This is a genomic window from Streptomyces sp. NPDC058880, assembly GCF_042742535.1.
Taxonomy (GTDB): Bacteria; Actinomycetota; Actinomycetes; order Streptomycetales; family Streptomycetaceae; genus Streptomyces.
Genome location: NZ_JBHYMC010000018.1, coordinates 1 through 56896, shown reverse-complemented (window position 1 = coordinate 56896; position 56896 = coordinate 1). Strand labels below are relative to the sequence as shown.

The following is a 56896-nucleotide window of genomic DNA, read 5'->3' as shown; positions in this document are numbered from 1 at the left end:
CCCTACTGCTGGTCGGTCCTCGGCCCGGTGGCCGGTCGTGGCTCCGCAAGCCGCTGCACGACTCCGGCCCCCCGCCGAAGCTCCGAACCGGGGCGAACTCAAGGGCAGTGAGAGACAGCCTTGGCACTTGCTGCCCTGCATCCTACGGGCCCGCCCCGGGCGGGCGGGGGTGGGTGGCCGATCACCGGCCCGCTACGCCGGGTCCGGCAGCAGGTGCCGGGCACCCCAGGCGCCGAGCGGTTCCAGGGCCGCATTCAGGTCCTGGCCGAGCGCGGTCAGGGAGTACCCCACGGCGGGGAGGACGCGGCGGGGGCCCTGCTTCTACTGAAGGAGCGGTAGGAACCGGCGACGCGGTGGTTACGGGAACGCCGGCGGCGGCGGTCCGAAGCCGGCCGGTGCGGCCTCGGCGGCGGGGGTCTTGTCGGTGCGCGTCAGGTCGCGGGCCATCAGCGTGGCCCCCGCCACCGCGCCCGGCATCAGGAGCACCGCGACGAGCGGCACCAGGAACGCCAGCACCAGCGGCACTCCGAAGCCCAGCGCCAGCAGCCGCCGCGAACGCAGCAGCACCAGCCGCTCGGGCAGCTCCATCGTGCGGCGCTGGAGGGCCACGGAGGTGAGCTCCTGGGTCAGGAAGTAACCGGAGACGCAGAACCCGAGTACCGGGACGACCGTCTGGCCGATCACCGGGACGAAGCCGAGGGCGAAGAGCAGAATGCCGTACAACGCCACCCGCCCGAGGACCTTCACACTGTCCCGAGCCGAGATCCACAGCTCCCGCCAGAGCGGGAGGCCGGACTGCGGGACGTCGCCGCCCTCGCTGCGGTCGACCTGCTCCGAGAGCGACTCGTAGAAGGGCTGGCCGATCAGCAGGGTGACGGCGGTGAAGGTGATCACCGCGAGGAAGAGCCCGAGGCAGAACAGCAGGGCGGTGAGGAAGCCGCGGAAGAGGCCGAGCCACGGGGCGGACCAGTCGTCGGCGAAGGGGGTCGCCCAGGCGGTCAGGTCGTCGGCGCCGTAGCCGAGCCCGACGAGGGCGCCGAGGTAGAGGGCGAAGGAGACGAGCCCGGGCAGCAGACCGAAGCCCAGCCACCGGCCGTGCCGCAACACCCATCGCTGTCCGGACAGCAGATACCGGAAGCCCCCCGCAAGATCGTGCATGGCGTCAGTCTACGGCGAAGGCCGCACCCCGATCGGGGTGCGGCCTTCAGGGTGCGGCTGCCGGATCAGACGGCGAGCTCGACGGTGATGTTGCCGCGGGTGGCCTTGGAGTAGGGGCAGACCTGGTGGGCCTTCTCGATGAGCTCCTTGGCGGTGGCGGCGTCCACGTTCGGGATCACGGCGGAGATCTTGACGATCAGGCCGAAGCCCTCGTCGTTCTTGCCGATGCCGACCTCGGCGGTGACCGTGGAGCCCGAGATGTCGGCGTTCACGTTCTTGGCGACGACGCCGAGGGCGCCCTGGAAGCAGGCGCTGTAGCCGGCGGCGAAGAGCTGCTCCGGGTTGGTGCCGGCACCGGAGCCACCGAGCTCCTTGGGCGGGTTCACGACGACGTCGAGCTGGCCGTCGTTGGTGGCGACGCGACCGTCACGGCCGTTCTCGGCGGTGGCCACGGCGGTGTACGCGACGTCGGACTGCTGGATGGACATGAAGAATGTTCCTCCTGGTAATCGCCGCGACTCGCGCCCACGGTCACGACGGTCGTGGGGTGAGCCTAGCCGGTGAAGGAAACGATCATCTTTCCGGTGTTCTCTCCGCGGAGCATGCCGAGGAAGGCCGCGGCGGCGTTCTCGACGCCCTCGACGACGGTCTCGTCGTAGCGCAGCTCACCGGAGCGCAGCCAGCCGGCCACGTCCTGGACGAACTGCTGCTGGAGTCCGGCGTGGTCGTTGACGAGGATGCCCTGGAGCCGCAGCCGCTTGCCGATGACCTGCATCAGGTTGCGCGGGCCGGGGGCGGCCTCGGTGTCGTTGTAGTGGGCGATCGCGCCGCACAGAGTGGCGCGGCCGTTCACGTTCATGGAGGAGATGGCGGCCTCCAGGTGGTCGCCGCCGACGTTGTCGAAGTAGACGTCGACGCCTTCGGGGGCGGCGGCGCGCAGCTGCTCGGCGACGGGGCCGTTCTTGTAGTTGAAGGCGGCGTCGAAGCCGTACTTCTCCGTGAGGAGCGTCACCTTCTCGTCCGAGCCGGCGGAGCCGATCACCCGGGACGCGCCCCTGATCTTCGCGAACTGGCCGACGAGGCCGCCGACCGCGCCCGCGGCACCGGAGACGAAGACGGAGTCGCCCTCGGCGAAGGAAGCGACCTCGAAGAGCCCTGCGTAGGCGGTCAGGCCCGGCATGCCGAGGACGCCGAGGTAGGCGGAGAGCGGGGCGAGGGAGGCGTCGATCTTGGTGGCGTGCTCCGCGTCGAGCTCCGCGTACTCGCGCCACCCCAGGCCGTGCAGGACGTGGTCGCCGACGGCGAAGCCCTCGGCGCCGGAGGCGACGACCTCGCCGACCGCGCCGCCGTCCATCGGGCGGTCGAGCTGGAAGGGCGGAATGTAGGACTTCACGTCGTTCATCCGGCCGCGCATGTAGGGGTCTACGGACATGTGCAGGTTGCGGACGAGGATCCGGCCGGCGGCGGGCTCGGCGTCGACAGGCACCTCACGCAGGGCGAAGTCCTCGGCGACGGGCCAGCCCTGGGGGCGACGGACGAGGTGCCACTCGCGGCTCACGGCGGGAATCTCAGACATTGCGGCGCTCCTGGTCAGAACGAATTGCTTCACTAGGTGAAACAACCATGCGCCTGGATATTTCATGTTGTCAAGTAAACGGGTACGCTGGATCCATGCCCAGTCGTCGTGTAGACCCAGTGACCGTCGAGGTCGTCGAACTCATCGGTGACGTCGTGAGCCGGTACCACATGGAATACGAGCACGCGGCCGCCAGCCATCAGCTGACCGGCGCCCAGGCCAAGGTGCTCAACCTGCTCTCCCTGGAACCGACGCCCATGCGCCGCATCGCGCAGAAGCTCCGGTGCGAGCCCTCGAACGTGACGGGCATCATCGACCGGCTGGAGGGCCGCGGCCTGGTGGAGCGCCGCCCCGACCCCGCCGACCGGCGGGTCAAGCTGGCCGCCCCCACCGAAGAGGGGCTGCGGACGGCGGAGCGGCTGCGCGAATCGCTGGACTTCGCGCGCGAGCCGCTGGCCGGCCTGTCCCCGGCCGAGCGAGCCGTACTGCGGGACCTGCTCAAGCGGATGCTGGCCTGATCGGGCCGGTCCCGGACGCGGGATCACATACCGCGGATCACGAACAGAAGATCCAGAACACACAGCTCCTGGTCGGCTCGGGCGCGGGCGGCGGGACCGGGAGCGGCGCCTCGGTGGCTCCGGTGGCGCTGGTGGCGCCCTGCCAGGGCGTGCCCGTTCCGGACGCCAGGACGGAGGGCCCCCGCCCGACGGTGGTCGGCGGCGGGCCCGACAGGGTCGGAGCGGGGGGTGAGCACGGTGCGGCGGCGGCACGCGCCCCGGCGGCGGGCGTTCCGCAGCCGGCGCACGCCAGCGCGCCGTTGAGGTGCCTCCGGCAGGCGCGGCAAGGGTTCATGACGCCCGCAGGCTACGCGCCGCACGGCGGCAGCCGGTTCCCGCGACGGTAAGGATCCTGTGTGGAATCGTTCCCCCCATGACACCCTTCGGGTCGAACGCGTTCCAGTTGGTGCTGTTGCGGCGGATGGCCGACTTCCAGCCCGACCTCGCCGACGAGGCCCGCCGCCGGCTGGGCGCCTCGCTCGCGGACCAGCGGGAGGCGAACAGGCACTGGCAGGCGATGGTGCGCTCGCCGCGCTCCCGCGGAGCGCTGGCCCGGTACCGCTCGGTGCTCGGGCCGCCGGAGTCCGCCGGGCGCCGCACGATCGGCGACCTGGAGTGCGAGGCCCTGCTGTGGCTGCTGCCGCTCTGGCCGGACTTGCGCTTCGAGGTGCTGGCCGCGCCGGACGGGGCGGTGTGGAACGAGTGGCTGGTGCGGGCCCCGGGGGCGCGGGGGCCCGTACTCCGGTCACCGGACGACCTGCTGCCCTGGTCGGCGACCGTGGACGAGGTGGCGCGGGCCTTCGCGCCCGTGCGGCCGATGGAGGGAACCGCGCCGACCCGCTGGCGCCTCGCCTTCACCGCGCAGGGACGGGCGTGCGTGGCGGAGTTCACCTACGGCCTGCTCCAGCGCGTCGGCCCCCGGACGTCCCGGTAGGCCCTGTCCGGCGGATCGGGAGCGGGCCCGGCCGCGGTCCGGCGGGCGGCCGGCGCCGCTCGCCGCGCCTCGGCTCGACACCTACGAGGCGAGGAAGGCCCGCACTCCGGCCGAGGTGCTGTCGTCGCCGAGCAGGTCGTTGTGCTTCAGGCAGCCGACCGGCGTGTTGGCGGCCCCCTCCAGCGGCACGCTGTCGTCAGGGTTGATCACCTCGTCGCAGTGCGACCAGAAGGTCGCGTACTTCACGGTGCCCGGGGTGGGGTCCCCGTCGCCCAGGCGCCTCACCACGTACGACCCGGGGGTCATGTCGCGGCAGGCCTGGTCCCACAGGGCGCAGGCCCACGCGGTGGAGGTACCGCGGTTGGGGCCGGCCAGCGAGACCCAGTGGTCCACGGTGGCCGTGCCCCCGCCGAACCTGACGTACCAGCGGCTGACCAGCGAACCGAAGGAGTGCGCCACGATGTCGACCCTGGCGGCGCCGGTCTCCCGGCGGACCTGCTCGACATAGGCGCCGAGCCGCCCGGCGAGCACCTCGTTGACGGACTGGTGGGTGTCGTAGCCGAAAGAGAAGAGCTCCGCATCGGTGTAGCCGTCGGCACGCAGATCGGCACGGAGGGACCCCCAGACACCCGGGTCGGCGTTGTACCCGTGCACGAGGACCACCGGGCTGCGCGGTGATGCCCGGTCAGCGGCGGGAGCCGGGGCCCGGTCGGAGGCACGGGCGGCGGCGGGCGCCGCGAGCGACGCCAGGCAGAGCGTCAGGAGCGCGGCCAAGGCCTGTCGGGCCGTCAGCATCGGTTCCCCCTTACCTTGTTACGCGCGAGTAGCGCGTGCGGTGCCGGCATGGTGCTGCCTGTCGGTACAGAAATCCACCCCCTTGCAGGCGCGACACACCCACGGCCGGAGCATTCCAACGGGCGGATAGCCCTAAATGCCCGAGATGATAGGACAAGCGACCGGCACCTCCGCCGGTCCTCTTGCGTCAGCGCTCTCGGGAGGTTCTGCCGTGACCGTCAGTCTTGAGCAGTTGCGCCGCTGCCACGTCGCCGTCGACCTGGGGGCGGCCAGGACCCGCGTGTACGTCAAGGGCGCCGGCCTCGTGGTCGACGAGCCCAGCGTCGCCGCGGTCAACACGCGCACCGGCGCACTCATCGCCGTCGGAACCTTCGCCGAGCGGATGACCGGACGCACGCCGGACTACATCAGGGTCGTGCGCCCCGTCTCCGGCGGCACCGTCGTCGACATCGAGATGGCCCAGCGGATGCTGCGCCATCTCCTCGGCGAGAAGCTGCGACGCGCCCTGCGGCGCAAGCCGCGGCTGCGGGCCGCCGCCTGCACCCCGCACGACGCGGACCCCCTCGCCCAGCGGGCGGCCGTGGAGACACTGGTCGGACTCGGGGCGCGGCGCGTCGAACTCGTCGACACCCTGATCGCGGCGGCCGTCGGCTGCGGACTGCCCGTGGAGCAGCCGACCGCGACGATGATCATGGTGTGCGGGGCCGCGGCCACCCAGGTCGCCGTCCTCTCCCTCGGTTCGATCGTCACCGCCCAGCGGATCCCCGTCGGCGGCGAGGCCATCGACCACGCCGTCGTCCAGCACCTGCGCCACGCGCACGAGCTGATGCTGCCCAGCCAGGCCGTCCGGCCGCTCCAGTTGGCCCTGCACGGCAACGGCCTCACCTCCGGAGGCCCCGCCTCCACCCTCATCCACGGCCGTGACGTGGCCACCGGCCTGGCGCGTTCCGTCCACGTGGACACCGCGGCCGTACGGGACGCCATCCACACGCCGCTGACCGCGGTCCTCGACGGGATGGGCAAGGTGCTGCGGGACTGCCCGCCCGACCTGGTGGCCGACCTGACGGACCGGGGAATCATGATGGTGGGTGGCAGCGCCCTGCTGCCGGGCCTGGACCAGATGCTGCGGGACGCCACCGGAATGCCCGTCGCCATCGCGGAACGGCCGGACGTGTGCGCCGTGATGGGTCTCGGCGCGATGCTCGAAGGGAAGATCGCCCCCATGGTCCTCAACCCGATGGCCGGATGACGGATCCCGGCCGGGACCCGGCCGGGAGGCCCGCACACGGTCCCCGGACGGAACCCGCCGAAAGACACCGAGAAGCACGGGGAGAAGCGCACGGGAGGCCCGCCGACCCGTCCGGCGAGGACGCGGTGAGCCTCCCCGTGCTGCTGGAGGCCGTACTGAGCGTCGGCTCCGAGCTCGAACTGCGCGCCACCCTCCAGCACATCGTGGAATCGGCGGCCGAGCTGTGCTCGGCCCGGTACGGCGCGCTCGGGATCCTCGACCCCGAGCGCGCCCTGGTGACCGAGCTGTTCACGGCAGGGCTGACCGAGGAGCAGCGGGCAGCCATCCCCCACCTGCCCGACGGCCGCTCCGGCCTGCTCGGAGCCTTCGTCGAGGACCCGCGGCCACTGCTGCTGGACGACCTCGCCCAGGACCCCCGGAACGTCGGCCTCCCGCCCGGCCACCCGCCCGTGCACAGCCCGCTCGGCGTCCCGATCCGGGTGCACAACGAGGTGTTCGGCACCCTCTACCTCACCGAGAAGCACGGCGGCGGCCCCTTCACCGAGGAGGACCTCGCCCTGGTCCGCGTCCTGGCCGCGCAGGCGGGCATAGCGATCGGCAACGCCAAGCTGTACGAGACCGCGCGCCGCCGGGAGCGCTGGATCGACGGGGCCGCCGCCGTGACCACGACCCTGCTGGCGGGGCGTCCGGCGGCGGACGCACTGAAGTGCGTGGCCGAGCGGGCCCGGCTGCTCGCCGACGCCGCGGCCGGGGTGGTGCTCCAGCCGACCCCCGAGGGCGGCATGGAGATCGTGGCCGCCTCCACCCCGGGGGACCCCGGGGACCTGATCGGGACCGCGATCGCCCCCGGATCGCCGGTGCTGGAACAACTCCTCGGCGGCGAACCCGTCTTCGTCGACGATTCGGCCACCGACCCCCGGATGACCACCCACGTCCGCGAGCGGTTCGGGCCGAGCATGATGCTCCCGCTGCAGAGCGGCGGCCAGCTGATCGGCACCCTGGCCCTGCCCCGCGCACGGGGCGGGCCGGCGTACGACGCGGTCGACCGGCTGCTCGCCTCGCAGTTCGCCTCCCAGGCCGCGCTGGCCCTGGTGCTGGCGGACGCCCAGCACGACCGGGAGCAGCTCGCGGTGTACGAGGACCGCGACCGGATCGCCCGGGACCTGCACGACCTGGTCGTCCAGCGGCTCTTCGCCACCGGGATGATGCTGGAGAGCACGCGCAGGCGGGCCGCCAACGCCCCCTCGGGGGACGTGGTCGGCGACGAGCTCACCCGCGCCGTGGACGAGCTGGACTCCACCATCCAGGAGGTCCGCACCGCCATCTTCGCCCTCCAGCAGCCTCCGACCGAAGCCCCGGCCACCTTCCGGGGGCGGGTCCTGCGCGAGACGGGCGGTGCGGCGGTCCTGCTCGGCTTCCAGCCGTCGGTGCAGTTCGCGGGCGCCGTGGACGCCCTGGTCCCGGAGGCTGTCGTGGCCGGCCTGCTCACCGCCCTGCGCGGCGCCCTGGCCGCGGCGCACCGGCGCGAGCAGGTCACGGCGATCGAGGTGGTGGTGGACGCCTCGCCCGAACGGGTCCGGCTGACCGTCACCGACGACGGCCGAGCGGAACGGGGTGCCCGGGGCACGACGGTGACCTGGGAGTCGGCGCTGTGACCTCGGCGGCGCGCTGCGCCCCGGCCCGGTGGCCCGAGGGCCTTCAGCGCCATCAGGGCCTTTGGCGTCGTCAGGGCCTTCGGTGTCGTCAGGGCCGTCCGGCGCGGTCGGCGGTGCGCAGGGCGATGCGGGTGTTGGACTGGGCCACCCCCGCGTCCCGCTTCAGGCGGCGCAGCAGGGCGTCGAGGGCGGCGGGATCGGCGGCTCGCGCCCGCAGGAGGTAGTCGTGCGCGCCGGTCACGTGGACCGCCTCGGTGATCCCGGAGAGCGTGGCGACCCGCCGCTCGAACTCCTCGTTGGTGGTGTCCTGGCGCAGGGTGACGTCGATGAAGACGACGAGACCGCCGGCGGTGTCGGCGGACGGGTCCACCACGACGGTGAACCCGCGGATCACGCCGTCCCGGCGCATCCGCCGCACCCGGTCGGCGGTGGCGTTGGCGCTGAGACCGACGCGGACCCCGAGGTCCCGGTACGAGATCCGCGCGTCCTGCTGCAGGATCCCGAGGATTTCCCTGTCGAGGCGGTCCATACCGCGATTGTCGCAGTCGAGCCCGGTATTCGTGCTCACACCGCGGAGGTGAGGGTCGACCCTCGACCGCATGAGCGAACTGATGACCCCGGCGCTGGCGGGCGCCGCCGCCGGCCTGGGCGTGGCGATGCCGATGGGTGCGATGAGCGTGCTGCTGCTCCAGGAGGCGATGCGACACCGCCGGACGGCGGTGGCCGCGGCCGCGGGCGTCGCCGTGGTCGACCTCGGCTACGCGGCCCTCGCCACCGCCGTCGGCCCCCGGGTGGCCTCCCACATCTCCCCCGTCGAGGCATGGGTCCGGCTGGCCTCGGCGGCGATCCTGCTGGCCATCGCGGCCCACGGCCTCTCCCGGGCCCGTACCGGCGCCGCGGCTCCGCCCGGGCCGGGCCCGACACCGGACACCGGCGCCGCGGGTGCCGCGCAGACCGCCACCGCCCTGCGGCCGGCCGGGGCCTTCGCCCGCTACGTCGCCCTCACTGCGATCAACCCCACCACCGCCCTGTACTTCGCCGCCCTGACCACCGCCCAGGGGGCGCGCCTGAGCAGCGGCCCGGCCGGGGCCGCCTTCCTCCTCGGCGTCGGGGCGGCCTCCCTCCTCTGGCAGCAGGCCCTCGTGGCCCTCGGCTCCCTCGCGGGCGCCCGCATCTCCGCCACCGCCCGCGTGTGGACCTTCCGCCTGGGCTACGGCCTGGTCGCCGCCTACGCGGTGGGGATCGCCCTGCCGCTGCCCTGACGGCCGTCGGTCCCGGCTGCCGGACCGCACGATCGGGACGGCCGGGCACGTCCCGGACCGAAACGCCCCCGAGCCGTGCGGTGCGGGCCGTGGACCCGGCGGACACGACCCGGCGCCGCCTCGGCGACAGGACCTAGGGTGACCGTGTGACGACCCGTCTCTCGGCCCGCGCGGCCATCGCCTCCGTGTCCGACGCCGGCAGCTTCACCGAACTGCCCGCCCCCCGAGGGGAGTCCCCCGCCGACGGCCCGCTGGCCTGGGCCGGCTACGGCTCAGCCCGCGCCCGCGCCGCCGAGCGCACGGGTGAGCAGGAGTCCGTCGTCACCGGCACCGCCCGCCTCGGCGGCCGCGAAGCCGTCCTGATCTCCTTCGAGTTCGGGTTCCTCGGCGGCTCCCTCGGGCAGCGCACGGGAGACCGGCTCGAAGCCGCGTACGCACACGCCCGCACGCACCGCCTCCCTCTGGTCTCACTCATCGCCACGGGCGGCTCCCGGATGCAGGAGGGCATGCTCGCCCTGACCCAGCTGCAGCGCGTGGCTCGCCAGAGCGTCCTGACCCGCGCCGCCGGGCTCCCCCAGCTCGCCGTCCTGCGCGATCCGACCACCGGCGGCGGCTGGGCCACCCTCGGGGCCGGTGCCGACGTGGTCCTCGCACTGCCCGGTGCCCAGGTCGGCTTCGCCGGGTCCCGGGTCCGCCCGGCGGACGCGGACCCGGCGGCGTACTGCGCCGAAGGGCAGTACGCCGCCGGTCACGTGGATGCCGTGGTCCCCGCCGCCCACCTGGCGGGCACCCTCGCCGACTGGCTCCGCGTGCTGGCCGCGCCCCGCCCGGACGGGCCCGTCAAGCCCCCGGCAGCGCTGGCCGGCGTACGCCCGCCGGACACCGGCTGGGACGCGGTGCGGCTGGCCCGCGACCCCGACCGGCCGCGCGCCGAGGCGTATCTGGACGCGTACTTCGAGCTCCGCCTGCACCTCTCCGGCGACCGGGCCGGTGGTACGGACCCGGGGATGCTGTGCGGGTTCGGACTGCGGGAGGGCCGGGCCGTCGCCTACGCCGCCCAGTGCGGCACGGCCACCCGCCCGGCGGGATACCGCACGGCAGCCCGCGTGGTCCGCCTCGCGGACCGGCTCGGCATCCCCGTGCTCACCCTGGTGGACACCCCGGGCGCAGCCAACGACGCCGCCGCCGAGCAGGCGGGCGCCGGAGCGGCCATCGCCGACACCTTCGCGGCGCTGGCGGCGGCCACCGTCCCGGTCACCACCCTCCTGATCGGCGAGGGCGGCTCGGGCGGCGCCCTCGCCCTGGCCGCGCCGGGAAATACCTGGGTCACCCCGGACAGCTACTTCTCCGTCATCGCCCCGGAGCTGGCCGCGGCCATCCTCAAGCGCCCGGCCTCGGCCGCCGCGGCCACGGCGGACCAGCTCCGCATCCGCCCCCAGGACCTGGTGGCCCTGGGCGTGGCCCGCGGCATCGTCGGCCCGGCGCGACCGGCGGACGGCCGGGGCCTGTCCGGCGGATCAGGGCCGGCCAGGTCACCGCATTAGGCCCGGGGCGCGCGGGCGTCGTAGCGGGCGAAGTTCCGCCAGCGCAGCGCGAGCAGGCCCACCACCAGGACACAGGCGAGCCCGCCGCCCGTGAAGGCGACGGCGGGCGAGGTCAGGTCGGCGGCGGTCCCGGCGAGGAAGTCCCCGAGCCGGGGGCCGCCCGCAACGACCACGATGAAGACGCCCTGGAGCCGCCCGCGCATGTCGTCCGGCGTGGCGGCCTGGAGCATGGTGGTACGGAACACCATCGAGACGGTGTCCGCGTACCCGGCCACGGCCAGGAAGAACAGCCCCAGCCAGAGGTTCCGCGTGAGCCCGAACACCGCGATGGCCAGCCCCCAGGCCGCGACCGCCAGCAAGATCGCCAGCCCGTGCCGCCGGACGCGGGCCTGCCAGCCGGAGAACAGCCCGCCCAGCAGCGCCCCGGCGGCGATCGCGGCCACCATCAGGCCGACCGTCTTCGCGTCGTCGCCGTACCAGAGCACGGCGACGGCGGGGAACAGTGCCTTCGGCTGAGCCAGCACCATGGCGGCCAGGTCGGTGAAGAAGGTCATCCGGATGTTGGGCCGGGTGCCGAGGAAACGCAGCCCGTCGACGACCGAAGCCCTCCCCCGCGCGTCTGCGGCCCGGTCCGGCTTCATCGACGGCAGCCGCCACATCGCGTAGAGCGCGGCGGTGAAGGTCACGGCGTCGATCAGGTACGCCCACTCGTACCCCCCGGCCGCGACGACGAATCCGCCCAGCGCGGGACCGACCATCGTCCCGAAGGTCATGGTCACGGAGTTGAGGGCGTTGGCGGCGGGCAGCTGCTCGGTCGGCAGCAGCCTGGGGATCATGGCGGACCGCGCAGGTCCGGTGAGCGCCCCGCAGACTGACTGGAGCGCGACGACGGCGTACAGGAACCAGACCCGGTGGAAGCCGAGCAGCGCGGCCGCGGCGAGCGTGACGGACAGGAGGGCCGCGCCGAGGGAGCTGTACAGGCCGAGCTTGCGCCGGTCGACGGTGTCGGCGATGGCGCCGCCGTACAGGCCGAAGACGACGAGCGGGACGAGCGAGAAGAGGCCGACCAGCCCGACCGAGAAGCTGGAGCCGGTGATGTCGTAGACCTGGAGGGAGATCGCCAGGGTGGTCATGGCCTGGCCGACCCAGGAGATGGTCCCGCCGATCCACAACCTCTGGTAGTCGGCCGAGGTGCGCAGCGGGGTGAGGTCGGCGAATATGCGCCGCCTCGGAGCGGTCCGAGCGGTCGTACGAGTCACATCGGATGATAACCAGCGGCCCCCTTGCGGTCCGCGGGGTTTTCCGGCCCTTCCACCCATCGGCACCAGCCGTCCCACCCTGCCCCGTGCTTCCGGAGCAGGCGGACGGTTGCCGCTAACTCGCCACTATCACCGCACATTTGACTGAATCGGCGTGCGCTCCTCACCTCTCGTTCAGCTCATGATGAAACGACTCGTATGTCCAGGGAGGCGTAGTGATCGAACCTGGCAACAGCACCACGAGCACCGGCACGACGCAGAACACGGTGCGCCCCACCGTGCCCCTCACCGTAGGCGTCGAGGAGGAGTTCCTGCTCGTCGACGCCCGCACCCTCCGGGTGGTCCCCGCCGCCCCGCTGGTCCTGGCGACGGCCGCCGGGCTGCCGGGCGAGATGCACCCCGAAGGCACCCGCTACCAGGTGGAGATATCCACCCCGGTCGCCGACTCGGCCGCCTCGCTGCGCGCCGAACTCGTCGCGCTGCGGCGCACCCTCGGGCAGGCGGCCCGCGCCCACGGCTGCCGGCTCCTGGCCGCGCCCTCACCGGTGGTCGCGGTGGAGGGGCCGTTGCACCTGACGGACGACGAGCCGCGCCAGCGCGAGCAGCACCGCCGCTTCGGCGCGCTCACCGACACCCTGGTCAGCTGCGGCCGCCACATCCACATCGGCACGCTCGATGTGGACACGGCGGTGGCCGTGTCCAACCGGATCAGACCGTGGCTGCCCACGATGATCGCGCTGGCCGCCAACTCGCCTTTCTGGGGCGGACGTGACACCGGTCACTCCAGCTGGCGGGCGATGGCCTGGTCCGGCTGGCCCTCGGCGGGCCCGCCTCCGCACTTCACGTCCACGGCCCACTTCCGGCGCTCCGTCCAGACCCTGCTCGGCTCGGGGGCGGCCCTGGACACCAAGATGGTCTACTGGGACCTCCGGCCGTCCGGACACTGGCCGACGCTGGAGTTCCGCGCGCCGGACATGTCCCCGTCCGTCGACACGGCCGTCCTCCAGGCCGAACTGGCCCGCGCCCTGGTCTCCACGGCGCTGCGCGAGACGGCCGAGCGGCGGCCCGAGCCGGCGGCACGGGACGACGTACTGCGCCTCGCGCGATGGCGCGCGGCCCACGACGGCCTGGAGGGCTTCGGCCTCGACCCGTACACGGGAACGGAACTCCCGGCGGCCGACCTGGCGGAGGCCCTGCTGGACCTGGTCGCCCCGGAACTGGCGTCCGCCGGCGACCTCGACCACGCCGCCAAGACCCTGGCCGGCCTCCTGCGCGACGGCTCGGGCGCCCACCGCCAGCGCGCCGCCTACGCCCGCCGCCAGGACCTGACGGACGTACTGCGCCACCTCGTGGACGAAACGGAGGACTTCTAGCCGGTCCCCGGCCCGCGGTCCGCGGTCCCGCCCCGACGGAACAGGTCGGTCCGTTCAGATCGGGCCACGAGCAGCGATCGGCCCTGACCGGCGGGATGCCGGTCAGGGCCGATCGGAGGCGTGGGTCCGGGAACCGGCCCACCGGGTCCGCGCCCGGTCGACCGCAGCAACCGCTGCTGCTCCGGCTACCGGCCGAAGACCAGGGCACACACTGCGCAGACAGCCGCCGTCAGCAGCATGGCGTCCGCGACGACGTCGGCAACCACCTTGCGGTGCACCGGGCCGTCCGCCCCGGGGGCGCGTCGTCCCCGGCTGCGGTACTTCTTGAGCTCGGCGGCCGCCTTGTCGGAGGTCTTGAAGAAGCGGTCGAGCAGAGAGCCCGCGAACCCGACCACGAGGTACCCCTCGCCCTCGGTGTCCACGACCCGCTCCTTCGGGAGCACGGTCAGGCTCCCGGACCCGCTGACCTCGATCCTGTGGATCGAGCCGTAGGGCACCTCATAGCTGAAGAGCGGGTTGACCACGGTGAGAGAGCTCTCACCGGCATGGACCCGGGAGCGGGTGATGCGGTAGGCGAACGATCCGGCGGCCAGCAGCAGCGCCGCCGCGAACCAGCCGTCCCGTTCGTCCCTCCACAGCCCGTCGTAGAGCCCCAGCACGGACCCACCGCAGAACAGCGCAAGGACGAGCAGGGCGAGCACCCGGAAGGAGCGGCGGCGGAGTACCCGTCCGCCCGTCACACGGCCGTATTCCATTCGGCTTCCCGTCCTTCGTGTGCGGTGGAGCCCGCCGAGGGGGCCGGGGAGCGGCCCCCTCGGCGGGATGTCATGGTGTCCTTCAGTTCAGCAGGAGCCCACCAGCAATCCGGGACTCGCAGGGCCGGCGCCACAGAATCCCAGGGCGAAGTTGGCGTTGCTCACCGAGTTTCCGCGGGTGACAGCCCAGTTGATCGGTCCTGGTTGTCTGATCGCCCCGCTGGTCGTGGTCGCCGGTTTGACGACGACGGAGGTCCGTGAGATCGCGCTGCCCCAGGTGGCCTGCTTGAGGGTGGCGCCGCCCCACTGAGCGTACTTGATGGCGGCACCCGTTCCGACGGCGGTCCAGGCCAGGCTCTTCCCGGCGGTCTTGAAGTCCCACTCGCCGGTCGTGACCCGGTCACCGACCAGGACCACGCCCGCGCTCACGACACCGGCGACACCGCAGACGCCCGCCGAGGCGATCACACACGTCGCGAAGCCCGCCGCCGGAAGCACCCGGTTCTTCCAGCCGTCCCAGGTGCCGAAGGTCTCCTTCGTGCCGTCCCAGAACTTCTGCCAGCCGGACCGGTTGTCCTTGGTGTTCTTCTTGACGTCGTTCTCCCGGGCGCGCTGCTCGTCCGCCTTGCGCTGGGCCTCGCGGGCCGCCGCGTCCGCCCGCGCCTGCGCCTGGGCGCGTGCGTTGTCGGAGACGAACGGGCCATACACCCTCGGGGTGGTCGCCGGCCGGTACGGGCCGAGGACGGGACTGCGGCCGCCGAAGTACGAGGACCGGCTGAACACGGTCCGCCGCCAAGCCATGACGACCCGGACGACCAGACGCACGAGGTTGATGATCGTGCGGATGAAGCTCCCGAAGAACTTGCCGTCGGGGTCCGCGTACACCAGCGGATTGTTGTTGCCGTAGGTGTAGCCGTGCATCTGTTGCGGATCCCCGGTGTCCATGACGGGGTCCACGGAGATGAAGCGGCCGAGCGTCGGATCGTACTCGCGCGCGCCCAGGTGCGTCAGGCCGGTGGCATCCGCCGTACCCCCCACGAAGCCCTTGCTGCCCGGCCAGTGGGACGGCTGCGCGACGCGCTGGCCGCCGAAGACGTGCTGCTTGCGGCGGGTGACCGCCTGGCCCATGCCCATGAGGACGGCGACGGTGGCCGTGCCGTGGTGGTCGGCCAGCATGACGCTGGTCTGACCGCTCACCTTGGTGGCGACGGTCTTGCCGTCCTGGACGTAGTGGCGGGTGCCCGTCTTCTTGCCTGCCGTGTCGAGCTTCAGCTCGTTGCCGGCCGGCAGGTAGAGGGTGGTCCCGGTCGCGTCCTTGGCCAGGACGCGGTTGCCGTCGGGGTCGTAGCCGTACTCGGTGGTGCGACCTCCCTCGACGACCTTGGCCAGACGCCCCTCGGCGTCCCAGATCAGGTCCTGGGCGCTCGCTCCGACCTTGCGGGAGGTGGTGTTGCCCGTCTTGTCGTAGCCGTAGGTGTCCTTCTTCGCGTCGGCCTCTCCCTCGGCCTGGCTGGTCACGGAGGTCAGGGCGCGCTTGCCGGCGCCGTTCTCGCCGTAGCCGTAGGTACGGGTGATGTCCTTGGTCGCCACCACGTCACCGGCGACCTTGTGCTGGACCTCAGTCTTTCGGTTGCCGATCGGGTCGTAGGTGAAGGAGTGCCAGTAGGCGTCGGGACCGCCGACCTTCGGCGCGGTGCCGCCGGCGGTGCCGTCGGCGTTGGGCTTGGCGGCGCAGCCGTCCGTCGCCGTCCAGGCGTTGGTGATCCGGCGCAGCGCGTCGGTGGTGAAGCACTGGGTGTCCACCGACTTCTGCTGGTCCTGGCCCGAGGCCGTGGCCAGGCGGGTGATGTTGCCCGCCAGGTCATAGGCGTACGTGGTGTCGTCGATGCGCGCCGGGCCGGTCTCACGGTCGGTGACCGTACGGGTCAGGTTGCCGGTGTGCTCGTCGTACTCCTTGGTCTCCCACACACGCAGACCGGCCTGGCCGAACTCGGTGCGCAGCGGACGCTTGAAGGCGTCGTACGTCACGTTGTTGACCAGCGGGCCCGCCAGGCTGCTCGTGCCGACGACCTGGTCGTACGGCAGCGAGGTGGAGTAGCGGTGGCTGACCCGCTCGGCGGCCTGGCCGCCAAGGGCCGGGTGGCGGGTCCACTCCAGTTGCCCGGTGCGCTCTCCGTAGCCGTACGTCCACTCGTAGGTTCCGGCCAGCGCACCCTCACGGCCGGGAATGGTGATCCTGGTTCCGGTGGGCTGGTAGCGCTGGTTGAGCCCGGTGGTCTCGAAGACGTACTCCTGTCCGTCCAGGTAGCGGACGGACTTGGCGACCTGCCCCTTGGCCACGGAGTCGTAGATCCAGCGGGAGAGCGTGGTGCCGCCCTGCTTGATCTCGGTCTTGCGGCCCAGCGCGTCATAGGCCGTGGTGATGGTGACGCCGTTGGCGTCCTTGGCCGACACCGGCCGGTCAGCCTGGTCGTAGGCCGTCTCGATCGGGCCCTTGTCCGGGTCCTCGGTCCGTGTGACGCGCCCCCGGTGGTCGTAGTGGTAGCGCCAGACGGAGCCGACCGGATCGGTCGCGGTCTCCTTCAGGCCGGCCGGGGTGTAGGTGTACTTCGTGGACTGCCAGGTGGTACGGGCGTCGTCGGTGTACTGGATCAGCTCGACCGTGCGGTCGTCGACGTCCTTGACCGTGGTGGTCGCGGTCTCCCCCTTGGGCGGGATGATCGTCGTCCGGTCACCGTCGTAGCGCGTCGAGGTGCGCCGCTGCTCGACGGTGTTCTTCTCCGCGATCTGCACGGTGGGGCGGCCGGCCCCGTCGTACTCCGTGCGGACCAGGTCCGCCACCTTGGTGTCGTCGCCGGTCACCAGGGTCGGGGACGGGTCACCCGTGGCGTAGTAGCCGTTGTAGGTCTTCCACTCCAGGCCGCGGGAGTCGTACTTCTTCTCGGAGATGATCCGGCCGATGCCGGTGCCGGAGGGCACCTGCGTCTCGCGCTCACGCAGCAGACCGTCGTAGAAGGTGTACTCGCTCCGGTAGTCACCGGTGTGACGCAGGGTCTTCGTGGTCACCACGGTGGGCGCCGTACGGGAGACCGCGTACGTGTACTCCCTGCTCGGTTCCTTTGGGTGCTCGGACTTGGTCCAGCCGGGCTCCCACGCCTTGACGACCCGGCCCAGGCCGTCCCGTTCGGCGTCGGTGCGCCGTCCGTTGACATCGGTCTTGGCGGTCTCCTCGCCGCGGCCCGGGTCCGACTCGACGCTGGAGGAGTGGCCCAGCGCATTCGCGGTGACCGTCTTGGTGGGCACGTACTGGGTGGCGGGGGTGAAGGTCGTGGTGGTCTTCTCGCCCGCCCCGTTCACCGTCTCGACGGTCCGGCCGTGCTGGTCGGTCTTGTTGGTCTCGACGGTGACGAAGCCGGTGCCGGCCGCGTCCTGCTCGTCCACGCGGGTCACGTCGCCCTTGGTGGGGGCGGCGCCCAGGGTGGTGGAGCCGTCGAAGTAGGTGCGCCTCTCGGAGATCAGGTCACGCGGCAGCGTGAGGGCGGAGCCGCAGAGCGCGGCCGTCTTCTTCACCGACGCGGTGGTCGCCAGCAGGTTCGCCCCGGTGTTGCGGGCGTACGTGGTGGCCGTGCAGCTCTCGTCACCGCTCTTGCCGGTGTCGCCGTGGTCGGACTCGGTCGCGAGCATGCCGTGCGCGTCGTAGGCGCGCTCCACCTTGGTGCGGCGCCAGCCTCCGCCGACCTGGGTGCGGGTGGTCTCCGTCTGCTCGGCGGCGGACCTCCGCGCGGTCAGGGCGGGCAGCCCCGGCCGGGCCCGGCTGGCCGTCACGGCGGACTGCCAGGGGGTGAAGGTGCCGGCCTCGATCAGCTTGCCGTCGAGGAAGGTGCCCTCCTCGCGGGTCATACCGGAGAACACCGCCTGGTCGGTGACCTTGTTGCCCTCGGAGTCGGCGACGTCGGCGCCCGCGATGCCGCGGAAGTAGCGGTTCTCGGTGTGCAGCCTGGGACCGTCGGTACCGCTGCCGACCGTGGTGCGCACGTGACCGTAGCCGCGGAAGTCCGCGTACGTGAGGTGCTCCGGCTTGGCGAACTCGGTCTCGGCCTTCGCCCAGGCCGCGCCGCCGAGGTAGGTGTAGTTGGTCTGCTTGGGCGGCGCGCCGCCCCACCGGTCCTCTTCCCGCACCTGGGTGACGACGTAGGTGTGGAACCAGTCCTTCACCGGCTTGTACTCAGCGGCCGGCGAGTCGGGCGAGGACCAGAACACCGGATAGCAGCGCTTGGTGTTGGAGGATTCCGAGGGCAGCGATCCGGGGGTGCACTCGGGCGCCGAGTAGGTGACCGCGATGGTGCCGCCGGACTCGGTGTTGACGGCGTTCACCCGGTAGCGGATCAGCGGCGGAATGCCGTCGCCGGTGGCGTCCACCCGGTTCTGGAGCTGGGTTCCCATGAAGGTCACCGGAGGGAGCGAGACGGGCGTGCCCCCGGTGTGGCCGGTGCGGGTGACCGAGGCCAGCCACAGGGCGGGGCTGGAGCCGTCACCGGTCGACGGGAACTGGTGCGTCAGCTTCCAGGAGTCGACCTTCTGGTAGCCGGTGCCCACCCGGACCTCGGTGGTGATGTCCGTGATCCGCTTGCGGGACCAGAAGGACGGGCTGTAGCGGCTCTTGCACTCGGTGCCCGGTGCGCAGTACTGGTCGAACGGCACGTCGGGCCAGTGCTTGGCGTTGTCCTTGGTGAACTTGGACTCGGCGCAGTCGAACGAGGAGCCGGGCAGGCAGCGCTCGGCCTCCTTGAAGGTGATCTTCGCTGCCGGGGTGCCGGTGTAGAGGTTGCCGGCGCGCAGGCCGTACTCGATGCGCTTGAGGTGGCCGCCGCGGATGTAGGGGGTGGCGGTGGAGGCTCCGGTGGACGTGTTGACGTTGCGCCCGTAGTGGTTGGTCTCCTTGCCCCAGTAGTACGCCATCGCGTCCCCGTGCGGGCTGACGACGTAGTCCAGGTTCCAGCGCCAGCCCTGCTGGCACCAGGAGTCGGCGAAGGCGCTCTTGTGGCAGGGCTCCGCGGACTGGTTGCCGTAGACGGGGACGGTCCAGGTGGAGTCCGTCACCGCCTTGCCGGAGGACCAGCCGGGCAGCCGGTGGTAGCCGAAGTAGTACTGCACGCCGCTGGTGTCGGTGACGCGCCAGTACTCGCCGTTGTCGTCGCCGTTGCCGCGTCCGGTGTCGGTGAGTCGTTCGACCTTCGTGCCGTCGTCGCCGGCCAGCTTCCAGACGCCGGTCTTGTCGTCCTTGACGAGTTCGCTGGTCTTGCCGCCCAGGGAGAGTACGGCGTTGTCGCTGCCCCAGCAGAGGTCACCGGTCTTGGCCTTGTTGTTGCCGCCGGTCATGTCGTTGTTGCACGGCCGGTAGCGGCGCTCGACGAAGCCGGGCTCCAGGCCCCAGCCGTCACCGATGTTGTTGGCCTGGTTGTTGGTGGCGGCCGTACGGCCGTCCAGCGAGGAGGAGTTGTAGCTCAGCGCGAGCTTCGGGCCGAGACCGCCGGGAACCGTGGGGGTCTGGAGGTCGTACGACCAGGTGAAGGCGCCGGAAGGGCCACCGGACTCCCAGCTCGCGGAGGGTGCGAGCGGGGTGGCCGTGAAGTCGCCCTCGGATCCGGCGGGGGTGGAGCCGACCGCCAGCAGGGTCGATGAGCCGGCGGACGCGGCCGCGGGGGCGGCGGCGTAGGAGGCGAAGGAAGCCGTGCCCGTCGCCGGACCGGCGCCCGTGGCGGCCCGCCCGCCGTCTCCGGCCGTGTGCCCGGCCGGGTCCGTCCCCGGGGTCGCCGTGGCCGTGCCGAAGGTGGCCTCCGCGGTGACCGTGCCGTCCTCGGGCCGGTTGCGCACGTTGCCGAGGGGCTTGGGCTTGCACTCGGCGCGGTCCGGTGTGGTGAGCGCGCAACCGGGCAGTTCGGCGAGGGTGAGCCGGGAGGCCCAGCCGCCGCCGTAGGCGTTCTGGAAGGCGGAGTAGTCCACCTTGACGTCGGCGGCCCCGCGCGCGCCCTCGACCGCGAGGACCACTCCGTCCACGCCGGCCTTCTCGGTCTGCGCCCGGTCGAGCACGCGTACCCGAACGTCGCCTGACGCCGGCGTGGCCCCGGCGGCGGCCTTGGGCGCCAACTCCACCGGCAGTCCGCCCGGCTTGGCCCGTGCGGCGGCTCCGTGGCCGGCGAGCTTGAGCCGTTCGGACCCCGCGGACGGCCAGTCGGTGTCCTGGGGGTTAAAGGTGGATGAAGCCACCGTGTCCTTGCCGGACTTCACTTCTGTGACGGGTACCGGCTTGGTCTGCTGCAGCGCGGGCAGGGACAGCGGGGTCAGCGCCAGCGCCTCTGCCGAGACGAGGCCCGCGAGCAGCGCCGTGGAGGTGATGACGGTCACCGATCTGGCGAGCCCACGGCGCCTGCCTGACCTGGTTTTTGATATGTGCTCCGCCGACGGGTCACCGTCGGCGGGAATGCTTGGCGCATGTCTGAAGCGCACACTTCCCCCTTGAGTCGAACGATCCACTATCGGCCACGCATTATGCAAGTCCATTACCTGCGCCGAACCTTCCGCCATCGCGGCACCCTCATCCGGGGACCACGCCCGGGAACCGAATGCGCTGTTCCGAGGCACTTCGCCCTCCTCGCAGACGACAGCGCGAAGACCCCGTCCCCTGGCCGGATTTATCCGTGCTATACCTTCGCTTTGCCGATCTGACGTCCCATGAAGAATGCGGGGGAGCACGCCATGCCACATCCGAAACCACCGACGAGATCCCGAGGAAAGTTCCGAATAGCCACCGCCTCGGCGGTAATCACCGCTCTGAGCATGCCTTTTCTGGCCGCCGCCCCGGCTTCCGCTTCCACCCCTTCCGGCAGCACCTCACCGGCCTCCGGGAGCACCACCGGCACGCCTGAGGAGACCACTGCGGCCAAGCGGGCGGCCGACTCGGGCAAGCCCGTCGAAGTGGTGTCCCAACGGACCGAATACGACACCGTGTTCGCGAACCCGAACGGCACTTTCACGATGGAATCCGCCGTCGCCCCGGTCCGGGTGCGCCAGGGCGGCAAGCTCGTACCGGCCGATGCGACGCTCCAGCCCACCGGCAACGGCACGGTCAGGCCCAGGGCTGCCGCGGTAGGGCTGGAGTTCTCCGCTGGTGGCGACGCCCCGCTGGCGACCATCACCCGTGACGGCCGGTCGATGACCGTTGACTGGCCGGGCAAGCTGCCCGCACCGGTCGTGGAGGGCGACACCGCCACCTATCCCGAGGTCCTGCCCGGAGTCGACCTCAAGATGCGGGCTTCCGTCGGGGGCTTCCAGCAGCTGCTCGTCGTCAAGAACGCCGAGGCCGCGAAGAACCCCGCCCTGAAGACCGTCACGTTCGGCGTGGCCGCCTCGGGCGTCGCCCTCTCCACCGACGAGGCGGGCAACCTCAAGGCGCTCAACCCGGCCGGCCAGGAGGTGTTCACCGCCCCCACCCCGACCATGTGGGACTCGGCGGGCATCCCCACCGGTGAGGCGGCACCGGCCGTGCCGGCCGCGTCGCCACGCTTCCTGAAGGGCGCCCCTCGCTCTCTCGTGGCTGCACCGGACGCCCCGACGGCCGCGCCCGACGCCGCCACCGCCGCCCGCGAACTCGGCGGCCTGCCGGCCACCCCGGCCGAGGACGTGTTCGAACCCCGGCACGGCGCCGTCGAGAAGCGCATGCCGATCGCGGTCAAGGGCGGCGAAATGGCGCTGAAGCCGGACGCGTCCGTCCTCACGTCCAAGGACACCGTGTACCCGGTCTACATCGACCCGACGGTGAGCGGCGCCCGGCTCAACTGGACCTCGGTCGCCAAGAAGTACAGCACCACCTCGTACTGGAACCACTCCTCCGGCGTGGCCCGGGTGGGCTACGAGTCCGACACCGGCGGCACCTGGCGGTCCATGTTCACCATGGACACCAAGAAGCTGCACGGCAAGCAGATCATCGACTCGGTCTTCCGCATCAAGAACACCCACTCCTGGTCCTGCACCAAGAAGCCCGTGGAGCTGTGGCGGATCAACCCGATCTCCTCCGCCACCACCTGGGCCAAGCAGCCGTCGTGGGTGGCCAGGGTCCAGACCCTGACCGAGGCCAAGGGCTGGGGCTCCGGCTGCCCGGCCGGCAACCTGGAGTTCAAGACCAAATCGGTCGCCGATCTCGCCGCCGCGAACAAGTGGCCGACCGCCACCCTCGGCCTGCGCGCCTCGGAGTCGGACACCTACGGCTGGAAGAAGTTCGACGCGAAGTCGGCCGTGTTCTCCACCACCTACAACACCACCCCGTCCACTCCGTCCGGCCTGGCCACCAGCCCCGCCACCGCCTGCACCGCCTCGCCCGGCACCACCGTCGGCAACACCGACGTCCAGCTCTCGGCGAAGGTCACGGACGGCGACGGCGGGACGGTGACCGCCCGCTTCAAGGTCTGGGAGACCGGCACCAGCAAGGTGCTCTACGAGAAGACCCAGGCCGTGACCTCCGGCAACATCGCCCGGGTCACGGTGCCCAAGGGCTCCTTCGTCGACGGCAAGCAGCACTCCTGGCAGGTCCGGGCCGAGGACGGCAGGGCCAGCTCCGCGTGGAGCGGCACGTGCCGCTTCCACGTCGACCAGAACGTACCCAACCACCCGCCCGGCATCAGCTCCCAGCAGTTCCCCGACGGTGACGACGGCTGGCCGACCCAGACCGGCACCGCGCGCTCCGAGGGTGTCTTCACCCTCTCCCGCGGCCTGGCCACCGGTGTCGCCTCGTACGAGTACTGGACCGAGTGGTCCCCCACCGTCCGGACCGCCACGCCGGCCGCCGTGGACGCCCCCGTCGACGTGAAGCTGACGCCCCCCGTCGCCGGTCCGCTGCGGGTCTACGCCCGCTCGCTGAGCAAGGGCGGCAACCGCACGGCCATCCAGACCTACCTCTTCTACGCCAACAGCCCCGCGCTGAAGGACAAGCCGGGCGACCTCAACGGCGACGGCACATCGGACATGTACGCCCTGCGCACCACGGGTGAGCTGTGGATGTACGCGGGCAACGGCAACGGCACCGTCGGCCGGTACCAGGAGGCGGGCGTCACCAACCTCGCCGGCGCGTCCATCACGCACCGCGGCGACTGGACCGGTGACGGCTACGAGGACCTGGTCGCCGCCACCGGGCCGAAGGGCTCCCGCCAGATCCAGGTCTTCCCGAACAACGGCTACGGGCACGCCTGCACCGCCTTCGGTGAGACCGCCGAGGGCGGGGACTGCGCGGACGAGCGCCGGGACCTCCAGGTGTACGAGGAGCCCAACAACCACTTCAAGAACGCCGACCAGATCCTGGCGATCGGCGACGTCGACGGTCCCACCGACCTCGACGGCGACGGCACCATCGGCGAATGGGACCTGCCGTCCTACCCCGACCTGCTGGTCAAGGAGGGCGACCACCTGTGGCTCTACTTCGGCCATGCCTCCGGCTACCTCGACGAGTACGCCGAGCCGGTCCTGGTGGGCAACGGCTCCTGGTCGAACTACGACATCGCCGCCCCCGGCGACCGCACCGGCGACGGCCGGGTCGACATGCTCGCCCGCAGCCGCATCAACGGTGACCTGCGCCTCTACACGGGCACCGACGCCGCCGGCGGCGGCCTCGGCAGCGGTCCGGCCGCGATCGTCATCGGCACCGGCTGGACGGTCTCGCACCGCCCGCTGATCACTGCGCTGCCGGACGGCAACGGCGACGGCAAGACCGACATCTGGTCCTCCGGCGGCGATGCCAAGCTGTACTTCTACAGCGACATCAAGGGCAGCGGGACCGAGGTCGGCACCGGCGGCTGGCAGAACTTCTCCGCGCTGAGCTGACCGACACCGGCCGCACACGCGACACGACGCCGCCGAGGGGGGCGGGGGCCCGGTCCCCCGCCCCCCCTCAGGGCGGATCGGAGGGCGGCCGGGCGCCTCCCCGTCAGCGAAGTTCTTGCCCCGGGGCAAGTAGTCGGTCCGCGGTCCCAGAGGAGTCGGTGTCTCCGTTCGGCTCCACGGTCACCGGCGTCGCGCCGCCCTGCGAGCTGATGAGCCACGCCAACACCGGCTGAGTGAGCGGAGCACCACCTTCGTCCTCCCAGTGCGCCCGCCACCCACCACCGGGAACCACTCCCGCTATCCGGTGGACGCGCTCCAGATGAGAGAAGTCCTCGAAGTCCGTTACGGGCCTGAGCCCACCTCGTTCTGGGTCCACGATGAGAGCAGCGCCGGTGGTCGGGTGCCACGCCTCGACACCACGCTGCCGGCCCACCGCGGTCTCAGTGCCGGAAAAGAAGGCCATCCAGCCTGTCTCAGTGAAGTAGTCCACGCCAGGCATTCTCATGGATGTGCTCGCGCGCATCTCGCTCGCTCCCCACTGGGCCGCACGCATCGGTACGGTTCTGGGAGATGAGCCCGAACGAATGAGCCGTGACGCCCGGCTCCTGCCTCGCGTCTGCGGCCCACCACCACCTTGGGGGTGCATTGATGTTGGAGGAAGCCGAGGAGATCGGCCGTCGCGTACGGCGGGCACGGCTGCGACTTGGGATGCCACAGGCCGACCTCGATGCCGCTCTGGGGAAGACGCAGGGCTGGGTGTCCAAGATGGAACGCGGCCTGATCGAGCTCGACCGGGTCGGGCTGCTGAATCTCGTCGCCGCCGAGTTGCACGTGCATCCCAACGACCTGATCGGCCGGCCGTACGCGAGCAGCCCCGCCGAGAATCAGTGGCAGGTCTCGGCAGCAGCCATCCTGCACGAGCTGCGCCGCTACGACCTCGCGCCGATCTTCGACGGCGCCCCCCGCGCGTCCGGCGAGCTGTGGCGGGACATGACCCGCCTGCACCGCCTGCGGGACGCCGCGGCCAACACGGCGATCCTCGCCACCCTGCCCGACCTCCTGCGCGAGGCCCGCGCCCTGGCCGAGGCCGCGACCGGTCACGAGCGCGAGGAGGCATTCGCGATCTATGCCGTCGCGTGCAAGTTCGCCCACACCGCCGCGCACGCCTTGGGGCACCCCGAACTCGTCGCGATGGCCGCGGAGCGCGCTGCATGGGCGGCGCGCCTCTCGGCCGACCCCGTCAGGCCCGCGCTCGCCGACTGGATGCGTGTCTGGGACATGTGGGCGACGGCCGATTGGGACGACTCGCTCACCCTGTCCGACAAGGCCATCGCCAGCGTGCAGCGCGAGTATGAGCTCGGCGAGCCGCTCGCCCTACGGATGTGGGGCACGCTCCACCTGCGCGCCGCCGTCGCCGCGGCCCGTGCCGGCCGACCGGCCGAGGCCGACGAGCGGATCAACCACGCCCGCGACGCTGCCCGCCGAATGGCAGGCCACCACAACCCGCCGATCTACGACCGCCACTCGGTCACCTTCTCCCCCGGCAACGTGCAGATCCATGCGATCAGCGTCGCCCTGGAGACCGGCGAACAGACCAAGGCTCTCGCCATAAACCGCCGCACGGCCCCCGAGCTTGTCGCGGCCCTTCCCAACTCCCGCCAGGGACACCACCACATGGACCTCGCCCGCGCGTGGCTGTGGGATGGCAACCGCGACCGCGCGCTCGCCGAGCTGGAGACCGCGGAGCGGATCGCCCCACAGCTCGTAAGGAACCATCCGATCGCCCGGTCAACCCTCCGAAGCATCGTCTACGCCGAGCGGATCGCCACCCGCGAGAAGCTGCGCCGCATGTCAGACCGCTTCCACCTGGACGGATGAGGCGGTATTCCTCCGATTCATATTGGGCCTCTGACGCGCCCCTAACTTCTGGGGCATGACAGGACGACCAACACCCCATCTCCCTTCACAGGCAGGCAAGTTAGGGACGGCCGGGCCGTTCTGCCCACGACTCGGCGACCTCGCCCGCGACACCGCCAAGGATGGGCGAATCGGCGTCATCGTGACGCTGCCCAGAGTGGGCGCCAGCACGTACCACCTGCGTCCGCCGGGCGGTGGCGACGAGTGGTCGGCGCCCGCTGACGGAACCACCCTGCGCCCCGTCCCGGCGCAGACCACGTACGTGACCCCGATGCGGCGCGACGCCGTGTACGACCACCGGGCCCAGCAGAGCGCGCTGCCGGTCCTGGTCCACTACGACGACGGCGGTACGGCCGAGTCCCTGCTCGTCCTCACCCCGGACCAGGTCGAGTTGTACGCAATCCAGTTCGCGCGGCTCATCTCCCAGCGCGAACAGGCGCAGGGGAACGCCGCATGACCGCGCGCCAGGCTGCGCCGAGGGGGATCGCAGGCGGCGATCCGGTGGGCCGCTTCCTGAGCTGGATATGGGCGCTCGGCACTGCCGCCGGATTGGCCACGCTCGCCACCACGACCACCGCTGAGCTCGGCCACCGCGACGCGCTGTCGGCCATGACCGTCCCCGACTCCGGATTCCCGGCGCGCTGATCTCCCTGTTCTCCCGGATGACCCGACAGATCCCGGGCGAGCGGGGCACGCCTCGGCTGGCACCGTCCCCAGTCGCGCCGGCCGAGGCGCTTCACAGCACGTCCCATGCACCACTGACCAAGGAGGCAAGGACCGTGACCGCAATCCAGGAACGTCCCGCGACCGACGCGCGGAATCTCATCGGCGCCAAGCTGCGCGCGGCGCTCGTGTCCAACATGCAGGCCAAGTTCCCCGAGCTGACCGACGACAAGGCCGACCGCGGCGTCGGACAGATGCTCGCCTTCCTCGCGGCCGGCGCGCACAGCGACACCCCACTCAGCCCGTCCCCGCTCGTCGACGACTTCTGGCACGCCTTCCTGCTGCACACGCAGGCGTACCAGGACTTCTGCTCGGGCACGATCGGCACGTTCGTCCACCACCAGCCCGGATTCCTCGACAAGGAGGAGCACGGCGGCGGCAAGGCCCTGCGCGCCCGGACTGTCGACGCGATCGTCGAGGCCGGGTTCGTGATCGACATGGAGTTCTGGCCCGAGCTGGACCTCGCCGACTGCTCGCAGTGCCACGCCAACTGTCACAACAGCCCCAAGTACGCCTGACGTACCGCCTGCGGCCGGTCCTCGGCTTGTGCCACTCTGTGGCCGAGCCAGGGACCGGCTTCCGTTCTGCACGAGGAGTACGCGGGTGGACCGCACCGCATGGCTTGAACTCCCGCCCGAGGCCCGTAGCGCCGTCGAGACTTACACCGGCCCCGTCGAGCACGCCGAGACCGCAGAGACCGGCGTCATGGCCCGCCTCGCCTGCACCCTCCACACCGCCACCGGGCCCGTCTTCGTCAAGGGCACCCGGAGCGACGAGCCCACAGCGTGGATGTACGACTACGAAGCACGCGTGACCCGCGTCGCACCGCTCGCCCCCCGCGTGCTCTGGCAGGTCGACGCCGGCGGCTGGCTGCTCACCGGGTACGAGTACCTCGTCGGTCCCCACCCAGACCTCAGCCCCGGCTCACCCGACCTCGGCCCCTTCCTCGACGCGCTCACCACCATGTCCGAGACACCGTGGCCCGAGCAGGTCCGCAAGAAGCCCCTGCACCTCCGCTGGGCCGGGTTCTTCCCTGCCGACCACTCCCCCGATCTCGAAGGCCGGGCCCTCGTCCATTCCGACGTGTCGCCGCTGAACATGCTTGGCACGGAAGACGGCATTCGCGTACTGGACTGGGCTCTTGCCTGCCCCGGCCCGGCGTGGGCTGACGCAGCGTTCGCCATCCCGCGGTTCATTCACGCCGGCCACACCGCGGAGCAGGCCGAAGCCCTCGCCCAAGCAGTGCCCGCCTACAGCACCGCCGAGCCCTCGGCCGTCACCACCTTCGCAGCCACGCTGTGCGGTGTCTGGGAGAGCCGCGCTGCCAGCGACCCGGCGCCGCACCGTGCCCCCCTGATCGCTGCCGCCCGAGCCTGGACCATGCATCGCAGCCGTCAGGACGTGCACAGCGCTTAGTACCGAATCCCAGTGCGATCGCCCTACGCGGTTCCTCTCTTGGCCGTATGGATGCCACCGGCCCTGAGCCCCACCTGTTCGCGAACCGATGGCAGCGCTGCGGCCGGTTCCGCTCCGGTCCAGCCGGGGCCGGCCCATGTCCCGCTTCTTGAGCGCGGACACCTGCACGATCTGCTGCCACACGACGATCACCCACCGGGCGACGTGGCGTGCCCGCACGGCGAAGAGGGACACGTCGCTCTGATGTTCTACCGGCCCAAGACGGCGAGCGGTGAGGATCGGATCGTCGATCTCGACGAGCTGACCGTCGGTGCGCTCCTGGGTCACAAGCTGCGGCAGGAGGAGAAGCGCCGCAAGTGGAAGTCGGCGTACCGGGACCACGGGCTCGTGTTCGCCCATGAGGACGGCGACGCTCTGCGCCCGGATCGTCTCCAAGCTCTTCGGTGGACTGATCGACGCCGTCCCGCTCGAGGACGACGCGCACCTGCCCGACGGGAAGCCCGGACGGCTGCGGCTGCGGCACGGGTGGGCGTTGCTGGTGCTCGCCGCCAGGGGTGGCATGCGGGCCGCGCCAGGGCTCCTCGGGCACGCCACCGTGACGGTCACCACAGCCCCGTGGGGACGCCTGCCCGGTGAGGCCGGGTGCGAGGCGGTTCCCGGCCAAAGGCCAGAGATCGGCTCGCCTGATGGCACGGCAGACCCGGAAACGCCGAAGCCGCAGGTGCGATCGTTTCTGCACCTGCGGCTTGCGGTGGGGCGGGTGGGACTCGAACCCACGGCCGACGGATTATGAGTCCGCTGCTCTAACCGGCTGAGCTACCGCCCCTTCACGGCGTGGCGCGTACATCTGTGCGCGCCGTCTGCCGCAGCATAGCCGCTCATACGATCTCCTGCTTCGGATGCCTCGCATGATCGGCTTCGCCTGCCCAGTGAGACCGCGCCGAGGGCTGCCCGGTTCCCTGGACGGGCGATAAAGAAAGAAGAGGGCCCCGTAGGGCCCTCTCCTCTTCCTGCTCCCCCGGCTGGACTCGAACCAGCAACCCTCCGGTTAACAGCCGAATGCTCTGCCAATTGAGCTACAGGGGACTGCGCTCCCCCGACTGGACTCGAACCAGTAACCTGCCGGTTAACAGCCGGCTGCTCTGCCAATTGAGCTACAGGGGATTGCTGCGGTGCATCGAACAGCCCACCTCCGGCCTTGCCGGGGGGCGGGCGCCCGCTGCGAGACATAGATTAGCGCAAGCAGGGGGGTGCTCCGCCAATCGGTATCGACAGCAGGCCGGGCACCACACGACGAAGGGTGACAGGCATGCGGTACAAGGTCACGTTCGTGGTCGGACTGGCCCTCGGGTACGTGCTCGGGACGCGGGCCGGGCGCGAGCGCTACGAGCAGCTGAAGAAGTCCGCCCGGCAGATCGCGCAGAACCCGGCGGTGCGCAACGCCGCCGAGACCGCCGGCCACACCGGGCGCGAGTATGCCGGGAAGGCCTTCGCGGTCGTCAGTGAGAAGGTCGGGGACGCCGTGCCGGACTCGCTCGCCGGACGGGTGCGCGGACTGCGCGGCCGGGCCGGCGGCCAGGCCGCCGACGACGACTGGGGCACGAGCAACACCTGAGGCGCCACCGGCCGTACCCGGAGCCTCTGGAACCCGTGTGGTTCCAGGGGCTCCGGGGCGGTCAGGACCGGCCCCGGGTGCGGCAGAATTCTCCGCATGGGGATAGTCGCCGGGCTGGACAGCTCTTCCGCCTTCACACGCATCGTCGTCTGTGACACCGAGACCGGCGCCGTGCTGCGCCAGGGGTACGCGCCCCATCCGCAGCCGGCGGGCGAACCGGACGGCGCCAACCCCCACGAGACCGATCCACAGGCCTGGCTGCTCTCGCTCGGCGAGGCCGCCGGCGGCGGGATCCTGGAGGGCGTCCAGGCCATCGGCGTCTCCGCGCAGCAGCACGGCCTGCTGCCGCTGGACCCGCAGGGCGCCCTGGTGCGCCCGGCCCTCGTCGGGAACGACAAGCGCGGTCAGGTCGCGGCCGCCGAGCTCACGGAGGCCCTCGGCGGACGGCACGCCTGGGCCGAGGCGGTGGGCTCGGTCCCGCACTCCGCGCAGCCCGTCGCCAAGCTCGCCTGGCTGGCCCGCACCGAGCCCGAGGCGGCCCGCCGGGTGGCCGTGCTGATGTCCGCGCACGACTGGCTGGTCTGGCAGCTGCTGGGCCGTCCGGCTCGCCGCACCACCGACCGCGGCGGGGCCTCCGGCACCGGCTACTGGTCGGCGGCCGCCGGGGCCTGGCGGCCCGACCTGGTCGAGCTGGCGCTCGGGCACCGGGCCCTGCTGCCCGAGGTGCTCGGCCCGGCCGACGCGGCCGGGACCACGCCCGAGGGGCTGCTGATATCGGCCGGTACCGGCGAGACCATGGCCGCGGCCCTCGGCCTGGGACTGGGCCCCGGCGACGCGGTGGTCTCGCTGGGCGCGTCCGGTTCGGTGATGGCGGTGCACCGCGAGGCGCTGTCGGAGCCGGGCGGGCTGATCACCTCCCTGGCCGACGCCACCGGCATGCACCTGCCCGTGGTGAACACCTCCAACGCCGTACGGACCCTGCGCGGCACCGCCGAACTGCTCGGCACCGACCTGGAGGGGCTGTCCGGGCTCGCGCTGAAGTCGACGCCGGGCGCGCACGGCCTCGTACTCCTGCCGTATCTGGAAGGCGAGCGGACGCCGAATCTGCCGCACTCCGCCGGGACCCTCACCGGGCTGCGCCGGGACTCGATGAAGCCCGAGCACCTGGCCCGGGCGGCCTTCGAGGGCATGCTGTGCGGCCTGGTGGACGCCCTCGACGTGCTGCGCTCGCGCGGGGTCGAGATCCGCCGGGTGTTCCTGCTCGGCGCGGCCGCCGAGCTGCCCGCCGTGCAGGCCGCGGCGCCCGGACTGTTCGGGACACAGGTCGTCGTGCCGGCGCCGGCGGACTACGCGGCGCTGGGCGCCGCCCGCCAGGCGGCCTGGGCCCTCGGTGTGGCGCAGGGCACCCTGGCCCCGCACACTCCGCCGGTCTGGCCCGCCCCCGCGGCGCAGGTCTTCGAGCCGGGCGAGGACTTCCCGGCGTGGCAGGGCGTGCGCCAGCAGTACATCGCGACGCGGGAGCAGATCCACCCCGGGGCGTTCTGACCGGACCCCTGCGGGGGGCCTGGGTCTCTCGCGGGAGTCCTGGGTCCCCCTGCCGGGCGGCTGGTCCTTTTGACCGGCCTTTGCGAAATCCGGTGGGGTTCGATGGTCCGTTTGGCCGAAGATGGGTTGAACCCCCTCGACTGTGCCGACCGGAGCCTGCGCGTGCTCATACGACTTCTGCGGACCCACCTGGGTCCGTACCGGAAACCCATCGCGGCGCTGGTCCTGCTGCAACTGCTGCAGACCAGTGCCAGCCTCTACCTGCCCACCCTGAACGCCGACATCATCGACAACGGTGTCGTCAACGGCGACACCGGCTACATCCTGCGCTTCGGCGCGCTGATGCTCGGCGTCTCGCTCGTCCAGCTCGTCTGCAACGTCGGAGCCGTCTACTACGGTGCCCGCACGGCGGCGGCCGTCGGCCGCGACGTCCGGGCCTCGGTCTTCGACCGGGTGCAGAGCTTCTCCGCACGGGAGCTCGGCCAGTTCGGCGCCCCGTCCCTGATCACCCGTACGACCAATGACGTGCAGCAGGTCCAGATGCTGGTCCTGATGACCTTCACCCTGATGGTCTCGGCGCCGATCATGTGCGTCGGCGGCATCGCCATGGCGCTCTCGCTGGACGTGAAGCTGTCGGGCGTCCTGCTGGCCGTGGTGCCCGTGCTCGGGATCTCGGTCGGTGCCATCGTCTTCCGGACGCGGCCGCTGTTCCGCCGGATGCAGGAGCGTCTGGACACCGTGAACCGGGTGCTGCGCGAGCAGATCACCGGCAACCGGGTGATCCGGGCCTTCGTCCGCGACGACTACGAGAAGGACCGCTTCCGCGAGGCCAACGCCGACCTCACCGGCGTCTCCCTGGCCGCGGGCAAGCTGCTGGCCCTGATGTTCCCGACCGTGATCGTGGTCGTGAACATCTCCAGCGTCGCCGTGATCTGGTTCGGTGCGATGCGCGTCGACAGCGGCGGCATGGAGATCGGCCAGCTGACGGCCTTCCTCGCCTATCTGATGCAGATCGTCATGTCCGTGATGATGGCCACCTTCATGTTCATGATGGTGCCGCGCGCCGAGGTCTGCGCCGAGCGCATCCAGGAGGTGCTGGACACCGAGTCCAGCGTCGTCCCACCCGCCGACCCGGTGCGCGCACTCGGCCGCAGCGGGCTCCTGGAGCTGCGCGGGGCCGACTTCCGCTACCCGGGCGCCGAGGCTCCGGTCCTGCGCGGCGTGGACCTGGTGGCCCGCCCCGGCGAGACCACGGCGGTGATCGGCTCCACCGGAAGCGGCAAGTCCACCCTGCTCGGCCTGGTTCCGCGGCTGTTCGACGCGACCGGCGGAGAGGTGCTGGTCGACGGCGAGGACGTGCGCCGCCTCGACCCCGAACTCCTGGCGAAGACGGTCGGCATGGTCCCTCAGAAGCCCTACCTGTTCTCCGGCACCATCGCCTCCAACCTGCGCTACGGGCGCCCGGACGCGAGCGACGAGGAGCTGTGGCAGGCCCTGGAAGTGGCCCAGGCCAAGGAGTTCGTCGCGGCGCTGGAGGGCGGTCTGGAGGCCCCGGTCGCCCAGGGCGGCACCAACGTCTCCGGCGGCCAGCGCCAGCGCCTGGCCATCGCCCGCACACTCGTACAGCGTCCGGAGATCTACCTCTTCGACGACTCCTTCTCGGCCCTGGACTACGCGACGGACGCGGCGCTGCGCGCGGCGCTCGCCCGCGAGACCGAGGACGCGACCGTGGTCATCGTCGCCCAGCGGGTCGCGACGATCCGCGACGCCGACCGGATCATCGTCCTGGACGAGGGGCAGGTCGTGGGCGAGGGACGCCACCACGAGCTGATGGCCGGCAACGAGACCTACCGGGAGATCGTGCTCTCCCAGCTGACGGAGGCGGAGGCCGCATGAGCGGGCCCGGAGGACGGATGATGATGGGGCCGGCCCAGCGGTCCCTGGATTTCAAGGGATCGGGCAAACGGCTGCTGGGCCAGCTCGCACAGGACCGGGCGAAGCTGTGGGGCATGGTCCTGGCCGTTGTCGGCAGCGTCGCCTGCGCGGTCGTCGGACCGAAGATCCTCGGCGAGGCGACCGACCTGGTCTTCGCGGGGATCGTCGGCCGGGAGATGCCGGCCGGCCTGACCAAGCAGCAGGCGCTGGACGGGATGCGCGCCCAGGGCGACGGCGGCATGGCGGACATGCTGTCCGGCACCGACTTCACCCCGGGCCGGGGCATCGACTTCGGTGCCGTCGGGGTCGTGGCGATCTGGGCTCTGGTGGTCTTCACCCTGGCCGGGCTGCTGATGCTGGTGGCGACCCGGCTGTCGAACCACGTCATGAACGGCACCCTGTACCGGCTGCGCGAGGAGCTTCAGGCGAAGCTGTCGCGGCTGCCGCTGTCGTACTTCGACCAGCAGAAGCGCGGCGAGGTGCTGAGCCGGGCCACCAACGACATCGACAACATCGGCCAGACGCTGCAGCAGACGATGGGTCAGCTGCTGAACTCGCTGCTGACCATCGTCGGTGTGCTCGCGATGATGTTCTGGATCTCGCCGCTGCTGGCGCTGGTCGCCGTGGGAACCGTACCGGTCTCGGTGTACGTCGCCGCGAAGATCGGCAAGAAGTCGCAGCCGCAGTTCGTGGAACAGTGGAAGACGACCGGTGCGCTCAACGCCCACATCGAGGAGATGTACTCGGGGCACAACCTGGTCAAGGTCTTCGGTCGGCAGAAGGAGTCCGCGGCGGTCTTCGCCGAGCAGAACGACGCACTGTTCCGGGCCTCGTTCAAGGCTCAGCTGGTCAGCGGCATCATGCAGCCGGTGATGTTCTTCATCTCGAACATCAACTACGTGCTGATCGCGGTGGTCGGCGGGCTGCGGGTCGCCTCCGGCACCCTGTCGATCGGTGACGTGCAGGCCTTCATCCAGTACTCGCGGCAGTTCTCGATGCCGCTCACGCAGGTCGCGTCGATGGCGAACCTCGTGCAGTCCGGTGTCGCCTCGGCGGAGCGGGTCTACGAGCTGCTGGACGCCCCGGAGCAGGAGCGCGACGCCGACGTGCCGGAACGCCCGCAGGAGCTGCGCGGACAGGTCACCTTCGACAAGGTGGCCTTCCGCTACGAGCCGGACCGGCCGCTGATCGAGAACCTCTCGCTGGCGGTGGAGCCGGGTCACACGGTCGCGATCGTCGGCCCGACGGGGGCCGGGAAGACCACCCTGGTGAATCTGCTGATGCGGTTCTACGAGGTCACCGGCGGCGAGATCGCGCTGGACGGGGTGGACATCGCCAAGATGACCCGCGAGGAACTGCGCGCGGGCATCGGCATGGTGCTCCAGGACACCTGGCTGTTCGGCGGCACCATCGCGGAGAACATCGCGTACGGCGCTTCGCGCCAGGTCGCGCGCGCCGAGATCGAGGAGGCGGCGCGGGCGGCGCACGCGGACCGGTTCATCCGGACCCTGCCGGACGGCTACGACACGGTGCTGGACGACGAGGGTGCGGGGGTCAGCGCGGGCGAGAAGCAGCTGATCACCATCGCCCGGGCGTTCCTGTCGGACCCGGTGATCCTGGTCCTCGACGAGGCGACGAGCTCGGTGGACACCCGTACCGAAGTACTGATCCAGAAGGCGATGGCGCGGCTCGCGCACGGCCGTACGTCCTTCGTGATCGCGCACCGGCTCTCCACCATCCGCGACGCCGACCTGATCCTGGTGATGGAGAGCGGATCGATCGTCGAGCAGGGCACGCACGAGGAGCTGCTGGCGTCCGGCGGTGCCTACGCCCGCCTGTACGCGGCGCAGTTCGCCCAAGCGGTCGCCGAGGTCGACTGACCGCGGCGCGGACGGGCCGGGGGCGTCCTCCGGGGCGCCCCCCGCCGTGGCCGCGGGCGCCGTGCGCGTCCGCTCCGGTCGGGGGCCGCTCAGTCGAGGTAGCCGCGCAGCTGGTCGGCGAAGGCGTGGTCGCGCAGCTTGTTGAGGGTCTTGGACTCGATCTGGCGGATCCGCTCGCGCGTCACGCCGAAGATCCGGCCGATCTCCTCCAGGGTGCGCGGCCGTCCGTCGGCAAGCCCGTACCGCAACTGCACGACCTTGCGCTCGCGTTCGCCGAGGGTCGACAGGACCGCCTCCAGGTGCTCGCGCAGCAGGAAGAAGGCGGCCGACTCCACGGGGGAGGCGGCGTCCCCGTCCTCGATGAGATCGCCGAGCGCGACGTCCTCCTCCTCGCCGACGGGTGCGTGCAGGGAGACGGGCTCCTGGGCGAGGCGCAGTACTTCCAGGACCCGCTCCGGGGTCAGTTCCAGGTGGACGGCGACCTCTTCGGCGGTGGGCTCGTAGCCGCGTTCCTGGAGCATGCGGCGCTGGACGCGGACGACGCGGTTGATCAGCTCGACGACGTGGACGGGGACCCGGATGGTCCGGGCCTGGTCGGCGAGGGCCCGGGACATCGCCTGCCGGATCCACCAGGTCGCATAGGTCGAGAACTTGTACCCGCGGGCGTAGTCGAACTTCTCGACGGCCCGGATCAGCCCGAGGTTCCCCTCCTGGACCAGGTCGAGCATGGTGAGCCCGCGGCCCACGTACCGTTTGGCTACGGAGACGACCAGCCTCAGGTTCGACTCGATGAGGCGGCGTTTGGCCATGCGCCCCATGACGACGAGCCGGTCGAGGTCGACGGCGAGTTGGGAGTCGAGGTCGGGGGTGCTGCCGAGTTTCTCCTCGGCGAACAGTCCGGCTTCCACGCGCCGCGCCAGGTCCACCTCCTCGGCGGCGGTGAGCAGCGGGATCCTGCCTATCTCGCGCAGGTACTGCCGGAAGAGGTCTGCGGAAGGTCCCGCCCCGCCCCCGTCGCCGTCCCGGCTGCGCTGTACCGGCACCGGCGCCGGCTCGATCAGCTCCAGTACCTCGGGCTCTTCGTCCACGGCTTCGGCCTCCGAGGACTCGCTCGCGTTCACGGTCAGGGTCCGGGTCTGCACGGGGGCGACCTCCAGGGCTCCGAGGACGGGGGCACCGCATTCAGTGTGGGGTAAGACACATAGCTGCCACGAGGGGCGTGCGAGCACTTTCTGAGTCCGGTGCGTGACCGATGGTTACCCCCGGCCGGGAACCCCGATGCGGATCGGACACATGTCCGAGACGATCGGCTCCATGCGCGCGTACGAAACCCACGTGACGGTGCGCTGCGCGGACGCGGCGGAGCTGGCGCGGCTCGACACCTGGGCCGCCGCGCGGAAGTGGGAGGTGACGCACGTCCAACCGGCCCGGGGGCGGGCGGTGTCGCGGCCGGTGCCGACCCTGCCGGACCGCACGGGCCACGAACGGCCGGTGCGGGTGCGGACGTCGACGCGCTGATCCGGGAGCTCGACTCGGCCGGGTACGAAGTGTCAACGGGGCAGCGGAAGTTCGTGCTCTACGACAGCGACCGTCGGTGGACGAAGCCCGGCTCGGGCCGTGAGGCGGTGGACCCTTCCGGTCACAGCGCTAGGCCGGTTCGACGCGGACCGCGCAGACCTTGAACTCGGGCATGCGGGAAGTGGGGTCGAGGGCCGGGTTGGTCAGGGTGTTGGCGCGGCCCTCGCCCGGCCAGTGGAAGGGCATGAAGACCGTGTCCGCGCGGATGGCGTCCGTGATGCGGGCCGGGGCCACCGCGCGGCCGCGGCGGGAGGTGACGGCGAGGAGGCTGCCGTCGACCGCGCCGAGCCGGGCCGCGAGGCGGGGGTGGAGCTCCACGAAGGGGCCGGGGGCGGCCTCGTTGAGCTCGTCCACCCGGCGGGTCTGGGCGCCGGACTGGTACTGGGCGACCACGCGGCCGGTCGTGAGCAGCAGCGGGTAGTCCGCGTCGGGAACCTCGGCGGCGGCGCGGTGGGCGACCGGGACGAACCGGGCCCGGCCGTCCTCGGTGGCGAAGCCGTCCAGGAAGAGGCGCTCGGTACCGGTCGAGCCGTCGGGGCAGGGCCAGAAGACGCCCTGCTCGGCCTGGATGCGGTCGTAGGTGATGCCCGAGTAGTCCGCCGGGCCGCCGGCCGAGGCGCGGCGCAGTTCGTCGAAGACTTCCTCGGGGGCGATGGGGAAGCCCTTCTCGATGCCGAGGCGGGCGGCGAGCCCGTGCAGGACCTCCAGGTCGCTGCGGACGCCCGGCGGCGGGGTGAGGGCGCGGCGGCGCAGCAGGACGCGGCCTTCCAGGTTGGTGGTGGTGCCGGTCTCCTCCGCCCACTGGGTGACGGGGAGGACGACGTCCGCGAGGGCGGCGGTCTCGGAGAGGACGACGTCGGCCACGGCGAGGAAGTCCAGCGAGCGGATCCGGTCCTCCACGTGGGCGGCGCGCGGAGCCGAGACCACCGGGTTGGAGCCCATCAGCAGGAGGGACTTCACCTCGGAGCCGAGGGCGTCGAGGAGTTCGTAGGCGCTGCGGCCGGGTCCGGGGAGGCTGTCGGGGTCGACGCCCCAGACCCCGGCGACGTGGGCCCGTGCGGCCGGGTCGGTGAGTTTGCGGTAGCCGGGGAGCTGGTCGGCCTTCTGGCCGTGCTCGCGGCCGCCCTGGCCGTTGCCCTGGCCGGTGAGGCAGCCGTAGCCGGAGAGGGGACGTCCGGCGCGGCCGGTGGCCAGACACAGGTTGATCCAGGCGCCGACGGTGTCGGTGCCCTTGGACTGCTGCTCGGGGCCGCGGGCGGTCAGCACCATCGCGGACTCCGGGGCGCAGAAGAGGGCGACCGCCTCGCGCAGCGCCGGGACCGGGACGCCGGTGATGCGTTCCACCAGCTCGGGCCAGTGGGCCATGGCTGCGGCCCGGGCCTCCTCCCAGCCGGTGGTGCGGGCGGCGATGAACTCCTCGTCGGTGCGGCCGTCGGCGACGACGAGGTGCAGGAGGCCGAGGGCGAGGGCGAGGTCGGTTCCGGGGCGGGGGGCCAGGTGCAGGTCGGCTTGCGCGGCGGTGCGGGTGCGGCGGGGGTCGATGACGACGAGGGTGCCGCCGTTGGCCTTGAGCTCGGTGAGGTAGCGCAGGGCGGGCGGCATGGTCTCGGCCAGGTTCGAGCCGACGAGGATCACGCAGCCGGTGCGGGGCACGTCCTCCAGTGGGAAGGGCAGGCCCCGGTCGAGCCCGAAGGCCTTCTGGTGCGCGGCAGCGGCCGAGGACATGCAGAAGCGGCCGTTGTAGTCGATCTGCGAGGTGCGCAGGGCGACGCGGGCGAACTTGCCGAGCGCGTACGCCTTCTCGTTGGTGAGCCCGCCGCCGCCGAAGACACCGACGGCGTCCGGGCCGTGCGTGCGGGCCGTGCGGGTGAGGCCCGCGGCGACGACGTCGAGGGCCTCCTCCCAGGTAGCGGGTTCGAGCCGCCCTGCGTGGGTGCGGACGAGCGGCTCGGTCAGGCGCACCCGGGAGGAGAGCACGGCGGGGGCGGTGCGGCCCTTGCCGCACAGCGCGCCCCGGTTCACCGGGAAGTCGGCCCGCTCCTCCACTGCCACGCCCCCGCCGCCCGGCTCGGGGCGCAGGTTCATCCCGCACTGCAGGGCGCAGTAGGGGCAGTGCGTGGCGGTGGCGGCGGCGGTTCCCGGGGTGTGCATACGGTCCAGCGTGCGTCAGCGGTGTTACACGGGCAGCCGCCTCCGGTTACACCTCCCGTACGGGTGGCTCAGCGCCGCCCGCCCGCCCCGGTGAGGAACCGCCCGCCCCGGACGAACCGCGGGCCGGCGGCCTCGGCTCCCTCCGCCTCCAGCACGTCGGTGATCAGCACCCGGCCGCCGCCGTCCACGACGGACCGCGCCGCCGCGGCGCCCGGCCCGCGCGCTCCGCCGGTGATGACGACCGCCTTGCCGCTCAGATCCACTGACGCCGCATCCCGCCCCCTGACGCAGCATCGGCCGATCCGGCATATGGCCGTTCGGCATGTCCGGCGGCGCGTCAGTCCGCCGGAGCCGCCAGAGCGCGCGACACCCCCTCCTCCTTCGGGCCCAGGAAGCGCGGGGAGGGCTTGAGGACCGCGTCGAGCGCCGCCTTGCCCGACGCGAAGAGCTCCCGCGTCTGACCGTAGTACCAGGTGGCGTCGTGCACGTCGGCCACCCCGACGCCGTACGCATCCAGACCCGCCGCCTGGCACAGCGCGACGGCCCGGCGTATGTGGAAGCCCTGGGTGACCAGCACGGCCCGCTCGACCCCGAAGATCTCCTTGGCCCGCACGCAGGAGTCCCAGGTGTCGAAGCCGGCGTAGTCGCTGACGATCCGGGTGTCCGGGACCCCGTGCTCGGTCAGGTACCTGCGCATGGCGTCGGGCTCGTCGTACTCCTCGCGGCTGTTGTCCCCGGTGACCAGCACCACCCTGGCCTTGCCCGTGCGGTACAGCTCGGCGGCCGCGTCGAGCCGGTCGGCGAGATAGGGGGTGGGCCGCCCCCGCCACAGGCCGGCTCCGAACACCACCGCCACGTCGGCGGCGGGCGCGTCGGCCGTCGTCCGCAGCCGGTCGGCCGCCGATGCGTGCGTCCATGCCGACGGGAGCAGCGCCAGCACGCAGCCCGCCATGACGGCCTGCACCGCCAGCCGCCGGCCCGGGAGTCCGCGCAGCCACCGCGGCCGCCCTCCCGGCCGCCCGTCCGCCACCGCGCGCACCACGGCGCCCGCCCTCGCCCTCGCCCGGCTCCTGATGTCCATGACCGCCCCTCCCGCACACCGCCCGCACGCACCGTTCGCACGCACCGTTCGCACACACTGACGATCGTCGCCCGGCCCGGAGTTCCGCGACCGCCCCGTTTCACCCGTACGAACGACCGAAGTGAGCACCCTGCAAAGACCCGTCACCCCGGCGCAACGCACCGGCAACGTGCAGCCCGCAGGATCGGTTCATGACGGAGCCGGTGCACCCTTCCGACAGCCCCTTCCTCCCCTCCCTCCCGTTCGGCAGCGCGGCCGAGCTGCTGACCCGGATCACCACCCAGCTCGGCACGCAGCTCAGCGGACTGCGACCGCCCCGCACCCGCCCCCTCGGAGACCGCCCATGCAGCAGCCCTCCCTCGTCGCCGTGGCCCACGGCAGCCGCGACCCACGCGCCCTGCACACCGCCCTCGCCCTCCTCGACCGGGTCCGCGAGCTCCGCCCGCGGCTCGACGTCAGGCTCGGCCACATCGAGCTGAACGCCCCGCTGCTCGACGACACCCTGCGCGGGACGTCCGGCGCTGCCGTGCTCGTCCCGCTGCTGCTCGGCCGTGGGCACCACGTCAAGCACGACCTCCCCGCGGCCGCCGCCCGGGCCACCCACCTGCACATCCGCGTCGCCGCCCCGCTGGGCCCGCACCCGCTGCTCGTCGAGGCCCTGTACGAACGGCTCGTGGAGGCCGGCTGGACCCCCGGCACCGCCGTGGTGCTCGCCGCCGCCGGTTCCCGCGATCCCGACTCGGCGGCCGACACCCGCCGCACCGCCACCCTGCTCGCCGGCCGCCTCGGCGTCCCGGTGGTGCCCGCCTACGCCTCGGCCGCCGCGCCCACCACCTCCGAGGCCGTGCGGGCACTCGCCGCCCGCGGCCACCACCGCACGGCCGTGGCCTCGTACTTCGCCGCTCCCGGCCGGTTCGCCGCCCAGACCGCCGCGGCCTCGCCCGGTCCCGCAGCGGCCCCGCTGGGCGACCATCCGGCCCTGGCCCGGCTGTTGCTGCGCCGCTACGACGAGGCCCTGGCCCGTCCCGCCGCGCTCCCCCGGCCGGATCTCGTCTCCGCGTGATCGGCGGTTCGTCAGTCGTTGCGGTTACCGTCTTGTCATGGAAGGCACCGCGCACGCCCCCGCAGACGACCTCTACTCCCCCTACGACCCGGCCGACACCGAGCGCTGGGCCGCCGAGCCCGACAAACGCCCCGGCCGCACCGCCTTCCAGCGCGACCGCGCGCGCGTGCTGCACTCCGCCGCGCTGCGCCGCCTCGCCGGGAAGACCCAGGTGGTCACGCCCGGCAGCCGCTCCTACGACTGGGACGCCAGCCCGCGGACCCGGCTCACGCACTCCCTGGAGTGCGCCCAGGTCGGACGGGAGCTCGGCGCCGCGCTCGGCTGCGACCCCGACCTCGTCGAGGCCGCCTGCCTCTCGCACGACATGGGGCACCCGCCCTTCGGCCACAACGGCGAGGAGGCGCTCAACGAGTTCGCCAAGGACTGCGGCGGCTTCGAGGGCAACGCCCAGTCGCTTCGTCTGCTGACACGGCTGGAACCCAAGCGGTTCGTGCCCGACCCGGCGACCGGGCGGCCGGTCAGCGTGGGCCTCAACCTCACCCGGGCCTGTCTGGACGCCGCCACCAAGTACCCGTGGGCCCGGGGCGGGCATCCGACGGACCCCGGCTCGGTCAAGTTCGGGGCGTACGAGGACGACCTGCCGGTCTTCGAGTGGCTGCGCCGCGGCGCACCGGCCGACCGCAAGTGCTTCGAGGCCCAGGTGATGGACTGGGCGGACGACGTCGCCTACTCCGTCCACGACTTCGAGGACGGCCTGCACGCCGGACACCTCGATCCGAACCTCCTCTTCGCCGAGCCCGAGCGGGCAGCCATCTGGCAGGTCGCCATCGGCCGGTATGTGCCCGCCGACACCTCCCCCGACGAGTTGCGGTCCGCCCTCGACCGGCTGATGGAGCAGGAGTGGTGGCCGCACGGGTACGACGGGTCCGCCGTCGCCCAGGCCCGCCTGAAGGACGCCACGAGCCAGCTGATCGGCCGTTTCTGCCTGGCTGCCGAAGGGGCCACCCGGGAGGCGTACGGCTCGGGCCGCCTCACCCGGTACGGCGCCGAGCTGGTGGTCCCGCGCGAGGCGCGCCACGAGTGCGCGGTCCTCAAAGCGGTCGCCGACCTGTACGTCATGCAGCGTGACGAGCAGGAGCGGATCCGCGCCGACCAGCGCATCGTCCTGGCCGAACTGGCCGAGGCGCTCAGCGTCCGCGCGCCCGAGGGCCTGGACCCGCAGTTCCGGGCCATCTTCGACGGCGCCGCGGACGACAAGGCCAGGAAGCGGGCGGTCATCGATCAGATCGCGTGCCTCACCGACGCTTCCGCGCGTTCCCTGCACGCACGTCTCACCCGGCGGGCCCGACGCGCCGAAGGGTGAGCCGATCGAGCCATTCCCCCTTCACGAGGCAGGCTCGGTGCGGGACGCTCGCATGTGGCCGCATGTGGCGCAGAGGTTATGAGGAGGCATCAGGTGGTCGACGCACACAGGACGTTCGTCATCGTCGGCGCGGGGCTGGCCGGGGCCAAGGCGGCCGAGACGCTGAGGTCCGAGGGGTTCACGGGGCGGGTGATCCTGATCGGCGACGAGCGCGACCACCCGTACGAGCGCCCCCCGCTGTCCAAGGGCTACCTGACGGGCAAGGAGGAGCGGGAGAGCGTCTTCGTCCACGAGCCGTCCTGGTACGCGGCCTCCGACATCGAGCTGCACCTCGGCCAGCCCGCCGTGCACCTCGACCGGGAGGCCAAGAAGGTGGTCCTCGGGGACGGCACGGTCGTGCACTACGACAAGCTACTGCTGGCCACCGGCGCCGAGCCGCGCCGGCTGGAGATCCCGGGAACCGGGCTGGCCGGCGTGCACCACCTGCGTCGGCTCGCGCACGCCGAGCGGCTGCGCCACGTCCTGGCGGGCCTCGGCCGGGACAACGGACACCTGCTGATCGCGGGCGCCGGGTGGATCGGCCTGGAGGTCGCCGCCGCGGCCCGCGGATACGGCGCCGAGGTGACCGTCGTCGAACCGGAGGCCACCGCGCTGCACGCCGTACTCGGCCCCGAGGTCGGCCGGCTCTTCGGCGACCTGCACGCCGAGCACGGCGTGCGCTTCCACTTCGGTGCCCGGCTGACCGAGATCATCGGGCAGGACGGCATGGTGCTGGCCGCCCGGACCGACGACGGCGAGGAACATCCCGCGCACGCCGTGCTCGCCGCGATCGGGGCGGCGCCGCGGACGGCCCTCGCCGAGACCTCGGGGCTGGCCCTGGTCGACCGGGAGCACGGCGGCGGGATCGCCGTGGACGCCGCCCTGCGCACCTCCGACCCGGACATCCACGCGGTCGGTGACGTCGCGGCCGCCCACCACCCGGTGCTCGGGACCCGGCTGCGGGTCGAGCACTGGGCGAACGCGCTGAACGGCGGCCCGGCCGCGGCCCGGGCGATGCTGGGGCACGACGTCGCCTACGACCGGGTGCCGTACTTCTTCTCGGACCAGTACGACGTGGGCCTGGAGTACTCGGGCTACGCCCCGCCCGGCGGCTACGACCAGGTGCTGATCCGCGGCGACGTCGGCAAGCGGGAGTTCATCGCCTTCTGGCTGTCAGAGGGCCGGGTCCTCGCCGGGATGAACGTGAACGTGTGGGACGTCACCGAGCACATCCAGGCCCTGATCAGGGCAAAGGTGCCCGTTGACCGCGAAGCTCTGTCGGATCCGTCGGTTCCGCTTGAGTCGCTGGTCCCGACCGCGGGGGCCTGACGGGTTTGCCCGCGCCCGGCCGTAGACTTCACGGGTGGCAGGACGGATCAATGACGACGACGTGAAGGCGGTACGGGACGCGGTCCCGATCGACGCCGTGGTCTCGGACTACCTCCAGCTGCGCAACGCGGGCGGGGGCAACCTCAAGGGCCTGTGCCCCTTCCACGACGAGAAGTCCCCCTCCTTCCAGGTCAGCCCCAGCAAGGGCCTCTACCACTGCTTCGGCTGCCAGGCGGGCGGGGACACCCTCGACTTCGTCATGAAGATCGACCATCTCTCCTTCTCCGAGGCGGTCGAGCGCCTGGCCGGCCTGGCCGGAATCACCCTGCGCTACGAGGAGGGCGGCTACACCGCCGGCACCAGCGGCCGCGGCGAGCGCATCCGGCTGGTCGAGGCGCACCGGGAAGCCGCCCGGTTCTACGTCGACCAGCTGGACGGCCCCGAGGCCGCGATCGGCCGCACGTTCCTGGCCGAGCGCGGCTTCGACCAGGCCGCCGCCGCTCACTTCGGCGTCGGCTACAGCCCGGCCGGATGGGACCACCTGACCCGCTTCCTGCGCGGCAAGGGCTTCACCGACAAGGAGCTGATCACCTCCGGGCTCGCCCAGGACAGCCGCAGCGGCAAGCCGATCGACCGCTTCCGCGGCCGGCTGATGTGGCCGATCCGCGACACCAGCGGCGAGGTGGTCGGCTTCGGTGCACGCAAGCTGCGCGACGATGACAACGGGCCGAAGTACCTGAACACCCCCGAGACCGCGATCTACCGCAAGTCCCAGGTGCTGTACGGCGTCGACCTGGCCAAGAAGGAGATCGCCAAGACCTCCCGGGCCGTGGTGGTCGAGGGCTACACGGACGTGATGGCCTGCCACCTGGCCGGCGTCACCACCGCCATCGCGACCTGTGGCACCGCCTTCGGCGGGGACCACATCAAGATCCTCCGCCGTCTGCTGATGGACAACGCCACAGCCGAGGTGATCTTCACGTTCGACGGTGACGCGGCCGGGCAGAAGGCGGCCCTGCGGGCCTTCGAGGACGACCAGAAGTTCGCGGCCGAGACCTCGATCACCATCGCCCCCGGCGGCATGGACCCCTGCGACCTGCGCCTCGCGCAGGGTGACGCGGCCGTCGTCGGCCTGGTGGAGGCACGCACCCCGCTGTTCGAGTTCGCGCTGCGGCACATCGTCTCCCGGCACAACCTGGAGAACCCGGCGGGACGGGCGGCCGCGCTGGACGAGGCGGCCCCCGTCGTCGCCAACATCAAGAACATCGCCATCCAGCACGAGTCGGCGGTCCAGCTGGCCGGCATGCTGGGCATCCGCGACGAACAGTTCGTGGTCAAGCGGGTCGCGCAGCTCGCCCGGTGGGCACGTGAGCGCGGCCAGGGCGGCGGACCTCAGGGAGGCCGGCCGGGCGGAAGCCAGCAGCGGGGCCGCCCGGCCCGCGAGGACGTTCCCGCGCCCGCCGCACCGCCGGCCGCCGGGCCCGCGCTGAACCTGCGCAGCCCCGCCCACCGCACCGAGCGCGAGCTGCTGAAGCTGGCCCTCCAGCGGCCTGCCCTGGTGTCCCCGGCCTTCGACGCCTACGGGATCGACGAGTTCACCGCCCCGCCCTACGCCGCCGTACGCCAGGCCATCCAGGAAGCGGGAGGTGCCGCCGACGCCGACGACGGCTACGTGGCCCGGGTGCGCGAGGCCGCCCCGAACGACACGGTGCGTGCCCTCGTGACCGAGCTGGCGGTGGAGGCGATCCACGCGAAGACGGTCGACGAGGTCTACGCGGGGGTCCAGCTGGTCCAGGTCCGGCTGCGCGCGGTCGACCGGCGGGTCCACGAGGTCCAGGGCACGCTGTCACGGCTCGGCGCGCAGGCGCCGCCGGAACAGCTGGCGGCGGTCCAGGAGGAGCTGTGGGTGCTCCAGCAGTACGGGCAGCGCCTGCGCAACCGCGGCGCCGAGGGACTCTAGTGCGCTGAGGAGGCCCCGGCGCGGTTTCGGCCCACGCCGCTCACCGGGTGGCGGAGGCCGGTGGACGGCGTCCCGGCCGGTGGCAGGGCGGTGAAGGGCCACCGCATCAGGGCCTGTCCCGGCCGGTGTCCGGGCCGTGTCCGGACCGCGTGGCGGAACGGTCGAACCAGTCTCCCCCGGGTATCTCCGTCCCCCGGGCCAGCAGCTCGCGGGCGATCAGCGGGGACGCCAGGTAGACCCAGGCGCGCACCGCGGTGCCGTCGGAGAGCAGGGCCCGGCGGGCGAACCGGTCGTAGACGTTCCCCGGCCGCCCGGGGCCCTCGTACTCCTCCAGCCGGTCCAGTTCGGCCAGCACTTCCCGGTACCTGCCGGGCTCTGCCGTGATCAGCTCCCCGACCACGGCGGTGCCCGGCCGGTGGACCGCGTACGGATAGCCCGGGCCGTCGTAGAGGGCCGCGTCCGGCAGGACGGCCGACTCCTCGGAGGCCGTGCGGCCGCGCAGGAACAGGCCGTGGTTGACCTCGCCGGGGCGCAGGGTCCCGTACACGAAGAACGGGAGCGCCCCGGTGGCCGCCTCCCGCGACCGCTCGACCGATGTCATGGAGCCCCTCCCTCGGATCCGGCGCACCGCTGCGTGTCCGGTCCGGAGGTCCGGGCCACGCTGCGCCCCACCACCGTACGTGCGGATCCCCGGAAGGCCACCGCCCGGTGCCCGTGGACGGGCCGTGCGCCCGACGGCCGTCCGGGGCATCCGGTCACCCGGACGGAGCGGGTGGCCCGGATGGCCGCACGCTCGCCGTGACCTGCGAGGACGAGCGACGGCAGGGCACGGCGGCCCGTACCTGACGGGACATCAGCAGGCGCGTGGCGCGCGAGGCGGGTTTCCTCTGATGCACGACCCCGTGTCTCCAGGGAGAGTCCCATGCGCCGACGTACCGCACACGTGCTGACCGCGACCGCGCTGACCGCCGCCGCGTTCAGCGGCCCGGTCGCCGGCGCGGTCGCCGCCGCGGACCTGGGCATGGTGGGCTTCGCGCCCGGGGACTTCGCGGTGCTGGAGGTCTGGCCGAAGACCGCCGCCCCCGGTGCCACCGTCACCGTGAACACCACCGCCTGCGGTCCGGGCAGCCACGCCGACGGCGATGCCACCACGGTCGGCGGCGGACGGTTCAAGCTGGTCCCGGGCACCCACAAGGAGGTGGTCGTGGGGCAGTTCCAGGTGGCCCGCGGCACCCGGCCCGGCACCTACGACATCGGCGCGACCTGCGCGAACGGCAAGTTCGCGAACGGCGCCCTGGTGGTCACCGAGCGCGGCCCGCAGGGGCACGTCAACTCCGGGGTGGGCGGTGGCACGACCACCACCACCGACCCCGCCAAGATCGCGGCGGGAGCGGCCGTACTGGCCGCGACCGCCGTCGGCGGTACCTGGCTTCTGCGTCGCCGGGCGAGCGGCACGCGGAGCTGACGGACGCCCACCGCGGCTGCGGCCGCGGTCCGACCGGTACCGCCCCCCGTCGCCCGCCCCGCGAGGTCCCCCCGTTCGCGGGGCCGGGCGACGGCCAGTCACCTCGGACGGAAGGCGGAGGGGGTGCGCATGGCCGGCGACTTCCGCCCGACCGCCCGCCACGGGGGACTCGTCGCACTCGCCGCCTTCATCGGCATCTGGCTCGTGACCAGCGGCTCCCGGGAACCGGTGGGGCCACCGCTGCCCTCCCCCGCCGAGGCCCTGACCGCCGCCGGGACCATCGGCCCCGGCATCGCCCCGCTGCCCGGCTCGCCGCCCGGGCGGATCAGGATCCCCTCCATCCGGGTGGACGCCCCGCTGGTCGGGCTCGGGCTGGACCGGGCCGGCCACCTCGAAGTACCCCCGCCCGACCGGCGGGACCTCGCCGGCTGGTACCGCGAGGGCACCACCCCGGGCGCCACCGGCACCGCGGTGATCGCCGGGCACGTGGACGACGACGCCGGGCCGGGGGTCTTCTACCACCTGGGAGCGCTGCGCCGCGGCGCGGCGATCGAGATTCCGCGGGCGGACGGACGGACGGCGGTGTTCACGGTGCACGCGGTCGAGGTCCACGACGCCAAGGCCTTTCCGGACACCCGCGTGTACGGTCCTTCGTCCCGCGCCGAGCTGCGGGTGATCACCTGCGGCGGCGGCTTCTCACCGCGAACGGGCTACCGCGGCAACGTGGTCGTCTTCGCCCATCTCACCGGGACGTACTGACCGGCTCGGGCCGGTCAGCCCCACTGCTCCAGGCCGAGCTTGACCACCAACGCGCCGACCACGGTCAGCAGCACCCCGCGGACGAAGCCGCTGCCCTTCTTGAGCGCCATGCGCGCCCCGATCATGCCGCCGGCCAGGTTGAACACCGCCATCAGTGCGGCGAGCTGCCACAGCACCATGCCCTGGTAGGCGAACATCGCGAGCGCGCCCGCGTTGGTGCAGCAGTTGACGATCTTCGCGGTGGCGGAGGCGGCGACCAGGTCGAGGTGGAGCAGGGCCGTGAGCGCGAGCACCAGGAAGGTGCCGGTGCCCGGGCCGATGAGGCCGTCGTAGAAGCCGATGCCGAGGCCGGCGAGCGCGATGGCGAGCAGCACCCGGGCACGGCTGACGGGCGCGGTGGAGGGGGCGGTGCCGAAACCGGGCCGGAAGAGCACGAACCCGGCGACGATCACCAGCACCGCCATGATCATCGGGCGTAGCGCGTCCTTGCTGATGCCGCCGGCGAGTGCGGCGCCGCCCATCGATCCGGCGAGCGCCGCCAGGCCGATGCGGACGGCGAGCTTCACGTCCACCGGGGCCTTGCGGACGTACGTCACGGCCGCGCCGGCGGTACCGACGATGGCCACGGCTTTGTTGGTGCCGAGGACGGTGGCGGGGTGAGCGTTGGGCAGGCCCAGCAGGAGCGCGGGCAGAAGCAGCAGGCCACCGCCGCCCACCACTGCGTCGATCCAGCCGGCCGCCGCGGCGGCCACGCACAGCACGATGATCATGGTTGTTGATATGTCAGGCACGAACCGACTCTATGGAGCTGTCAGTGCAACGACCATTCAATTCCCCGAAACTTGCGCAAAGGTTGAGCTTCGCCCGGTCGGGACCCGGTCCGGGGCCACCGGAGCGGCCGGGTCCACGACCGCCGTGAGCACGCTGGCGGCCAGCACACCGGCCACCCCCAGCCCGGCCGCGAGCCGCCCCGCCGGGGGTACCCGGGCCAGGGCGGCCAGCGCGGTCCCCACCGGTGAGAGTCTGCGTGGTTTGCGGTGCCGCGCGGCGGGCGCGGGAGCCGTACCTCCGACGGGCACGGGCAAGGCGATGTGCAGCGGGTGGCGCATGGGGCGGCAACTCCTCGGGGACGCGGGGAACGGCAGGACATGGGGAACGGCGGGACGCGGCGGGCAGCGGGAACGTCAGGACGCGCAGGGCAGCGGGAACGGCAGGACGCGCAGGGCGGCGGGGAACGACACCGGCGCAGGTCGGGGCGGAGCGGGCGGAACGCACCCGCCCGGCTCACAAGCTGAAGCACTCCGAATGGATCCGCCCGAGCGGCACTCCGGCCCGCAGCAGTGCGGCCCGGGTCGCCTCCGTCATCCCCGGCGGCCCGCACAGGTAGACGTCGTGCTCGGCCAGGTCGGGCACCAGTGCGGCCAGTGCCTGCGGGGCCAGCGGGTCGTAGGCCCCGCCCGACGGCCCGAGCAGGTAGTGCAGCCCGGCCTGCCGCTCGGCCGCGATGGCCTCCAGCTCCGCGCGCAGCACCAGGTGCTCCTCGGCGCCGGCCCGGTAGAGCAGGGTGATGTCCCCGGGACCGCCCGGCAGCGTCTCGAACAGCGCCCGCATCGGGGTGATCCCGACCCCGCCCGCGATCAGCACCACCTGGGGCCGGGTCCGCCGGGCCGCGGTCAGCGCGCCGAACGGCCCGGTGGCGAGGACCCGCGTACCGGGGCGCAGCCGTCGGATCCGGCGGGAGTGGCCGCCGAGGCCCTTGACGGTGATCCTCAGCGTGTCCCCGCGCACCGGCGCGGACAGGGAGAACGGCAGCGCGGTCGGCCACAGCCCCCGCTGCAGGAACCGCCAGCGCAGGAACTGGCCCGGCTCCGCACGCAGTTCCGCCAGGCGCTCGCCCCGGACGACGACCGAGACGACCCCCGGCCCCTCGGAGCGGACCTCCGCGACCCGCAGCGCGTGCCGCAGGGCCTGCCGCACGGGGACCACGGCGCGATACCAGATCAGCAGCACGGCGACGAGGCTGTGGGCGAGCGCCCAGAACCAGGCCGCGGCCACGAGATCCGGCCCGGCGAGCTGGTGCCCGAAGCCGAGGGCGGCGGCGAGGTATACGAGCAGGTGCACCCCACGCCAGGTTTCGTACGGCATCCGGCGGCGTACGGCCCGGGCGGAGGTCGCACCGACCGCGGCCAGCAGGACGCTCCCGGCCGCCGCGGCGGCTATGGCGGGGTAGCCGAGCAGTTCCCGGACGGCACGGACCAAGTCCGCACCCGTGTGCACGGCGTACCCGAGCAGGGCGAAGAGTCCGTGTCCGAAGCAGAGGAGCAGGACGTGACGGCCCCCCAGGGCGTGCCAGCGAGCGAGCAGGTCGGCACCGACCCCGTGTTCGACCGCGGGCACCCGGGCCATCAGGAACAGCAGCACCAGCACCCCGTATCCGGCGAGCAGACCGGTGAGGTGCGCAGCGGTGGCGAAGAGCGCGTCGGGCCGCGCCGAAGGCCGGACCTGCACCGCCCAGAGCAGGAACACCACCCCCGCCCCACCCAGGATTCCACCCCTGACCAGCACCGCAGCATCTCGCATGCAGGTCACGCTAAGGGCGCCGGGAGCGGCCGCGAGGGCCTTTAAGACGGCCTTGAGGCAGCCCTCACCGACCCTTAAACCGGGCGCTGAGGTCGGCGTTCCGTCCGGGTAACAACAGCGATGCGGCGGGGAAACAGCGGCCGCGCACCCTCATGGCATGACCCCGGAAAAACGTGTGGTGGTGATCGGCGGCGGCCTCGCGGGCCTGCGTCTCGCGGACCGGCTGGGCCCGGCCGCGACGGTGACCGTCCTCGGCGAGGAGTCCCGCGTCCCGTACAACAGGGTCCTGCTCGCCGAGGTACTGGCGGGCCGGTACGCCCCGGAGGTGACCGCCCTCCCGGCCCCCGGCCCAGCACTGCGGCGTGGAGTCCGCGCGGTGCGGATCGACCGGGCGGAGCGGGCCGTGCACTGCGACGACGGCACAGTGGCCGCGTACGACACGCTGGTGCTGGCCACCGGTTCGAACGCGGTGCTCCCCCCGCTGCGCGGGCTGTTCGAGCCGGGGGGACGGGAGCTCCCGGACGGGGTGCACGCCTTCCGCACCATGGACGACTGCCTGGCCCTCTCGGCGGCCGTGCGCCCCGGGGTGCGGGCGGTGGTGATCGGCGGGGGCCTGCTGGGCGTCTCGGCCGCCCGGGCGCTCGCCGCACGCGGGGCGGTGGTGGTCCTCGCCCAGCAGGGCGAGCGCCTGATGGAACGCCACCTCGATGTCGAAGCCTCCGCCCTGCTGGCCACGCATCTGACCGAGCTCGGCGTGGAGATCCACACCGAATGCCGGGTCCGCGGCCTGACGACGACCGGGCCTGCCGCAACACGGCGCGGCGCGGACACCCCGCGCCGGGCCACCGGCGTCGAACTCGCCGACGGCTACCGGCTGGAGGCCGACGTCGTCGTGCTCGCCTGCGGCGTACGCCCCCGCACCGGCCTCGCCGAGGCCGCCGGCCTGGACGTGCGGACCGGCATCGTGGTCGACGACCACCTGCGCACCAGCGACCCCCGCATCCACGCCGTCGGCGACTGCGCCGAGCACGCCGGACAGGTGTACGGCCTGGCCGGCGCCGCCCTGGAGCAGGCCGACGCGCTCGCCTCCGTCCTCACCGGGGCCCCCGCGCCGTACACCGGCACCCGCGCCCTGACCCGCCTCACCCTCGGCGGAGCCGACGACCGCGCCCTGGACCTCGCCGCCTTCGGCGAGACCACTCCCCGCCCCGGCGACGACGTGGTCCGTCTCGCCGACGGCACCCGGCGGACCTACCGCAAGGTCGTCCTGCGCGGCGACCGCCTCGTCGGCGGGGTACTGCTCGGCGAGCTCTCGACCGTGGGCGCCCTCGCCCGCACCTGGGAGGGCGGGGAACCACCGCACGACCTGTTCCACCTGCTCACCGACGACGGAGGCCACTGACATGACCGAGCCCTCGCCCACGATCGTGCTCATCGGGCACGGCATGGTCGGCCAGCGCTACCTCGAAGCGCTCGCCGAGCGCGGGGTCACCGCCACGCACCGGATCACCGTGCTCTGCGAGGAGCCGCGGCCCGCCTACGACCGCGTGCACCTGACCTCGTACTTCTCCGGCAGCGCCCCCGAGGACCTGTCCATGACGCCTGCCGGGTTCATGGAGCAGCACGGCATCGCCCTCCACCTCGACGACCCGGCCGAGTGCATCGACCGTGCCGCGCGCACCGTCACCTCCCGCTCGGGGCGCGTCTTCCCGTACGACGTGCTGGTCCTCGCGACCGGCAGCTACCCCTTCGTGCCGCCCGTGCCGGGGAAGGACGCCCCCGGCTGCTTCGTCTACCGCACGATCGAGGACCTCCTGGCCATCGAGGAGTACGCGAAGGGCAGGGCCAGCGGTGCGGTCGTGGGCGGCGGCCTCCTCGGGCTGGAGGCCGCCGGCGCCCTCCAGGGACTCGGCCTGGCCACCCGCATCGTCGAGTTCGCCCCGCGCCTGATGCCCGTCCAGGTCGACGAGGGTGGGGGCGCCGCCCTGCTGCGCACCATCGAGTCCATGGGCCTCACCGTCCACACCGGTGTCGGCACCCAGGAAGTGGTGACCGGCGAGGACGGCCGCGTCAGCGGAATGCGGCTCTCCGACGGCTCCACCGTCGACACCGACCTCGTCGTCTTCTCCGCCGGCGTCCGCCCCCGCGACCAGCTCGCCCGCGAGGCCGGGCTGGACGTCGGCGAGCGCGGCGGTATCGCGGTCGACGCCCGCTGCCTGACCTCCGACCCTCGCGTCTACGCCATCGGCGAGTGCGCCCTCGCCGTCGACGGCCGCGTCTACGGCCTGGTCGCCCCCGGCTACGAGATGGCCGAGACCGCCGCCGACGACCTGCTGGGCCGGGGGAAGGAGTTCACCGGGGCCGACCTCTCCACCAAGCTGAAGCTGCTCGGCGTGGACGTCGCCTCCTTCGGGGACGCCCACGGCAGCGCCCCCGGCAGCCTGGACGTCGTCTGGTCCGACTCCCGCTCCGGCGTCTACAAGAAGCTGGTGGTCTCCCCCGACGGGGTCCTCCTCGGCGGTGTCCTGGTCGGCGACGCCGACGCGTACGGCCTGCTGCGCCCGCTCACCGGCAGCGTCCCGCCCGTCGCCCCCGAGCAGCTGGTCCTGCCGGCGGGCGTCGGCGCGCCCGCCGCACTCGGCCCGTCGGCCCTGCCCGACCACGCAGTGATCTGCTCCTGCCACAACGTCACGAAGAAGGCCGTCACCGCCTGCTCCACCCTGTCCGAGGTCAAGAAGTGCACCAGGGCGGGCACCGGCTGCGGTTCCTGCGTCAAGGTGATCGGGCAGCTGCTCCCGGCCGCTGCCGACCCGGGACTGTGCGGCTGCTTCCCGTACACCCGGGCCGAGCTCTACGAGATCGTCCGCACCCGCCGGCTCACCTCCTACGAACAGATCCTCGACGGCCACGGGCGCCCCGGGGCCCGGGGCGGCGACGGCTGCGAGGTCTGCAAGCCGGCGGTCGGCTCGATCATCGCCTCGCTCGCGCCCACGCTCGGCGCCAGCGGCTACGTCCTGGACCGGGAGCAGGCCGCCCTCCAGGACACCAACGACCACTTCCTGGCGAACATGCAGCGCAACGGCTCGTACTCGGTCGTGCCGCGGATCCCCGGCGGTGAGATCACCCCCGACAAGCTGATCGTGATCGGCGAGGTGGCTCGCGACTTCGGCCTCTACACGAAGATCACCGGTGGGCAGCGGATCGACCTGTTCGGTGCGCGCGTGGACCAGCTCCCGCGGATCTGGGCGCGGCTCGTCGACGCCGGTTTCGAGTCCGGGCACGCCTACGGGAAGGCCCTGCGGACGGTGAAGTCCTGCGTGGGGCGGACCTGGTGCCGTTACGGCGTCCAGGACAGCGTCCGGATGGCCATCGACCTGGAGCTGCGCTACCGGGGACTGCGCGCCCCGCACAAGCTCAAGTCGGCGGTGTCCGGCTGCGCCCGCGAGTGCGCGGAGGCGCAGAGCAAGGACTTCGGGGTGATCGCGACGGCGAGCGGCTGGAACCTCTATGTGGGCGGCAACGGCGGCGCCACCCCGCGCCACGCCGACCTCCTCGCCCAGGACCTGTCGGACGCGGAACTGATCCGGCTGATCGACCGGTTCCTGATGTTCTACATCCGTACCGCCGACCGGCTGGAGCGCACCTCGACCTGGCTGGAGCGGCTGGAGGGCGGCCTCGACCACCTGCGGGATGTGGTCGTGCACGACTCGCTGGGGCTGTGCGCGGAGCTGGAGTCGCTGATGGCCGACCACGTGGCGCACTACCGGGACGAATGGGCCGAGACGCTCCAGGACCCGGAGCGGCTGCGCAGGTTCGTCTCCTTCGTGAACGCGCCCGGCGCCCCCGACCCGACCGTGAAGTTCGTCCCCGAGCGCGGCCAGGTCAAGCCCGACCTGGCTGTCCTGACCATAGGAGGTGCCGTCCGATGACCGTGGAACTGCAAGTGGCGCAGGGCTGGCTGACGGTGTGCGAGCTGTCGGCGCTCATCCCCGGGCGCGGGGTGGCCGCGCTGCTGCCCGACGGAAGCCAGGCCGCGGTGTTCGTCGACCGCGCGGGGCGTGCGTACGCCATCGGCAACCAGGACCCCTTCACCGGCGCGCAGGTGCTCTCCCGCGGCCTGGTGGGGGCGGCGGCGGGCCGACCCTTCGTGGCCTCCCCGCTGCTCAAGCAGCGCTTCGACCTGGAGACGGGGCGCTGCCTGGACGACGGGGAGGTGGCGGTCCGCACCTACCCGGTGCGGACCGCGGCGACCTCCTGAGGGTGGGAGCGTTCGGCCGGTCAGTCCTGCTTCCGGACCACGGCCGGGTCCATCCACATGATCTGCCAGGTGTGGCCGTCGAGGTCGTCGAAGGTGCGCCCGTACATGACGCCGTGGTCCTCGGCCGGACGGGGTTCGATGGCGCCGGCCGCCAGGGCCCCGTCCACCAGCTCGTCGACGGCGGTGCGGCTCGCGGCGCTCAGGCAGAGCAGGACCTCGGAGGTCTTCGCGGCGTCCGCGATCTCCTTGTGGGTGAAGTCCTTGTAGCGGGCCTCGGTGAGGAGCATCGCGACGATGGTGTCGCTGATGACCATCGAGGCGCAGTTCTCGTCGGTGAACTGGGCGTTGAAGGAGTAGCCCAGCGTGCCCCAGAAGGCCTTGCTGGCGTCCAGGTCCTTGACGGGCAGGTTGACGAAGATCATGGTCGCGGACATCGGGGTCCCTCTCTCGTGCTGCTCGCGTGCTGCTCGGTCGATGCTTTCGAGAGGTGGACCGCGGGGCCGCGGGAAACTCATCGGCGCGCGGGATCTTTTTCCCGGTGCACGGAGCGATGTGGACGGGGCCCGCTCCCCGGGTCCGGCGATCCGGCGCCCCGTAGCGGGTGGGGCACACGGTCCCGCCGTGGATCATTTCGCGCCACCGCGCGCGGGCACCTCCTAAACCCCGGCGCGCCAAACAGGCCGGAACTGGTCGGTGAGGAGCACCGGTCGGACCGCAGCCCGGGGCACGGGGCGCGGCGGGCTTCGCGGACGCGGCGCAGTGCGAACACCGTCCGTCGCCCGGATCCGGGGCACGGCATTCCGGCCGCGCGGACCCCGCGGAGGTCCGGAAGGCCTTCGGGAAAGGAAGCCCCGGGCGCCCGGGAAATCCTCGCGGGAGGATTGAACTCCGAGCGGTCGCCCGGGCGTAATGAGGATTTGGCGCCACGTCAACTGGCGTCTCCTAGGTTCCTCGACGCGTGCGACCCGCGTCCGACCGGCCGCGGGGCCTTCCTCCCACAGGAGTGACCGTGGAACGTCGTACCTTCCTGCGCGGCGCAGTGATCGGTTCGTCGGCCGCCGCCTTCGGCGGCACGTTGATGCGGGGAGCGGCCTACGCGGCGCCCGCGCAGCCCGGTGCCGGCCCCTACGGGGCGCTGGGCGCCGCCGACGCCAACGGCATCATGCTCCCGAGCGGTTTCACCAGCCGGGTGATCGCCCGCTCCAGCCAGACCGTCGCCGGTACCTCGTACACCTGGCACAGCGCCCCCGACGGCGGTGCCTGCTACGCCGACGGCGCGGGCTGGATCTACGTGTCGAACTCGGAGATCAACCCTTCCGGCGGCGCGAGCGCGGTGAGGTTCAACTCCTCCGGCACCATCACCGGCGCCTACCGGATCCTGTCGAACACCCGGCAGAACTGCGCGGGCGGCAAGACCCCGTGGAACACCTGGCTGTCCTGCGAGGAGGTCGACCGCGGCTTCGTCTACGAGACCGACCCGTACGGCGTGAACGCCGCCGTCCAGCGGCCGGCGATGGGCCGCTTCAGGCACGAGGCAGCCGCCGCGGACCCGGTCCGGCAGGTGATCTACCTGACGGAGGACGAGACGAGCGGCTGCTTCTACCGCTTCATCCCCACCACCTGGGGCAACCTCTCCTCCGGCACCCTCCAGGTCCTCAAGGCCGGAACGGCCACCTCCGGCTCCTTCACCTGGCAGAACGTCCCCGACCCGGACGGCTCCCCGAAGGCGACCCGCAGCCAGGTCTCCGGCTCCAAGAAGTTCAACGGCGGCGAGGGCTGCCACTACGCCAACGACACGGTCTGGTTCACCACCAAGGGCGACAACAGGGTCTGGCAGATCAACCTCACGAACAACACCTACGAGCTCGCCTACGACGACTCGCTCGTGCCCGGCGGCGCGGCCCCGCTGACCGGCGTGGACAACGTCACCGGCTCCTCGTACGGCGACCTCTACGTCGCGGAGGACGGCGGCAACATGGAGATCTGCGTGATCACCCCGGACGACGTGGTGGCGCCCTTCCTGCGGGTCACCGGGCAGTCCTCCTCGGAGATCACCGGCCCGGCCTTCTCCCCCGCCGGGAATCGGCTCTACTTCTCCAGCCAGCGCGGTACGAGCGGCAGCTCCTCCGGCGGCATCACCTACGAGGTGACGGGGCCGTTCCGGGTGTAGGGCGCGTTGCGGGGTACCGGGGCGGAACCCCGGGCACCGGTGCCGCGCCCGCACCACCGGCCGCACCCCGGCGGGTTCGACC

Annotated in this window: 47 protein-coding genes and 3 tRNA genes; 28 read left to right on the top strand and 22 right to left on the bottom strand. The window is 72.4% G+C overall.

Annotation, left to right across the window (positions count from 1 at the left end; translation table 11 throughout):
- Nucleotides 1-192 precede the first annotated feature (192 nt).
- From ACFW2G_RS13530 to ACFW2G_RS13515, 4 genes are all read right to left on the bottom strand, one after another.
- Nucleotides 193-291: a hypothetical protein gene (locus ACFW2G_RS13530; protein WP_384582305.1), complete on the bottom strand. Its 99-nt coding sequence runs from the start codon at nucleotides 289-291 to the stop codon at nucleotides 193-195.
- A 66-nt stretch (nucleotides 292-357) separates the two neighbouring features.
- Complete coding sequence (locus tag ACFW2G_RS13525) at nucleotides 358-1158, bottom strand: EI24 domain-containing protein (protein WP_037923973.1); 801 nt, start codon at nucleotides 1156-1158, stop codon at nucleotides 358-360.
- Nucleotides 1159-1223: 65 nt separating this feature from the next.
- A complete protein-coding gene (locus ACFW2G_RS13520; RefSeq protein WP_037923971.1) occupies nucleotides 1224-1646 on the bottom strand; it encodes an organic hydroperoxide resistance protein in 423 nt (140 codons plus the stop codon).
- Nucleotides 1647-1711: 65 nt separating this feature from the next.
- Nucleotides 1712-2734 carry an NADP-dependent oxidoreductase gene (locus ACFW2G_RS13515; RefSeq protein ID WP_384448708.1) on the bottom strand — a complete coding sequence of 341 codons (1023 nt, stop codon included), beginning with the start codon at nucleotides 2732-2734 and terminating at the stop codon, nucleotides 1712-1714.
- 95 nt (nucleotides 2735-2829) lie between these two features.
- On the opposite strand from ACFW2G_RS13515, the gene ACFW2G_RS13510 reads away from it, so the two are divergent.
- Complete coding sequence (locus ACFW2G_RS13510; RefSeq protein ID WP_037923966.1) at nucleotides 2830-3252, top strand: MarR family winged helix-turn-helix transcriptional regulator; 423 nt, start codon at nucleotides 2830-2832, stop codon at nucleotides 3250-3252.
- Between the two features lie 412 nt (nucleotides 3253-3664).
- Nucleotides 3665-4225, top strand: coding sequence for a hypothetical protein (locus tag ACFW2G_RS13505; protein WP_037923962.1), 561 nt, complete (start codon nucleotides 3665-3667; stop codon nucleotides 4223-4225).
- A gap of 81 nt (nucleotides 4226-4306) precedes the next feature.
- Here the strand turns inward: ACFW2G_RS13505 and ACFW2G_RS13500 are convergent, their stop codons facing one another.
- Nucleotides 4307-5020 carry an esterase/lipase family protein gene (locus tag ACFW2G_RS13500; RefSeq protein WP_384582302.1) on the bottom strand — a complete coding sequence of 238 codons (714 nt, stop codon included), beginning with the start codon at nucleotides 5018-5020 and terminating at the stop codon, nucleotides 4307-4309.
- 211 nt (nucleotides 5021-5231) lie between these two features.
- Here ACFW2G_RS13500 and ACFW2G_RS13495 point away from each other — a divergent pair, with 211 nt between their 5' ends.
- Both ACFW2G_RS13495 and ACFW2G_RS13490 read left to right on the top strand, forming a co-directional pair.
- Nucleotides 5232-6269, top strand: coding sequence for a rod shape-determining protein (locus ACFW2G_RS13495; RefSeq protein WP_037923958.1), 1038 nt, complete (start codon nucleotides 5232-5234; stop codon nucleotides 6267-6269).
- Nucleotides 6266-7924, top strand: coding sequence for a GAF domain-containing sensor histidine kinase (locus ACFW2G_RS13490; protein WP_384582300.1), 1659 nt, complete (start codon nucleotides 6266-6268; stop codon nucleotides 7922-7924). Before ACFW2G_RS13495 ends, ACFW2G_RS13490 begins: the two co-directional genes overlap by 4 nt.
- 88 nt (nucleotides 7925-8012) lie before the next feature.
- On the opposite strand, the gene ACFW2G_RS13485 is transcribed toward ACFW2G_RS13490, so the two are convergent.
- Nucleotides 8013-8453, bottom strand: a complete 441-nt coding sequence (locus ACFW2G_RS13485) for an Lrp/AsnC family transcriptional regulator (protein WP_384448723.1) — start codon at nucleotides 8451-8453, stop codon at nucleotides 8013-8015.
- Nucleotides 8454-8523: 70 nt separating this feature from the next.
- On the opposite strand from ACFW2G_RS13485, the gene ACFW2G_RS13480 reads away from it, so the two are divergent.
- Nucleotides 8524-9186 carry a LysE family transporter gene (locus ACFW2G_RS13480; RefSeq protein ID WP_384582298.1) on the top strand — a complete coding sequence of 221 codons (663 nt, stop codon included), beginning with the start codon at nucleotides 8524-8526 and terminating at the stop codon, nucleotides 9184-9186.
- 146 nt (nucleotides 9187-9332) lie between these two features.
- On the top strand, nucleotides 9333-10730 hold the full coding sequence (locus ACFW2G_RS13475; RefSeq protein ID WP_384582296.1) for a carboxyl transferase domain-containing protein: 1398 nt from the start codon (nucleotides 9333-9335) through the stop codon (nucleotides 10728-10730).
- On the opposite strand, the gene ACFW2G_RS13470 is transcribed toward ACFW2G_RS13475, so the two are convergent.
- A complete protein-coding gene (locus ACFW2G_RS13470; protein WP_384582294.1) occupies nucleotides 10727-11989 on the bottom strand; it encodes an MFS transporter in 1263 nt (420 codons plus the stop codon). The genes ACFW2G_RS13475 and ACFW2G_RS13470 overlap by 4 nt on opposite strands.
- A gap of 215 nt (nucleotides 11990-12204) precedes the next feature.
- Between ACFW2G_RS13470 and ACFW2G_RS13465 the strand changes: the two genes are divergently transcribed.
- Nucleotides 12205-13362, top strand: a complete 1158-nt coding sequence (locus ACFW2G_RS13465; RefSeq protein ID WP_384582292.1) for a glutamate--cysteine ligase — start codon at nucleotides 12205-12207, stop codon at nucleotides 13360-13362.
- 185 nt (nucleotides 13363-13547) lie between these two features.
- On the opposite strand, the gene ACFW2G_RS13460 is transcribed toward ACFW2G_RS13465, so the two are convergent.
- From ACFW2G_RS13460 to ACFW2G_RS13450, 3 genes are all read right to left on the bottom strand, one after another.
- Nucleotides 13548-14117, bottom strand: coding sequence for a hypothetical protein (locus ACFW2G_RS13460; RefSeq protein ID WP_384448735.1), 570 nt, complete (start codon nucleotides 14115-14117; stop codon nucleotides 13548-13550).
- Nucleotides 14118-14204: 87 nt separating this feature from the next.
- A complete protein-coding gene (locus ACFW2G_RS13455; protein WP_384582290.1) occupies nucleotides 14205-20522 on the bottom strand; it encodes an RHS repeat domain-containing protein in 6318 nt (2105 codons plus the stop codon).
- A gap of 296 nt (nucleotides 20523-20818) precedes the next feature.
- Nucleotides 20819-21151: a hypothetical protein gene (locus tag ACFW2G_RS13450; protein ID WP_384680928.1), complete on the bottom strand. Its 333-nt coding sequence runs from the start codon at nucleotides 21149-21151 to the stop codon at nucleotides 20819-20821.
- 1 nt (nucleotide 21152) lies between these two features.
- Between ACFW2G_RS13450 and ACFW2G_RS13445 the strand changes: the two genes are divergently transcribed.
- Complete coding sequence (locus ACFW2G_RS13445) at nucleotides 21153-23987, top strand: FG-GAP repeat domain-containing protein (RefSeq protein ID WP_384680925.1); 2835 nt, start codon at nucleotides 21153-21155, stop codon at nucleotides 23985-23987.
- Nucleotides 23988-24090: 103 nt separating this feature from the next.
- Here ACFW2G_RS13445 and ACFW2G_RS13440 read toward each other — a convergent pair whose 3' ends face one another.
- Nucleotides 24091-24486 carry a hypothetical protein gene (locus tag ACFW2G_RS13440; RefSeq protein ID WP_384582319.1) on the bottom strand — a complete coding sequence of 132 codons (396 nt, stop codon included), beginning with the start codon at nucleotides 24484-24486 and terminating at the stop codon, nucleotides 24091-24093.
- A gap of 149 nt (nucleotides 24487-24635) precedes the next feature.
- Between ACFW2G_RS13440 and ACFW2G_RS13435 the strand changes: the two genes are divergently transcribed.
- The 5 genes from ACFW2G_RS13435 to ACFW2G_RS13415 all read left to right on the top strand — a co-directional run bounded on the left by ACFW2G_RS13435 (nucleotide 24636) and on the right by ACFW2G_RS13415 (nucleotide 28043).
- Nucleotides 24636-25865 (top strand): transcriptional regulator, encoded by a 1230-nt coding sequence (locus ACFW2G_RS13435; protein WP_384582286.1) that lies wholly within the window; start codon nucleotides 24636-24638, stop codon nucleotides 25863-25865.
- A gap of 196 nt (nucleotides 25866-26061) precedes the next feature.
- Nucleotides 26062-26361, top strand: a complete 300-nt coding sequence (locus ACFW2G_RS13430) for a hypothetical protein (RefSeq protein WP_236647700.1) — start codon at nucleotides 26062-26064, stop codon at nucleotides 26359-26361.
- On the top strand, nucleotides 26358-26549 hold the full coding sequence (locus ACFW2G_RS13425) for a hypothetical protein (RefSeq protein ID WP_384582284.1): 192 nt from the start codon (nucleotides 26358-26360) through the stop codon (nucleotides 26547-26549). The genes ACFW2G_RS13430 and ACFW2G_RS13425 overlap by 4 nt, the downstream gene beginning before the upstream one ends.
- A gap of 134 nt (nucleotides 26550-26683) precedes the next feature.
- On the top strand, nucleotides 26684-27145 hold the full coding sequence (locus ACFW2G_RS13420; protein ID WP_384582282.1) for a glycine-rich domain-containing protein: 462 nt from the start codon (nucleotides 26684-26686) through the stop codon (nucleotides 27143-27145).
- A gap of 85 nt (nucleotides 27146-27230) precedes the next feature.
- Entirely contained in the window at nucleotides 27231-28043 is an 813-nt protein-coding gene (locus ACFW2G_RS13415) for a phosphotransferase (protein ID WP_384448753.1), read from the top strand.
- A 752-nt stretch (nucleotides 28044-28795) separates the two neighbouring features.
- Here the strand turns inward: ACFW2G_RS13415 and ACFW2G_RS13410 are convergent.
- The 3 genes from ACFW2G_RS13410 to ACFW2G_RS13400 all read right to left on the bottom strand — a co-directional run bounded on the left by ACFW2G_RS13410 (nucleotide 28796) and on the right by ACFW2G_RS13400 (nucleotide 29207).
- Nucleotides 28796-28869: transfer RNA gene (locus ACFW2G_RS13410), tRNA-Ile, on the bottom strand.
- A gap of 187 nt (nucleotides 28870-29056) precedes the next feature.
- Nucleotides 29057-29129, bottom strand: a tRNA-Asn gene (locus tag ACFW2G_RS13405).
- 5 nt (nucleotides 29130-29134) lie between these two features.
- Nucleotides 29135-29207, bottom strand: a tRNA-Asn gene (locus tag ACFW2G_RS13400).
- A 145-nt stretch (nucleotides 29208-29352) separates the two neighbouring features.
- Here ACFW2G_RS13400 and ACFW2G_RS13395 point away from each other — a divergent pair.
- The 4 genes from ACFW2G_RS13395 (at nucleotide 29353) to ACFW2G_RS13380 (ending at nucleotide 35018) form a co-directional block, all read left to right on the top strand.
- Nucleotides 29353-29658 carry a hypothetical protein gene (locus tag ACFW2G_RS13395; RefSeq protein ID WP_037923934.1) on the top strand — a complete coding sequence of 102 codons (306 nt, stop codon included), beginning with the start codon at nucleotides 29353-29355 and terminating at the stop codon, nucleotides 29656-29658.
- Nucleotides 29659-29754: 96 nt separating this feature from the next.
- Nucleotides 29755-31203: an FGGY family carbohydrate kinase gene (locus ACFW2G_RS13390; protein WP_037923931.1), complete on the top strand. Its 1449-nt coding sequence runs from the start codon at nucleotides 29755-29757 to the stop codon at nucleotides 31201-31203.
- Between the two features lie 162 nt (nucleotides 31204-31365).
- Nucleotides 31366-33099, top strand: a complete 1734-nt coding sequence (locus tag ACFW2G_RS13385; protein WP_384448757.1) for an ABC transporter ATP-binding protein — start codon at nucleotides 31366-31368, stop codon at nucleotides 33097-33099.
- Nucleotides 33096-35018, top strand: a complete 1923-nt coding sequence (locus tag ACFW2G_RS13380) for an ABC transporter ATP-binding protein (protein WP_037923925.1) — start codon at nucleotides 33096-33098, stop codon at nucleotides 35016-35018. The genes ACFW2G_RS13385 and ACFW2G_RS13380 overlap by 4 nt, the downstream gene beginning before the upstream one ends.
- A gap of 89 nt (nucleotides 35019-35107) precedes the next feature.
- Here the strand turns inward: ACFW2G_RS13380 and ACFW2G_RS13375 are convergent, their stop codons facing one another.
- Nucleotides 35108-36160, bottom strand: a complete 1053-nt coding sequence (locus ACFW2G_RS13375; protein ID WP_384582280.1) for an RNA polymerase sigma factor — start codon at nucleotides 36158-36160, stop codon at nucleotides 35108-35110.
- A 151-nt stretch (nucleotides 36161-36311) separates the two neighbouring features.
- On the opposite strand from ACFW2G_RS13375, the gene ACFW2G_RS13370 reads away from it, so the two are divergent.
- The gene (locus tag ACFW2G_RS13370; RefSeq protein ID WP_384448763.1) at nucleotides 36312-36536 is read left to right on the top strand and encodes a hypothetical protein; all 225 of its coding nucleotides are present in this window, start codon (nucleotides 36312-36314) and stop codon (nucleotides 36534-36536) included.
- A 129-nt stretch (nucleotides 36537-36665) separates the two neighbouring features.
- On the opposite strand, the gene ACFW2G_RS13365 is transcribed toward ACFW2G_RS13370, so the two are convergent.
- The 3 genes from ACFW2G_RS13365 to ACFW2G_RS13355 form a co-directional block, all read right to left on the bottom strand.
- Complete coding sequence (locus ACFW2G_RS13365; protein ID WP_384582278.1) at nucleotides 36666-38747, bottom strand: molybdopterin oxidoreductase family protein; 2082 nt, start codon at nucleotides 38745-38747, stop codon at nucleotides 36666-36668.
- 68 nt (nucleotides 38748-38815) lie between these two features.
- Nucleotides 38816-39010, bottom strand: coding sequence for a hypothetical protein (locus ACFW2G_RS13360; RefSeq protein ID WP_384448769.1), 195 nt, complete (start codon nucleotides 39008-39010; stop codon nucleotides 38816-38818).
- Between the two features lie 74 nt (nucleotides 39011-39084).
- On the bottom strand, nucleotides 39085-39828 hold the full coding sequence (locus ACFW2G_RS13355) for a vancomycin high temperature exclusion protein (protein WP_384582276.1): 744 nt from the start codon (nucleotides 39826-39828) through the stop codon (nucleotides 39085-39087).
- A gap of 343 nt (nucleotides 39829-40171) precedes the next feature.
- On the opposite strand from ACFW2G_RS13355, the gene ACFW2G_RS13350 reads away from it, so the two are divergent.
- The 4 genes from ACFW2G_RS13350 to dnaG all read left to right on the top strand — a co-directional run bounded on the left by ACFW2G_RS13350 (nucleotide 40172) and on the right by dnaG (nucleotide 45582).
- Nucleotides 40172-40891 (top strand): sirohydrochlorin chelatase, encoded by a 720-nt coding sequence (locus ACFW2G_RS13350; RefSeq protein WP_384448772.1) that lies wholly within the window; start codon nucleotides 40172-40174, stop codon nucleotides 40889-40891.
- A gap of 37 nt (nucleotides 40892-40928) precedes the next feature.
- Complete coding sequence (locus tag ACFW2G_RS13345) at nucleotides 40929-42254, top strand: deoxyguanosinetriphosphate triphosphohydrolase (RefSeq protein ID WP_384448775.1); 1326 nt, start codon at nucleotides 40929-40931, stop codon at nucleotides 42252-42254.
- A gap of 93 nt (nucleotides 42255-42347) precedes the next feature.
- Nucleotides 42348-43622 carry an NAD(P)/FAD-dependent oxidoreductase gene (locus ACFW2G_RS13340; RefSeq protein WP_384448778.1) on the top strand — a complete coding sequence of 425 codons (1275 nt, stop codon included), beginning with the start codon at nucleotides 42348-42350 and terminating at the stop codon, nucleotides 43620-43622.
- A 34-nt stretch (nucleotides 43623-43656) separates the two neighbouring features.
- A complete protein-coding gene (gene dnaG, locus ACFW2G_RS13335) occupies nucleotides 43657-45582 on the top strand; it encodes a DNA primase (RefSeq protein WP_384448781.1) in 1926 nt (641 codons plus the stop codon).
- A gap of 106 nt (nucleotides 45583-45688) precedes the next feature.
- On the opposite strand, the gene ACFW2G_RS13330 is transcribed toward dnaG, so the two are convergent.
- Nucleotides 45689-46183: a gamma-glutamylcyclotransferase family protein gene (locus ACFW2G_RS13330; protein WP_052030879.1), complete on the bottom strand. Its 495-nt coding sequence runs from the start codon at nucleotides 46181-46183 to the stop codon at nucleotides 45689-45691.
- A 321-nt stretch (nucleotides 46184-46504) separates the two neighbouring features.
- Here ACFW2G_RS13330 and ACFW2G_RS13325 point away from each other — a divergent pair, with 321 nt between their 5' ends.
- Entirely contained in the window at nucleotides 46505-47047 is a 543-nt protein-coding gene (locus ACFW2G_RS13325) for a hypothetical protein (protein WP_063890611.1), read from the top strand.
- A gap of 129 nt (nucleotides 47048-47176) precedes the next feature.
- Nucleotides 47177-47806, top strand: coding sequence for a class F sortase (locus tag ACFW2G_RS13320; RefSeq protein ID WP_037923906.1), 630 nt, complete (start codon nucleotides 47177-47179; stop codon nucleotides 47804-47806).
- A 14-nt stretch (nucleotides 47807-47820) separates the two neighbouring features.
- On the opposite strand, the gene ACFW2G_RS13315 is transcribed toward ACFW2G_RS13320, so the two are convergent.
- Both ACFW2G_RS13315 and ACFW2G_RS13310 read right to left on the bottom strand, forming a co-directional pair.
- Nucleotides 47821-48597: a TSUP family transporter gene (locus ACFW2G_RS13315; protein ID WP_037923904.1), complete on the bottom strand. Its 777-nt coding sequence runs from the start codon at nucleotides 48595-48597 to the stop codon at nucleotides 47821-47823.
- Nucleotides 48598-49090: 493 nt separating this feature from the next.
- Nucleotides 49091-50386: a ferric reductase-like transmembrane domain-containing protein gene (locus tag ACFW2G_RS13310; RefSeq protein WP_384582273.1), complete on the bottom strand. Its 1296-nt coding sequence runs from the start codon at nucleotides 50384-50386 to the stop codon at nucleotides 49091-49093.
- 157 nt (nucleotides 50387-50543) lie between these two features.
- On the opposite strand from ACFW2G_RS13310, the gene ACFW2G_RS13305 reads away from it, so the two are divergent.
- Genes ACFW2G_RS13305 through nirD form a run of 3 tightly spaced genes read left to right on the top strand, consistent with a single transcriptional unit; the run spans nucleotide 50544 to nucleotide 54644 of the window.
- Nucleotides 50544-51788 (top strand): NAD(P)/FAD-dependent oxidoreductase, encoded by a 1245-nt coding sequence (locus ACFW2G_RS13305; RefSeq protein ID WP_384582271.1) that lies wholly within the window; start codon nucleotides 50544-50546, stop codon nucleotides 51786-51788.
- A gap of 1 nt (nucleotide 51789) precedes the next feature.
- Entirely contained in the window at nucleotides 51790-54315 is a 2526-nt protein-coding gene (nirB, locus tag ACFW2G_RS13300) for a nitrite reductase large subunit NirB (protein ID WP_384448795.1), read from the top strand.
- Nucleotides 54312-54644 (top strand): nitrite reductase small subunit NirD, encoded by a 333-nt coding sequence (gene nirD / locus ACFW2G_RS13295; protein ID WP_037923893.1) that lies wholly within the window; start codon nucleotides 54312-54314, stop codon nucleotides 54642-54644. The genes nirB and nirD overlap by 4 nt, the downstream gene beginning before the upstream one ends.
- Before the next feature lie 20 nt (nucleotides 54645-54664).
- Here the strand turns inward: nirD and ACFW2G_RS13290 are convergent, their stop codons facing one another.
- Nucleotides 54665-55078: a VOC family protein gene (locus ACFW2G_RS13290; RefSeq protein ID WP_384448798.1), complete on the bottom strand. Its 414-nt coding sequence runs from the start codon at nucleotides 55076-55078 to the stop codon at nucleotides 54665-54667.
- Nucleotides 55079-55653: 575 nt separating this feature from the next.
- On the opposite strand from ACFW2G_RS13290, the gene ACFW2G_RS13285 reads away from it, so the two are divergent.
- Nucleotides 55654-56814, top strand: a complete 1161-nt coding sequence (locus tag ACFW2G_RS13285; protein ID WP_384448801.1) for an alkaline phosphatase PhoX — start codon at nucleotides 55654-55656, stop codon at nucleotides 56812-56814.
- Nucleotides 56815-56896 lie beyond the last annotated feature (82 nt).

Coding starts and splice junctions, on each gene's coding strand:
- ACFW2G_RS13290 (WP_384448798.1), bottom strand. CDS start 55,078: ATGTCCGCGACCATGATCTTCGTCAACCTGCCCGTCAAGGACCTGGAC.
- ACFW2G_RS13395 (WP_037923934.1), top strand. CDS start 29,353: ATGCGGTACAAGGTCACGTTCGTGGTCGGACTGGCCCTCGGGTACGTG.
- ACFW2G_RS13330 (WP_052030879.1), bottom strand. CDS start 46,183: ATGACATCGGTCGAGCGGTCGCGGGAGGCGGCCACCGGGGCGCTCCCG.
- ACFW2G_RS13510 (WP_037923966.1), top strand. CDS start 2,830: ATGCCCAGTCGTCGTGTAGACCCAGTGACCGTCGAGGTCGTCGAACTC.
- ACFW2G_RS13350 (WP_384448772.1), top strand. CDS start 40,172: ATGCAGCAGCCCTCCCTCGTCGCCGTGGCCCACGGCAGCCGCGACCCA.
- ACFW2G_RS13380 (WP_037923925.1), top strand. CDS start 33,096: ATGAGCGGGCCCGGAGGACGGATGATGATGGGGCCGGCCCAGCGGTCC.
- ACFW2G_RS13370 (WP_384448763.1), top strand. CDS start 36,312: ATGTCCGAGACGATCGGCTCCATGCGCGCGTACGAAACCCACGTGACG.
- nirB (WP_384448795.1), top strand. CDS start 51,790: ATGACCGAGCCCTCGCCCACGATCGTGCTCATCGGGCACGGCATGGTC.
- ACFW2G_RS13440 (WP_384582319.1), bottom strand. CDS start 24,486: ATGCCTGGCGTGGACTACTTCACTGAGACAGGCTGGATGGCCTTCTTT.
- ACFW2G_RS13460 (WP_384448735.1), bottom strand. CDS start 14,117: ATGGAATACGGCCGTGTGACGGGCGGACGGGTACTCCGCCGCCGCTCC.
- ACFW2G_RS13490 (WP_384582300.1), top strand. CDS start 6,266: ATGACGGATCCCGGCCGGGACCCGGCCGGGAGGCCCGCACACGGTCCC.
- ACFW2G_RS13305 (WP_384582271.1), top strand. CDS start 50,544: ATGACCCCGGAAAAACGTGTGGTGGTGATCGGCGGCGGCCTCGCGGGC.
- ACFW2G_RS13390 (WP_037923931.1), top strand. CDS start 29,755: ATGGGGATAGTCGCCGGGCTGGACAGCTCTTCCGCCTTCACACGCATC.
- ACFW2G_RS13325 (WP_063890611.1), top strand. CDS start 46,505: ATGCGCCGACGTACCGCACACGTGCTGACCGCGACCGCGCTGACCGCC.
- ACFW2G_RS13485 (WP_384448723.1), bottom strand. CDS start 8,453: ATGGACCGCCTCGACAGGGAAATCCTCGGGATCCTGCAGCAGGACGCG.
- ACFW2G_RS13310 (WP_384582273.1), bottom strand. CDS start 50,386: ATGCGAGATGCTGCGGTGCTGGTCAGGGGTGGAATCCTGGGTGGGGCG.
- ACFW2G_RS13320 (WP_037923906.1), top strand. CDS start 47,177: ATGGCCGGCGACTTCCGCCCGACCGCCCGCCACGGGGGACTCGTCGCA.
- ACFW2G_RS13525 (WP_037923973.1), bottom strand. CDS start 1,158: ATGCACGATCTTGCGGGGGGCTTCCGGTATCTGCTGTCCGGACAGCGA.
- ACFW2G_RS13505 (WP_037923962.1), top strand. CDS start 3,665: ATGACACCCTTCGGGTCGAACGCGTTCCAGTTGGTGCTGTTGCGGCGG.
- ACFW2G_RS13345 (WP_384448775.1), top strand. CDS start 40,929: ATGGAAGGCACCGCGCACGCCCCCGCAGACGACCTCTACTCCCCCTAC.
- ACFW2G_RS13425 (WP_384582284.1), top strand. CDS start 26,358: ATGACCGCGCGCCAGGCTGCGCCGAGGGGGATCGCAGGCGGCGATCCG.
- ACFW2G_RS13365 (WP_384582278.1), bottom strand. CDS start 38,747: ATGCACACCCCGGGAACCGCCGCCGCCACCGCCACGCACTGCCCCTAC.
- ACFW2G_RS13500 (WP_384582302.1), bottom strand. CDS start 5,020: ATGCTGACGGCCCGACAGGCCTTGGCCGCGCTCCTGACGCTCTGCCTG.
- ACFW2G_RS13435 (WP_384582286.1), top strand. CDS start 24,636: ATGTTGGAGGAAGCCGAGGAGATCGGCCGTCGCGTACGGCGGGCACGG.
- ACFW2G_RS13520 (WP_037923971.1), bottom strand. CDS start 1,646: ATGTCCATCCAGCAGTCCGACGTCGCGTACACCGCCGTGGCCACCGCC.
- ACFW2G_RS13515 (WP_384448708.1), bottom strand. CDS start 2,734: ATGTCTGAGATTCCCGCCGTGAGCCGCGAGTGGCACCTCGTCCGTCGC.
- nirD (WP_037923893.1), top strand. CDS start 54,312: ATGACCGTGGAACTGCAAGTGGCGCAGGGCTGGCTGACGGTGTGCGAG.
- ACFW2G_RS13355 (WP_384582276.1), bottom strand. CDS start 39,828: ATGGACATCAGGAGCCGGGCGAGGGCGAGGGCGGGCGCCGTGGTGCGC.
- ACFW2G_RS13480 (WP_384582298.1), top strand. CDS start 8,524: ATGAGCGAACTGATGACCCCGGCGCTGGCGGGCGCCGCCGCCGGCCTG.
- ACFW2G_RS13445 (WP_384680925.1), top strand. CDS start 21,153: ATGGAATCCGCCGTCGCCCCGGTCCGGGTGCGCCAGGGCGGCAAGCTC.